The following is a 43,248-nucleotide window of genomic DNA, read 5'->3' as shown; positions in this document are numbered from 1 at the left end:
TTTTCAGCAAGCTGCTAGCAGGCTGCTTAAAAAAGTCCGCTTTGCGGCTTTTCCAGCGCTGCTAGCTTTTTTTCCGAGAGGTGCTACGCGCCCCTCTCCGGCACAAGAAGCGCGGTTCTTGAGCCTCCTCTCCCGTCGCGGCGGCTGCCCCGCCGCCGGGCCCTCTCGGGCCCGGACGCAGGTTGCCGATGAGTTCTTCAGCAACCTGCTAGGCTCGTCCTCCGGAGCCGCGCCATGAAACCCCACCGCAAGCAGAGAATCGGCGTCTACCTGTTGCCGAGTGCCCTCACCATCGGCAATATGCTGCTGGGCTTCTACGCCATCATCAGCGGCCTGCGAGGTGCCTTCGGCGACGATCCCGGGGAGTTTCAGAAGGCCGCCCTACTGCTCTTCGCGGCCGGCATCGTCGATACCCTCGACGGCCGCATCGCCCGCCTCACCGGCACTGACAGCGAGTTCGGCAAGGAGTACGACTCCCTCGCCGACCTGCTCACCTTCGGTGTTGCACCGGCGCTGCTGGTCTACCTCTGGGGCCTCGCGGACCTCGGACGCATCGGCTGGCTGGTGCCCCTCTTCTTCGTGGTCTGCACCGCCACTCGCCTGGCACGTTTCAACGTCCAGACCAAGAGTCTCGACAGCCGCTACTTCGTCGGCCTGCCGGCCCCCGCCGCCGCCGGCACCGTGTGCTCGATTCTGTTCCTCGCCCCGGACTCCGAGTGGCGCCAGATCTTGGTGCCGATCTTCACCGTCACCCTGGTGGTGGTGGCCAGCTTGATGGTCTCGACCTTCCGCTACCCGAGCTTCAAGCAGGTCGAGCTGCGGCGCCGGCGAAGCTACCGCACGATCCTGCCGATCGCCGCCGTCATCCTGGTCGCCGCGGTTCGCCCCTCGGCCTTCTTCCTCGCCGCCGCCATTTCCTATACCCTCTCCGGGCCCATCACCTCCCTGCGGGGCCGCCTCAATGCGCGCCGCCCCGAACACCAGCAAACGGAAGACACACCGGAGAGCACCCCATGAGCTCCGTGGCTCTCATCGATCCCATGACTCTGCTCGGCGAAGAGCTGCGCGAACGCCTCGAGCAGCGCCCCGATCTCGCCCTCGATCTTCGCCTGCTGAGCGCCGACGAGGATCAGGTCGGCGCCCTCACCACCGTCGGCGGCGCCGCGGCGATGGTCGGCAAGGCGGAAGGGGACGACCTCGCCAACCTCGATCTCGCCATCTTTTGCGGTTCCGACCTTCGCTTGCTGGCGGACCTACCACCGGCGGCCACCGCCATCGTGGCCTCGCCGGGCACGCCCGTGGACGAGGCCATCCCGGTGATCGCCGGGGTCAACGAGAGCCGCGCCGAGCGCGGTCGGCGACTGCTCAGCCCGCATCCCAGCGCGGTGCTCCTCGGCCACCTGCTCGGGCCGCTGGCGAGCTTCGCACCGCAGAGCATCGTCGCCACCCTGATCGAGCCGGCGTCGATCTACGGCAAACAGGGCCTCGACGATCTCTTCGACCAGGCCCGGGCCCTGGTCGCCCTCACCCAGGTGCCGACGACGGAGACCTTCGAACGCCAACTGGCCTTCAATCTCTACCCCGCGACCTCCCCCGGCGAGGGCATTGCCGACGAGCTGCGCGCCGCCCTCTCCCGAGACGACCTGGCGCTCCGCCTGCAGCGCCTCCAGGCTCCGGTTTTCCACGGTATCTCGGTGCACTTGACGGTTGAGCTCGACGGCCCCTGGTCGCTACAGGAGGTGAGCGAAGCCCTCGCCGCCCACCCATGGAACGAGCTCGCCGAGGACGGCGATCGGATTGGCCCGATCGACGCCGCCAATCACGAGTCGGTGCTGATCGGGGGCCTCGCGCAGAGCGGTGAACGGCACTTCGGCCTGTGGGCGGTGATGGACAACCTGACCCGCGGAGGAGCGCTCAACATGCTCCGGATTCTCGACCTGCTGAGTGGAGGGACTGCCTCATGATGACCGCCTTCGTGCTGCTCAACGTCGAACGCGACAAGGTCAACGACGTCGCCAATCGACTCGCCGATCTCGAGGGCGTCGGCGAGGTGCACTCGGTCGCCGGGCGCTGGGACCTGATCGCCATTCTGCGGGTGCCCGACAACACCCGTCTGGCGGAGCTGGTGACCTCGAAGATCCGCTCCCTCGAGGGCATCACCCACTCCGAAACCCTGACCGGCTTCAAGGTCATCTCGCGCCACGACCTCGAGCGCCTGTTCTCCCTCGCTCCGGAGGCTTCGGAGAGCGAAGCCAAGCCCTGCTAGCACGGCCGTTCCAGGCCAGCAAGACGGAGCTACTGGGTCGTGGCCAGAACGCGGCGCTTCAGAGCGGCGTTGGTGGCGTCATAGGCGGGCTCGATCCAGCTCGAGTTCCAGAACCACAGGCCGATTCCGCGATCGACTTCGTGCTGAGTGACCCTGGTGCCAGCGGCCGTTGGCTCGAGTACCCAGCGGTGATCGAAGGACAGGACCCCTGGGATTCCTCCAACCTGCCTTAGCACTCGAGGAGGATCGAGGGTGGTGACCTTGGCGGTCATCTCGAGGAGCTTTCCATCCGGGTCTCGGACGAAATTCTGCAGCTTGGCACCCTCCGCGTACTCGCCTTCGACTTTGACGAAGGTCGGATTCCACTCGGGATAAGCCGCCGTTTCCATCAAGACATCCCACACCGCCTGTGGTGGCGCCGCGATCATCACCTCGACGTGGAACGTCTTGCGCGTCAAGAGAGCCCCGAGGACCAGCACCAAGCAGGTTGCCAGCAGCACGAGCCAGAGAAAAGACCAAGCCATACGCATTCTCACAGGTGGCGGTCGAACCAACCGGTGATGAGCTCGGGATGGGTGCCGAGGTAGTCATAGGAAGCGAACCGACTGTCCTCGATGTCGAGCATCTCGAGATGCTTGTCGACGGTCAGCCGGTCGAAATAGCCACGGACCATCTCCAAGCGAGTCCAAGGGTCGTTCTGGTTTTGCACCACCAAGGTAGGGACGGTGATCTTGCCGACATCGTCGAGGAAGTTCGGCTCCGCCAGATCGAATCCAAGGCGCTCGCGGGTCACCTTCGCCCCCGCCCGGCGCAGAAATCCGGGGAGGCCAAGGGCCTCGACGAAGCAACTGTAGAGAAGCGGCTGCACCGCGATCATGGCTTTGACCCCGGTGCGCTTTGCCAAGCCGTCTTCGAGACCGTAGCCGTAGGTCGTCGCGCCCGAACCCATACAGATCGACAACAAACCGATGCTGGCGCTCGCGAGCTCGGGGTGTCCCGCGATGAAGTCGACCGCGGCGATCACGTCCTTGGCTTCTTCAGGCCCCCAACTGACCCAAGGAATCGGCCCGAGATCGCTCTCGCCGTGTCCGCGAAAGTCATACATCAAGACCGAGTAACCACGCTCCGCGAGATGCCTGGCCTGGCGAAGGAACTGAATCTGCGCCTTCCAGGGTTTGACCGGACCTTTTCCCTCAGGGCTCCAGCCGCCGCGATTGCACTGCACTCCGAAGTGGCTCTCGATGACCACTTTGTCGGTGCCCCCTTTGATCAACCAGCCACGGAGGATGACTCCGTCCCGCGCCTCGAACTCCACCTCCTCGTAGTCGAGCCCGTGACGGCCCGGATCATCGAACAGGGGCGATTGATAGGGCTTCACCATCATGTTGGACACGAACTTGCCGAACATCTCTAACGTCCTTTCGTCGAGGCCTTCTGGTCCCGCGAGGCTAGCCGCCGCCGGGTTGGCCCGATCATCCAGCCGGCATCCTGTAGTTCCGATGCCAGCGTGACCGGACGAGTCCATAGTGCCAAGACTTAGCGCAGGGGTCATTAGCAGAAGCCGCCAAGTGATTGACACCAAGCGCCAAAAGCGGCCAACTTGGATTCGAGAGTGGCGCGATCTGGCAAGGGATGCAGGGCTTCCCGCCCGTAGGATGAGACAAGACGAATCGGAACCCGAGGAGTGAAGAGATGAGCGACAGGAAAGAGGTTGTTCTCGATCGAGGATGGGGAATCGTCTTGCGGGATCTGAAGATCCAGGCCGACAATGTGCTGCGACGGGCAAACCTCGCTCGAGATCTCTTGGCACGACCTCAAGCACGCCTGACCGTCGAGGAGTACTTCCGATTCTGGAAGGCCCTCGAAGCCGAGGCGGACGAGCCCACCCTGCCGATTCGGCTCGGGATTGCGAGTACCCCGGAGACCTTTCACCCCGCCATCTTCGCGGCCCTCTGTAGCCCTGATCTGAGAACAGCCGTGAAGCGGATCGCCGAGTATAAGCGGCTCATCGCGCCGGTCCGCCTGATCGTTGAAGACGATTCAAGGGGGCTCTCGGTCAGCAAGCGATGGGATGCTCCGGTCGGTGCTGTGCCACCAGCACTCGGTGCCACGGAGCTGGTCTTTCTGACCCAAATCGCTCGCATCGGCACTCGCGAGCGGATTCGGCCGCTGAGAGTCGAAGGCCCTCATCCCATGACGCCGAGAGAGGACTTCGAGGATTTCTTCGGAGTCACACCGTTGAGCTCTGAAAGACTCGCCGTGACCTTTCGGCCCACCGACGCCAGCCGCCCATTCCTGACCGCCAGCGAAACCGTCTGGCAAGCCTTCGAGCCCGAGCTCCGGCGTGGTCTCGACGAGCACGAAGCGTCGGCTTCGATCGCGGAGCGGATTCGGTCGGTTCTTCTCGAGAGCCTGCCGAGCGGGGACTCGTCGATCGAGATCACGAGCCGCCGGCTCGGCCTGAGTGCCCGCACCGTCCAGCGTCGTCTGAATCAAAGCGGCACCAGCTACAAGCAACTGGTGAAGGACACCAGGAAGCAGCTCGCCCACCATTATCTCGCCAACAGCGACCTGTCCTATGCCGAGATCGGATTCTTGCTCGGCTACGCCGAACCGAGCTCTTTCTTCCGGGCCTTTCGGTCCTGGACCGGCGAAACCCCAGACCGAGTTCGTCACTCGCCTCGGGGGAGCTAGCTTGCCGGCCCGAGGAACGGGCCTGCCAGACTCGAACCAAAGCTTTGGCCCGAGCCGCGCCGCGGCCCGTGGCTCAGGACCTTACAGCGGGCAATCCGAGCAGGTCCTTGGCGCCCGCGAAGTCCTAGTCCTCACCATCCTCGTCGTCGTGCACCGCCGGCCGACGCGACAGGTAGTCTTCGACGTGCAGCAGGCCCTGCGGACCCGCCCGGCGCACCACCTGCAATAGCTCGCCGACGGTGGTGACCTCTTCGAGCTGCTCGTTGACGAACCAGTCCAAGAAGCGCATCGCGATGTAGTTTTTGTCGTCCTGGGCGATCTCGACCAGGCCATAGATCTGACGCGTCACCTCTTCCTCCCAGGCCAGGCTCTTCTCGACCGCCGCCTCGGCGCTGTCGAACTGGCTGCTGACGGCCGGGACCTCGGGGATCTCGACCTGCCCACCGACGTCATTGATGAAACGTACGATCTTCATCGCGTGGTCGCGCTCTTCCTCCGACTGGCGGTAGAAAAACGTGGCCAGCTCCGGCAGGGCCTCGGAGTCGAAATAGGAAGCGATGCAGACGTACTGCATGGACGCTCCCATCTCGTGTCCGACCTGCTGGTTGAGGGCAGAGATCAACTGGTGACTGGCAAGCATAGGAACTCCTTCGAAAGTCAGTAGCTCGAACGGATCCAGCGAGAACTGCAATTCACTCCGGCGGGAAGTCCTGACAGCAGGTTGCTGTTCTATACTGCGGATCCGTCGCGGCGCCCGACCACTGCCCCGCCGACACCATCCGCCGGGCAACCCCTCCGGCCCTGAAATTCTAGTCAAGGGAGCGCAAAATCGCCATGTCGAAGAGCGACCGCGAGCACTATCAAGTGATCATCATCGGATCCGGGCCGGCCGGCTTCACCGCCGCCCTCTATGCCGCCCGGGCCAATCTCACCCCCCTCATTCTGGAGGGCAATCAACCCGGTGGCCAGCTCACCATCACCACCGACGTCGAGAACTATCCCGGTTTTCCGGAGGGCATCCTCGGCCCCGAGCTGATGGAGCGCATGCGCGAGCAGGTGAAGCGCTTCGGAACCCAGGTCAAGTTCGAGGCGGCGACCGCTGTCGACCTCAGCCAGCGCCCTTTCCGCGTCACCACCGACGACGGCGCCGAGTACACCGCCGGCTCGCTGATCATCGCCACCGGTGCCACCGCCAAGCTCCTCGGCCTGCCGGCCGAAGAGCACCTGATGGGCTATGGGGTCTCAGCCTGTGCCACCTGCGACGGCTTTTTCTTCAAGGACAAGGAGATCGTGATCGTCGGCGGCGGCGACAGCGCGATGGAGGAAGCCACCTTCCTCACCAAGTACGCCACCAAGGTCACCGTCATCCATCGCCGTGGCGAGCTGCGCGCTTCTAAGATCATGCAGGACCGGGCGCTGGCCAACGACAAGATCGAGTTCCTCTGGCATCACGAAGTGACCGATGTTCTCGGCAGCCGCGAAGACGGCGTCCATGCGGTGCGAGTGCGCGACACGCGCAACGGCGAAGAGCGCGACTTCCCCACCCAGGGCCTGTTCCTGGCCATCGGCCACAAGCCCAACACGGAGCTGTTCGAGAACACCCTCGAGCGCGACGACGTCGGCTACCTCAAGGTCGACGAGCCCTCGACCCGCACCAACGTCGAAGGGGTCTTCGCCTGCGGCGACGCCATGGATCCGATCTACCGCCAGGCGGTCACCGCCGCCGGCAGCGGTTGCCGCGCCGCCATCGACGCCGAACGCTGGCTCGAGGCCCAGGACTGATGACCGCCAAGACCCTCGGTGAGCTGCGCGCAACGGGCTACCAACCCCGCACCGTGAAAGCCGAGATGCGGGCCAACCTGCGCCGCAAGCTGGCCGCCGGCGAAACCCTCTTCCCGGGCATCCTGGGCTACGAGCGCACCGTCATTCCGGGGATCGTCAACGCCTTGCTGGCGGGCCACGATTTCATCCTTCTCGGACTCCGCGGCCAAGCCAAGACCAAAATCTTGCGCGCCCTGCCCAGCCTCCTCGACGACGCCGTGCCGGTGATCGCCGGCAGCGAGCTGCAGGAGGATCCGCTGGCGCCGATCTCGACCTGGGGCCACCGCCTGATCGCCGAGCACGGTGACGAGACGCCCATCGAGTGGCTCGAGCGCTCGGCGCGCTACAACGAAAAGCTGGCGACGCCGGACGTCTCCATCGCCGATCTGCTGGGCGACATCGACCCGATCAAGGCGGCGACCCGCAAGCTCACCTTCGCCGATCCGGAGGTCATTCACTTCGGCATCGTGCCGCGCACCAACCGCGGCATCTTCGCGATCAACGAGCTGCCCGACCTCGCCCCCCGCATTCAGGTCGGCCTGTTCAACATCCTCGAGGAGCGTGACCTCCAAATCCGCGGCTTTCCGGTGCGCATTCCCCTCGACCTCCTGATGGTGTTCTCGGCCAATCCCGAGGACTACACCAACCGCGGCAGCATCATCACGCCGCTCAAGGATCGCATCGCCTCGCAGATCTTGACCCACTACCCGCCAGATGTCGCTACCGCCATGGAGATCACCGCCGGCCAGGCGTGGACGGAACGCGAACGCCAGGACGGCGTCGTGATTCCGGACCTCTGCCGCCGCCTGGTCGAGGAGATCGCCGTCGCCGCCCGCGAGAGCGAGCTCATCGACCAGGCCTCGGGGGTCAGCGCGCGGGTTTCGATCTCGGCTCTCGAGCTGCTCGCTTCCAACCTCGAGCGCCGTGCCCTGGTCACCGGCGACCGCCCCACCCTGCCGCGGGTTTGCGACCTCCACATGCTCCTGCCGGCGATCACCGGCAAGGTCGAGATGGTCTACGAAGGCGAGCAGCAGGGCGCCGAGGTGGTGGTTCGAAAGCTCATCGGCCAGGCGGTCAAGACGGTCTTCCATGAGAGCTTTCCGGAGGTCGGTAAGGAGCTTGGTAGCGGCGGCGAGGACGACGATGGCCCTTATGCCGAGATCGTCTCCTGGTTCGCCGACGGCAACCAGATCGAGCTCTCCGACGAGGCGCCCTTCGCCGACTACGAAGCCGAGCTGGCGCGAGTGCCCGGGCTGGCCGCCCTCATCGCCGCCCAGGAGACTCGCGAAGAGCGCGCCTTCGCCGCCGAGATGGTGCTCGAAGGGCTGCACCAACACCTCAAGCTGGCGCGGGAAGACCTCGACAGCCGGGTGAGCTACAAGGAGATGGTCAAGTTCCAGCTCCTCAAGCCGCGCCGTGGCCGTGGCCGTGATCGCGGCGAGGTCAACTGACGGCGGCGACGCGCCGCCACCACCTCGGGACCGGCCCGACCGAGCCCGCGACAAGAACTGGAGGTAGGGAGATGCGACATCGCTATCGGCACCTCGATCCCGAGCTCCTGCGGGCTCTCCTCGAGGGTCTCGACCTCCTGCAGTTCTTCAATCAGCTCGTCCTCGCCGCCGGCGGCGACGTCGAGGAGGCGATGGACTGGATGCGCCAGCTCCAGGAGCAGGGCTACCTCGACGAGAATGTCGATCTCGAGGCTTTCTTCGACAGCCTCGAGAACCGCGAGATGATCGGCCGCGACGGCGAGGGCCGCATGCATTTGACGGCCGGCGGCGAGCGCCGCATCCGCCAGAGTGCCTTCGAGGAGATCTTCGCCGGCCTCGACCGCTCCGGCCCCGGCTACCACGCGGTGCGCTCCCCCGGCGAAGGCGTCGAGCGGCTGCCGGAAAGCCGCCGCTTCCGCTTCGGCGACGCCCTCCACCACCTCGATGGGCCACGCTCGCTGCAGAATGCCCTGCGCCGTACCGGCGGCGACCTGCACCTCGCCGAGGACGACCTCGAGGTCTTCGAGACCGAGCACCTGACCTCCTGCGCCACCATCGTCGCCATCGACATCAGCCACTCGATGATCCTCTACGGCGAGGACCGCATCACGCCGGCCAAGAAGGTCGCCCTCGCCCTCACCGAGCTGATCACCACCAAGTACCCGAAGGATCACCTCGGCGTCATCCTCTTCGGCGACCGCGCCGAGCCGGTGGAGCTCGGCGACCTGCCCTACATCGAAGCCGGGCCCTACCACACCAACACCCGCGAAGCCTTGCAGCTCGCCCGCGGCTTGCTGGCCCGCAAGAAGCAGCCCAACAAGCAGATCTTCCTGATCACCGACGGCAAACCTTCGGCGATCACCGAGGGCGGCCAGATCTTCAAAAACCCCTTCGGCCTCGACATGCGGATCGTCAACGCCACCCTCGAAGAAGCCGACCAGTGCCGCCGCCAGAAGGTCGTCATCACCACCTTCATGCTGGCCACCGACCCCATGCTGACGGAGTTCGTCGAGAAGCTCACCCAGATCAACCGCGGCCGGGCCTACTTCTCCTCGCCCTACGACCTCGGCGAGTTCATCATGGCGGATTACATCCGCAACCGCCGCCGACGACTGCGATAGCGCCCTATTTCAGGGGGACAAAGGCCCCCCTGAGAAGTTGACATCGTCCCTTGCCCGTGCTCGCATACTCGCGAAGATGATGGCAACGCTCCGCATCGGTCACGGTGCGCAAGCCGTCGAGGCCGCCTTGCTCGCCGCCCTCGACGCCCACGGTGAGGAAGCGCGGCGCGAGCCGACGCTGCTGGCGCGACCGGTTCGGGTGATCGTTCCGTCGCGCTCGCTGCGCCTGCACCTCTCCGCCCAGGTGGTCGCGGCGCCTCGCCGCCCGGCCCTCGGACTGCGAGTTCAGACCCTCTTCGCCACCGCCCTCGAGGTGCTCGAGCGCAGCGGCGACGAGGTTCCCCGGGGCGCCCTCCTCTTCGACCTTCTCACCCGCCGATTGGCGCGCGAGGAACCGCTCCTGGCACAGGTCCTCGACGACCTCGTGGACGGCTATCGCGGCGTCGCCGCCACCGTTCGCGATCTCCTCGACGCCGGCTTCGAGGCGGTTCACGGCGGTGCCGCCGAAGAGGCCCTCGGCAGTGCCGCGACGACGCGCCTCGGCATCGACCGCGGCCGAGCCCTGATTCGCATCGCCGGACACCTGCTGCAGGGCGCGGAAGCCCTCGGCCTCGGCCGCTCCGGACACCTGCTGGCTCGCGCCACGGAGCGTCTCGCCGCCGCACCCGAGCTGCTGCCGAGCCGCGCCGTCCACGTCCACGGCTTCGCCGATGCCACCGGCCGAGCGACGGACTTCCTCGAAGTCCTCCTGCGCCAGCCCCGCGCGTCCCTCTGGCTCGACCTGCCACCGGATCCGGCCACCCTCGAAGAGCCTGAGCCGAACCTCGAAGAGGCCTTCCCGAGTCGCCTGAGGGAGCGCCTGGGAAACGCCCCGGAGTCCAGCGAAGGAACCGCCGATCGTCCCCATCTGGAGCTCTTCGACGCCACCGCCCTGGACGCCGAGGTACGCGAGCTGGTGCGACGCATTCGCGACCTCCTCGCCGCCGGCGAATGCCCTGAAGGCATCGCGATCGTGGTCCGCAACGGCGACCTCTACCGCTTGCCCCTGCGCCGTCACCTGCGCGCCCTCGCGGTGCCCTTCTCGGGGCTCGATCTACCCGGCTCACTGACCCCCGACGGCCGCCGCCAGCGCGCCCTCGTCGACCTCCTGCGGCGCGGCACCGACCTGCCCGCCGATCGCTGGCTCGACGCCACCCTCGAGCTCGGCGATCGTCCCCTCAAGGCGCAGCGACGCATGGACCTGCGGCTGGCCTTCTTCGCCCTCGGCGCCGGCCGCCTGCGCGATATCGCCGAGCTCGAGATCGATCGCTACCTGCATGAAGATGCTTACGGCCTGCCCCTGCGTCAGGGCCTGCGACCGGGCGCGAGCCTCGAAGCCAAGGACGACGGCGAGGCACCGGACGGCACCGTCGGACCCTCACGGGCGGTGCGCCGGTGGGTTTCCGGCTTCCACCTGCGGGCCGCCATCGCCGCCGCCCGGGACCTCGGCGATCGCCTCGCCGAGTGGCCCGCCCGAGCACCCGCCGGGCGCCATCTGGGACGGCTCCAGAAAGTGCTCCGCGAGTCCCTCGGGTGGCGTCGCGACGCCACCTTGGAGCATCTCTGGTCGGAAGTACCGAACGAGCTGGTGCTGACCTTCGACGAGTTTCGAGCCCTCCTCGCGCCGCTCTACGAAGGCGGCGGCTACTCCGCCTTGGGCGGCAGCGGCGGCGGCGTCCAGGTGCTCACCGTCACCGAGGCCCGCGGTCGCACCTTCGAGCACCTTTTCGTGGCCGGCCTCAACCGTGGCGTTTTTCCGCGCACGGTGCGCGAAGACCCTCTGCTTCCGGACGACCTGCGCACCACCCTGCAAGGGGTCTTGCCGGACATTCCACTCAAGGGGCGAGGCTTCGAAGAGGAGCGCTACCTGTTCGCCCAGCTCCTTTCGGCGAGCCCGCGGGTCACCCTCTCCTGGACCGCCACCGGTGCCGACGATCGCGCCCTGGCACGGTCGCCGCTGGTCGAGCGCCTGCTGGCTCGCTGGGGCTCGACGGCGCCCCGAGTAGCGCGCGCCGACGGCCTCTTCACCATGCCCGGGTTCGCCGCCCGCGAGCCGACCCTGCGACCGGCCCGGGAGCACACCATCCTCGCCGCCCTGCATGGCAGCCGGGAGAGCTTCCGGCGGCTGCTGCCGGTGACCATGGCCGAAAGCCGCCAGGGGTGGAGCGCCCATCTCGCGGAGCCCAGCACCGACGCCTGGGCAGCGGCCCGTTTCGCCATCCTGCAAGAGCTCGACCCGGACCGCCGCAGCGCTACCGGCCGCAGCGTGCGGTCGAGCCTCGGTCCCTACTTCGGGTTCATCGGCCGTCGCCGGCCGGGAGGCGGCGACGATCCCCGCCGCGAGGTCTTGCCGGTGACCACCCTCGAAGGTATTGCGTCGTGCCCTTGGCAGGTTTTCCTCGAGCGCCTGCTGCGGGTCGAGCCGACGCCGGATCCGATCCAGTCGCTGCCCGATATCGATCCCCTGATCCTCGGCAACGTGGTGCATCGCGTCCTCGAGGCGATCGTCCAGCGGGCCGCCCCTCGGTTGCCCGCGAGCCTCGCCACCAGCCGCCCGGAGGATGCCTTTCTGGTCCCCTGGCCGGACGACGGCACGGTCAGCGAGATCCTGGCCGAGGAAAGTGAGCGGCTGGTCGAGGAGGATGGCGTCGCCCTGCGCGGCATGGCCCGCGCCCTCGCCGCCCGCGCCCGGCCGTTGCTCGACGAGGTCGCGGCCAGCGAGTGGGCGGAGCCGGTTCTCACCCTCGGGCCGGAGATCGCCGGCGAGATCCGCCTCCCGGACGACTCCGGCGGTGAGCGCACGGTGCGCTTCAAGGCCGATCGCCTCGACCCCGGCGACGGCGGCCGCTGGCGCCTGACCGACTACAAGACCGGTCGCCCGATCTCCGAAGCCAAGCAGGACAAGACCCGGCGGCGCCACTTTCTCGATCAGATCAGCGCCGGGCGGCGCCTGCAGGGCGTCGCCTACGCGCTCGCCGGCGGCGCCGGTCGTTACTTCTTTCTGCGCCCCGGGGTGGTCGCCCGGGAGTTCCTGGTCGCCGCCGGTGACGAGGCGATGGAAGAGGCCTTCGGCCACGCCGTGCGAACCGCCCTCGCCGCCTGGGATGCGGGCAGCTTCTTTCCGCGGGTGGTCGACCCGGAAGGCCGCAAGGAGCCCATCCTCTGCTCTTTCTGCTCCGTCGCCGAAGCCTGTCTGCGCGGCGATTCCGGCGCCCGCATGCGACTCCACGAGTGGGCCGAGGGGGAGCGCCGCGATCTGCGCCCCGCGGAGCGGGCGTTGGTCGACCTGTGGGACCTCGCCGAGCCGGCGCGACGGCGGGTGGAGGGAGGATGAGCCGCGAGCGACGCCAGGCCGACGCCGACGCCCGCCGCACCGCCCAGCGGGAGTTCGTCCAGCCGCTGGTGCTGGAGGCCGGCGCCGGAACCGGCAAGACCACCACCTTGGTGGCGCGCATTCTCTCCTGGTGTCTCGGCCCCGGCTGGGAGCGCAGCGCCGCGAGCCAGCCCGATGAGGGACCCGAGCGCTGCGCCCGCCGAGTGTTGAGCCGGATCGTGGCCATCACCTTCACCGAGGCCGCCGCCGCCGAGATGGCGACGCGAGTGAGTCGCCACCTCGCCGACCTCGCCAGCGGTCACCCGCCCCCATCCTGGCTGTGGGCCGAGCCCCTGCCCGAGGCGGTGACGCTGCGCGCCCGCGCCGGTCACCTCCTCGCCGCCCTCGATCACCTGGTCGTACAGACCTTCCACGCCTTCTGCCGCGGCCTGCTCGCCGATCATCCGCTGGAAGCCGGCATCCACCCGGAGCTGACCGTCGATGCCGACGGCGCGGTGCTCGACGAGGTGGTGCGGGAGACCCTCGAAGCGGCCCTGCCGACGGCCTACGGCGAGCCCGGCATCGACGCTTACCTCGAGCTCGCCAGCCAGGGATACGGTCCCTCCCGTCTGCTCGAGGCCGTCCTCCAGCTCGCCACCGAGGGATGCCCGGCGGCGGCCTTCGACGACGACCCCCTCGGTCCGACCGCCGTCTCGGCCTTCCTCGAGCGCCTGCTGGCGGCGGTGCGGCAGCAGCTCGCCGCGATGGGCGAGGCCTTCGACCGAGTGGCCGCGGGTCGAATCAAAAACGCCCTCGCGTTGCGCACCGGTTTGCAGGCGGTGGCCGAGCAGCTCGCCGCCACCATGGCCTCGCCGGAGATCGTCGGCAGCGCCTTCGAGGTGGTGGTCCAGTACCTCCACCAGGAGCTCCCGGAGCGGCTCGTCAACCACCTGAAGAAGTGGAGCAAGGGTCGCTTCTCGAGCTCCGAAGAGCAGATCTTCGAGGACCGTGAAGACGCCGTCCGCGACAGCTCGACCCGCCTCTACGGCATGCTCTCGCACCTCGGCAAGGTCGATCCCCGGCTGCTGCGCACCGCCCGAGAGGCCATCGCACCACTCCTCGCCAAGGTCGAGGCCGAGCTGCAGCGGCGCGGCGTGCTCACCTTCCAGGACCTGCTGGTCACCGCGGGTCGCTTGCTGCGCGAGCGCCCCGGGGTTTGCACCCGGCGCCGCCGGGCGATCGACCAGCTACTGGTCGACGAGTTCCAGGACACCGACCCCTGGCAGTGCGAGATCGTCCGACTGCTGGCCCTCACCGGCCCCGAGGAGGAACGCCCGGGCCTCTTCCTGGTGGGCGATCCGAAGCAGTCCATCTATGGCTGGCGCAGCGCCGACCTGGCGGCCTATGACGAGTTCGTCGAGCAGGTCGTAGCGGCCGGCGGAGAGCGCCGCAGCCTGGTCGAGAACTTCCGCTCGGTGCCCGCGATCCTCGACGAGGTGACGCGGGTGATCGCTCCTGTGATGCTGCCGGCGCGCGGCCTGCAGCCGCCCTACGAAGAGCTCCTCCCGTGCTCCGATCGGGCCGCCGCCGCGGCCTTCGAGGCCGGCGACCGGCGCGCCATCGAGTACTGGGTGAGCTGGGCCCCGGAGAGCGACGGCGGCCAACGCCCGAGCACCCTGCAGGCCGCCCAGCTCGAAGCCGAAGCGATGGCCCGCGACATCCTGCTCCTGCACGAGCGGGAAGCGGTGCCGTGGAGCGCCATCGGCATTCTTCTGCGCAGCACCGGAGACCTCGACCTCTACCTCGAAGCCTTGCGCCGATTGCGGGTGCCTTTCGCCGTCGGCCGCGACAAACAGTACTATCGCCGGCGCGAGATCATCGAGGCGGCCGCGCTGGTGCGCACCATCCTCGATCCAGGAGACCATCTCGCCCTCTTGACGGTGCTGCGGTCGGCCTTCGTCGGCGCTCCCGATGCGGCCTTGGTGCCCCTCTGGCGGCGCGAATTTCCGCGCTTGATGACCGAGCTCACGGGCCACCGGCCGGAACCCCTCGAGGCCCTCGGCCAGGCCGTCTCGGGCGCCGTCGCGGCGCTGCCCGGGGATGTCCCGGGCCTCGACCGCATCGCCGGCTGGGAAGCTTCCCTGCTGGCCTTCGTCGAGCACGTCGCGGTGGCTCGCGAAGCCTTCGAGGCGATGCCGGCGGACCTCTTCGTCGAAACCCTGCAGCGTCTCTTCCTGGTCGAGGTCAGCGAGTCGGCGCGCTACCTAGGCCCCTACCGCTTGGCCAATCTCGAGCGCTTCTTCCAAAGCCTCCTCGACACCCTCGAAGCCGGCGGCGGCAACGCCACGGCCTTGCTCCGTATGCTGCGCACCAGCATCGCCGAAGCGATCGAGGCGGAAGAAGCCCGCCCCGAAGACGGTCAGGAAGACGCGGTTCAGGTGATGACCATTCACACCGCCAAAGGCCTCGACTTCGAGCACGTCTATGTCGCCCAGCTCCACAAGCGCTCGGGCGGCGACTTTGGTCCGACCAGCGAGTCGGAACGCCTCGCCGAGGGCTGGGAGTACCGCCTGCTGGGAGCCCCCAGTCTGGGATGGGACCGGGTCGTCGAGCGCCGCGAAGCGGTCGAGGCGGCGGAGCGGGTTCGCACCCTCTACGTCGCCATGACGCGCGCCAAGGACCGCCTCGTGCTGGCCGGAGCCTGGCCCGAGAGCCCGCGGCCGCAGGCGGTAGAGCGCGCCAACAGTCACCTCGATCTGCTCGCCTGGCGCTCCGGCGGGCCGCCACCCCTCGACTCCCTGTGGCCGACCGGCGAGGCCGCTCCGGACGCCGACGGTGTTCTCTGGCGCGCCCCCGCTTTGGCGACCGTTGAGGAGGCCTCCGAGGCCACCTGGATCGGCGCCCCGGGAGAGGGTGACGAGCCCACCGTGCCGGGCCCCCAGGCGGTGCGAGCGCTCGCCGAGGAGCTGCGGCGGCGCAGCCGACAAGCGACCGAACGCATGGCGCGACCGCTCTCTCTGGCGGTCTCCGAAGAGTCCCACGAAGAGCTGCGCGAACAGCTCGTCGCGCAGCGCCTCGAAAGCACCACCGGCGAACCCTCGACGGGTGCCGGGATGGCCTTCGGCGACGCCATCCATCGAGCCCTCGAAGAGCTCGACCCGAAAGCGCCCCGGGGGCCCGAGGTCGATCGCCTCCTGGCGGCGATTCCGGAGCTCGGCGAGGCCGGTCGCAAGCTGCTGAACCGGTTCCTCGACGGCCCTCTCGGCGAGCGGTTTCGGGACCTCGCACCGCACGTTCTGGCGCGCGAGCTGCCGCTCCTGTTGCCGCCGTCGGGCGAAGCTCTGGCCTTTCGCGCCGGCGCCCTCGACCTCCTCTATCGGGATCCCGAATCAGGCCAACTGGTGGTGGTCGACTTCAAAACCGACGAGCTGGCCACCAAGGCCGACCTGCCGGCCCGTGCCGAGGCCTACGGCCACCAGGTGGAGCTCTATCGCCGGGCGGTTCGCGAGGCCCTCGACGAAAGCTCCGAGCCACGGGTCGAGCTGTGGTTTCTGAGCCACGATCACATCGTCGAGCCCGGCGCCTCGCAACCCATGCCACCGCCGGAGGGCCGTGGGCCGCAACAGCAATCGCTGTTCCCCGAGCTCGACGACTGATCGCCAACCGACCGTAACGCCAGGTCTTTACCTCGGTGCGACTGGCTCTTCGAGGTGCTGCGTCAGGAACACACCGAGCGCGCCGTAGACTTCTTGCGACTCGGGTGAGTGAAGTTCCACCATGAAGTCAAGGTGCGACATTCCCTCGTAGACGTTCAAGTCGGCTATGACGCCAGCAGCGCGTAGCTTGCGGTGCACGCGTGCCGTATGGCTTAGAAAAAGATCTCGGGTCCCGGTGACGAGATAGGTCGGCGGGAACCCCTCGAATTCGCCGTAGACGGGCGAGATCAGCGGAGTTCTCAGGTCACGGCCGCCAGCATAGAGCTTCGCTGCTTCTGCCAAGATTCCGTCGTAGGTCACGAGCATTCGATCGATGCCCTCGTTGATGAATTGACTGTCGCCTGTTTTGGTGAGGTCGGCCCAAGGTGATCCGGCCCAGAGCGCGCCCGGCAAATCTAGGCCGAGATCTTGGAGCTCTTGGGTAACCGCCAGAACCAGCCCACCGCCGGCCGACGAACCGCCGAGTGCTAACGAAGAAGCCTTCCGATCCTTGAGGAGAGATCGCCAGACGGCAATGACGTCGTCGAGGGCTGCCGGAAATGGATGAGCCGGCGGCATTCGATAGTCGATCGACAAGACCGGCATCTTCGAGTAACGCGCGATCATGATGGCTTCGCTCGCCCCGGCAACACCGCTGCCGAATACATAGGCGCCGCCATGGAGATGCACGAAGAGGCGATTCTTGTTCGCCGGATCGACCGTGGGCGGCGTTACCGTTCGAACGGTAACACCAGCGATTTCATCCTCTGAGATCGTGGTCGACCAGGCTTTGGCGAAGGCTCGAGTCCTGTCGCCACTGCTGTCGCTGGCTTGGTCGAGCAGCCTAGCCCAATCCTCAGCTGTGGCCGGAGCGTCTCGGACGTGCCCAGCAACGTCTGGCGGCGGGACTCGCATGAGCGACCCTCTCAGGGCGTCGCTCGCGCCGGCTGGAACCGGCAAGGCCCGAGGACCGATGGTCCACGGCATGGGCGCAGCGGTCGCCTGGGGCACAGCTTCCTGGGCTCGAATCGCTCCGGTTGCCGAGAGGAGCGAGCAAGCGAGGACCAGAACGACTGATTTCGTCATGACTATCTCCCGGATTGTCCTGTCAAGGATGAGCCGCCCAGCAGATTCAAGTGGCATATCGGTGTGCGCCCATCGAACCTAGAAAGCGAGCTTCTCGACAAGGTGAGGGCTCGAGGAGGCGCTTTCGGGAGGAGGCGAGCTCGCTCGTGGCCAGAAGGTTGGCGAATGGGGGCAGATCCACGGCAGCCAAGTCTCTAGTCGCGTCGTACGACCGTATAGAGGGCAGGATCCGGCACCACACCCTCAACCGTTGGTAGTCCAGCCTCCTGCCGCATCTTTTTTGTGGCCGCTGTGTAGGCCTCGGCGTTTTCCCACTTCGCGACGTTGATGAGGCGATACCTCGCGTCCGCAACCAGCGACTGATGAAGCGCTGTCGACACGTAGCCCGGCTGCGTCTGCAGATAATCCCGAGCCTGCTCCCACATCGCGATCGCCTCCTCGAGCTTGCCAGCAGGCACCTCGAACGGGTTGATCAAGATGACCACGGTCTCTTCCTGCCCCTCTCCGAGGCTCGCGCCTGCGCCGAGGAGCACCCCGGCAACTACAATCAGAACCATCACCTTCGTCAATCTCATCTCCTAGTCCTCAAAGTTTTGTTCCACCCCGACGTGTAGCCGGTGAAGGTCCGACCGCACCCCGCCCTCCGGCAGTCGTGTCATCGCGGCTCCAGTACTCGCCATGCCGATCAGGCAAAGCGCACTAACTCAGTGCAGCGCCTGTGTCATCCGGCCGTAAGTTGCCGCTTGCGTGGTTGCCATCAGGTTCCACTCCCGGTTATTCGAGGCGCTCGCAGAGCGTCACCATGACGCGCCTCGCGCTCTCGAGGTCTCGTGGGTTGATGCCCTCGGCGAGCTCGTTCGACCAACGAACCTGCTCTTCCATGATTTCGCCGTAGACCTTCCTGCCGCGCTGCGTGAGCCTGACCAGGCGAGCCCGCTGGTGATCGGGATTGTCGCTGAGAGCGAGGAGTCCCTGATCCACCAGAGAGTTGACGATTCGTTGCACCGCTTGGCGGGTGAGGCCCATGTTCCGTGCGATCTGCGCAACATGCAGCGAGCGGTCCGCTCTGGCGATCGCACCGAGTACTTTCCAGCGGGCGCTAGAGAGCCCCCAGGGTTTGGTCAGCTCGTCACCCGCCGAGGCGAGCAATCCATTGAATTCGAACGCCTGCAGAATGAGCAGAGTGACAGCTTCTCCGCTCGCGCTTCGATCTCGGCAGGTCATAGTGTAATCATGTTGTCATATTGACATCATATTGTCAATCTGAGCGACTATCTTGTCAGTGACCAATTTCGCAGCCGTAGGATCCCGAAGTCCGAACCGCTGCACACCCCTGGCAGATGAGCTCGGCCTCCATGCCTCATCGAATTTGCTATTTGATATAAATTACTAGTCAATAAAGCGAATTCACCGGCCGCCGATTCGGCCCCAGGAAGGCCGCGGCGGCCTCGGAGAAGTGGGCGTGCCGGAGGCTGCGCCCTTCTCCTCTCCTTCCACAGGTCTCATCCTTCCTAGGAGCCTGCCATGAGAAGAGCACTGTCCCTGTCGATTCTCCTCCCGCTGACCCTGGTTCTGCCGACCGCCGCCACCGGCCCGGTCAACAGCTTCGACGTCGCCTGGATGCTGTCCGAGGATCCGGGCATCGGCTTCGAGGGCTCGCCGACCTACTGCGATCTCGACGGCGACGGGCAAGACGAAGCGGTGATCGCCGTCGGCTCCGGCGCCGCGCCCTTCCCCCTCGACCCCGCCTACATCGAAGTCGTGGACCCGCGCTCCGGCAACCGTCTGTGGCGCGCAGCCCAAGGCAACTCGGGCTTCGCCGCCCCCCTCTGCCGAGACGTCGATCACGACGGCATCCTGGACGTCTTGACCGCCGGTCGCTTCGGCGACATCCGGGCCCTTTCGGGAGTCGACGGCACTGTCCTGTGGTCTTTCAATGACCTCAACCCGGGCATCATCGACGACGATGCCAACACCTACAGCCCGGTGTCCGCACCGCAGCGGCCCGAGGTGGTATTCGTGACCACCGGCGGCGGCGTCGATCAGGGTCAGAACCCACGCAATCCCGGAGCCTTGCTCGCCCTCGACCTGGACGGCCGCCTGCTGGCGCGCTGGGACGAGCCCAACCAGGCCGAGATCTACACCTCTCCCGCCCTGTTGGCCTTCGGCCGTCGCCACCGCAATATCCTGCTGGTTCTCGGCTCCGGTGGCGAAACCCTGCCGGGCAGCCTCCACTTCCTGGTCTACAACACCGTCTTCAAGCGCTTCATCCCCTACGCCCGAGTCCCCTCGTCATGCGACACCGGAGGCTTCGTCGCGAGTCCCGTCCTGGGCGACATCACCGGCGACCGCTTTGGTATTCCGGAGGTCGTCGCGGCCGAGTTCTGCGGCTCCGTCGCCGCCTACGACCTCCTCGGCAGGGAGCTCTGGCGCCGGGCGACGACCTGGCCCTATGTCATTGCCAACCCGCTCCTCAGCGACCTCGATGCGGACGGCACCTTCGACGTCGCGGTCTGCAGCATCGCCGTCAACCCCAGCCTGCCGGACACCTTCGGTGAGCTCGATGGCCGCCTCGAGACCTATGCGGGAGCGAGCGGTGCCGATCTCTGGTCGACTCCGTTGAAGCTGCCGGCTTTCTCGACGCCGGCCGCCGCCGATGTCGATGGCGACGGTATCGAAGACCTCTGGGTCCCCACCCAGCACTTCTTCCTGCCCAGCGAATTGACCGTCTACTCCGGCGCCACTGGCAGCGAGCTGGTCGCCTATGGCAGCGTCAGCTGGGCCGGCTCGCCGGTTCTCGGCGATGCCGACGGCGATGGTGCCATCGATATCCTGGTGATGGATGCTCCGCCAGTCTTCGCACCGCCTTTCCCGCCGGTCAACAGCATCCTGCTCAACCTTCCGGGCGTGGCCTATGACCCGACGGCTTCCTGGAGCGGCTTCCGGGGCCCCGACCACGACGGCTTTCGCCGCTAGCAGGCTGCTGAAAAACTCATCGGCAACCTGCTTCCGGGCCCGAAAGGGCCCGGCGGTGGCGTAGCCGCCGCGCCCCTCTCGGAAAAAACAGCTAGCAGCGTTGGAAAAGTCGCGAAGCGGACTTTTCCAGCAGTCTGCTAGCAACCTGCTAGAAGTCGAAGAGGGCGTCGAAGGCGGAGCGAGCGTCATCCGGCTTGCGCTCGGGCTCGCGCGCGAACTCGACCACCAGCTTGGGACGGAAGTGCTCGCAATCGTTGGCGGCGCGCTTGCGACGCACCGGCTCGCCGATCTCGGCGCGGCACTCGAAGCGCGCCGCGGTGTCGAAGTGGGAGCAGTTGACACAGGCGTGGAGGGCAGCACCGCAGGCGCACTCGAGACCGATCACGATGTCCCCCTGATCGGCGCCCTCCTGACCGCAGTCAGCGCACCGAAAGACCGACTTCTGCGGCTTTCCCAAGCCGCGACCGCGCGGACCTTCCGGCCGGGACGGCCGCGGCCCGGATCGCGACCGTGGCGGCCGCTCACCATCGTCCTGATAACCCCTCTGTCGGTACTTGCGGTCGGACATCTGCAGCTCCTCTCCTAACGGATCGCGGCGGGCCCCAACGCGGGTCCGCCCTCCGATTATCCCCTCACTCCCCTGTGACGACCTCGAAATCGGCGATCACCGGCAGGTGATCACTCGCCACTTTCGAAACCTGCAGCCGGCAACGGCGCGCCTGCACCAGCTCGAGGCGGCCGCGATAGTAGATCCGATCCAGGCCCCCGGATGGGGAAAAGGACGGATAGGTCCTGATCGGCCCACGCAAGCTGCGGCGCTCCGTGGCACTGACGAAGCTGAGACGCTCTTCGAGAACCGGCCCCTGACGGGATCGCCAGTCGTTGAAGTCTCCTGCCACCACGCAGGGCGCACCGTCGCGCAGGCGAGCCAGCTCCCGGCTTCGCATCAAGATCTCGAGCTGCCGCCGGCGCTCGCTCGCGGACAGGCCGAGATGGAGGTTGAAGACCGCGATCTCACCCCGGCCCTGCCCCAACTCCAGGCGGGTGTACTGACATCCGCGGCGTTTGCGGCGCCCGATGGTCAAGTCGATATTGCGGTCACCCGCGATCGGCAAGCGACTGAGAGTGGCGTTGCCGTAACGACCCTGCCGCAGGCTGACGTTGTGGCCGATGGCGACAGACTCGTATCCCAGGCCGTCGGCCAGCTCACGCCCGAGATCGAGACGTCGCGAGCGCGGCGCGTCATCGTCGACCTCCTGGAGCAAGGCGACATCCGGATCGTGATGGCGCAGGATGCGCTGAATCCGATCGAGTCGGAACCTGCGGTCGACCCCGATCGCGCGATGGATGTTGTAGGTCAGGATGCGCAGTCGCAACGGCGCCTACCGGACAGCTCGCAGCTCACGGCCAAAGGGCAGCAGGGACAACGGAATCAGCTTGATGTGCTGGATCGAGAACGGAATTCCCACCACCGTGATCGCCAACACCACCGCCGACACCAGGTGGGCGAGAGCGATTTCCCAGCCGAACAGCAGGATCCAGAGGACGTTGAAGACCACCCGACCCACACTATTGGCGCCCTCTCTCTCCAAAACCACTTTGCCGAACGGCCAGAGGGTCGCGAAGCCCAGCTTCACGGCCTGGATTCCAAACGGGATTCCGATCAAGGTGAGGCAGAGGACCAAACCACCGAAGACGTAGCCCAGCCCGGCGATCAGGCCACCGAAGATCAACCACAGGACGTTGCCGAGGAATTGCAGAATTCTCATCGCCGGAATTCTAGCCCGACCGAGCACCGCAGACGGGCGAATGTCACACACTCCTGGCCCCAGAAAGGCGAAAGCCACCTCGGTGAGGTGGCTCTCTAGGCTGAACTGGAGACCCGCGGTCTAAAGCGGCTTCCCGGTGACTCGGTGGATCACCGGAGGTGAGCTTTCCTACAGGGATGGGGAAAAACAGCAGGATTGTCTGAGGATTGGGGGTGACGGTGGTCTCCCAAAGCCAACCCTCGCCGATCAGGAGCGAGGATGCGTTCGGCAGAAAAAGCTGTCGGCGGCGTTGGCTTCGAAACAGTCATAACGTTCAACTCGTTCACGAGGATATTCGCGGAAAAACCGTTTGTCAAGCACCCAATGCCATAAAACCTTGTTTCTTTGCCCTGCTTCTGACAAGATCTTGAACGATGAGGCAGCCAGAAACATCCAAAACATCCATTCTGAAAGCCAGAAAATCGGTCAAATCGTCCACTCTGCCGGTCAAGCCATCGTGAAGACGAGCCTCTCCCCGCGCGATCTGGCGCACGCTATTGGGGTCAGCGAATCGTCGATCAAGCGCTGGACCGACGACGGCCTCATCGAAGCTACCCGCACCGCTGGCGGCCATCGCCGAATCCCGATTCCAGAGGCGATCCGGTTCATCCGCCAGACCGGCACCGAAGTCGCACGCCCCCAGCTCCTCGGCCTCGAGGAGCTGCCCACGGCCTCGGCGGCGAACGGCGACGAGCCGGTCGACGACCAGCTTTTTCACTACCTCTACTCAGGCCAGGCGAATCAGGCCAAGGGCCAGCTGGTCTCCCTCTACCTCGAGGGCCAGTCCATCGCTCAGATCATCGACGGCCCCGTCAAGCGCGCCATGGATCGGATCGGCGAGCTCTGGCAGCACGCCGAAACCGGCGTCTACGTCGAGCATCGGGCGACCGAAATCATCACCCAGGGCATTCACCTGCTGCGATCCCTGCTCCCGGAGCCCTCCTCCGACGCCATGGCCGCCATCGGTGGAACCCCCTCCGGCGATCCCTACATGATCCCTTCCCTGGCGGTGGCGACGCTCCTCAAGGCGGCCGGTTTTCAAGCCATCAACCTGGGCCCCGACACGCCCGCTTCGGCTCTGATCGAAGCGGTCAAGGACGTCGATCCCAAGCTGGTCTGGATCAGCATCAGCTTCTTCGAAGAGGATCAACACGTCACGAGGGAGCTCGCCATCCTCAACCAGGAGCTGGCGGCGCGCGGCACCCTGCTGTTGATCGGCGGAGCGAAGAGCGACCGCATCACGTTGCCGACGGCCCCCAACGTTTTCCATGGCCAGTCGATGGGCGAGCTCGCCGCTTTCGCGCGCGGAGTCGCTCTGCCGTGAGCCCCTTGGGCAGCGCTGCCCTGGTCTTGGTGGTTTCGCTGGTCGCCCTCTGGCTCCTCAGCCTGCGGCTGCGCAACGTCGCCATTATCGATCTCTTCTGGGGCTTCGGCTTTGTCCTCTGCGCCTGGGTTTACCACTCCCACCACCCGGTTCTCGACCTGCGTCAGGGATGCCAGCTGGCGCTGGTCACGCTCTGGGGCCTCCGCCTCAGCCTCTATTTGACCTGGAGAAACCACGGCAAGGGAGAGGATCGCCGCTATGCGGCGATGCGCCAGGCCGTCGGACCGAGCTTCCAGTACCGCAGTCTGATCACCGTCTTCGGATTGCAAGGCGGACTGATCCTGCTGATCTCGGCGCCCCTTCTGCTGGTGCAGACGGCCAATCCTTCCGCCTGGGCCTGGAGCGACACCTTGGCCATCGTCGCCTGGCTCATCGGCTTCTTCTTCGAGGCCGTCGGCGATTGGCAGCTGGCTCGCTTCAAGGCCGATCCGGCCAACCGTGGACGGGTCCTCGACCGCGGCGTCTGGGCCCTCACCCGCCACCCCAACTATTTCGGCGATGCCATGATCTGGTGCGGTCTCTTCCTCTTCGCCATCGCGTTGCCCGGCGGCTGGCGGACGGTGTTCGCGCCCGTCGTCATGACCTTCTTCCTGTTACGCGTCTCGGGCGTCGCTTTGCTCGAGAAGGACATCGCCGAACGCCGCCCCGAGTACCGCGCCTACATCGAGTCCACCAGCGCTTTCATTCCCTGGTTCCCGCGCCGCCGAGATTCCCGCCAGACGTGAGAGTCGCCATCGTCGGTGGCGGCATCTCGGGACTGATGGCCGCTCACCTGCTCACCCGGCGTTGCGACGTGCGGGTCTACGAGGCGGCCGCGCCGGGCGGCCACAGCGAGACCGTCGACGTCGAGGAGGGCGATCGGCGTATCCCGGTGGATCTCGGCTTCATCGTCTACAACGAACAGAACTACCCGCTCTTCACCCGCCTGCTGCGCGAGCTGGACGTCGCCACCGAAGGCAGCGAGATGAGCCTCAGCGTGCAGTCACCGCACCTCGATCTGGAATGGAACGGATCGACCGTCCGCCAGGCCTTCGGCCAGCTTCGCAACCTCTGGCGCCCGTCCCACTACGGCATGCTCCTCGACATCCTGCGCTTTCACCGCCGAGCCCCGCGGTTGCTCGCCGAAAGTGGCGGCGAGAGCCTTGGCGAGACGATGGCCCGAGAGGGCTTCGCGGCTCCCTTCCTGGAGCGCTACCTCTATCCCATGACCGCCGCCGTCTGGTCAACGCCACCGGGCGAGATGGCCTCCTTCCCCACCGGCACCTTGCTGCGCTTCCTCGACAACCACGGCATGCTGCAGGTCGAAGGCCGACCGCCCTGGCGCACCATCACGGGCGGCTCCCGCCAGTATGTCGCCGCCCTCCTCGCCGGTCTCGAAGGCCGAGTGCTGCGCGACACGCCGGTCGAGTCCGTACGGCGCTTCGCCGATCGCGTCGAGGTGCGCGCCGCCGGCCGTGAAACGGAAGCCTTCGACCAGGTGGTGCTGGCCCTGCACAGCGACCAAGCCCTCATCCTTTTGGCCGATCCCAGCGAACAGGAAAGAGAGATCCTGAAAGCGCTGCGCTATCGTTCCAACGACGTCGTCTTTCACACCGACCGAAATCTCCTACCGCAGCGCAGGCGGCTCTGGGCGAGCTGGAACGTGCGGGTGCCCGAGGATCTCTCGAGCGGTGTGCGGGTGACCTACTGGATGAATCGACTACAGAACATCGTCAGCCCGAAGGACTACTGCGTCACCCTCAACCAACGGGACGCCATCGACCCGAGCACGATCCTCGAGCAGCGCGATTATTCCCACCCGCAATTCGATCGCGCCGCCCTGGCGGCCCAGCGACGATGGGACGAGATCAGCGGTCACCATCGAACTCATTACTGCGGCGCCTACTGGGGCTACGGCTTTCACGAGGACGGCGTGCGCAGTGCCGTACGCGTCGCTCGCCGGCTGGGAGTCGAGTGGTGACGGCTTCCCCGGCGCCTGCCAGTGCCATCTACGAGGGCCGACTGGCACATCACCGGTTCCTTCCCGTCGAGCATCGTTTCGACTACCCCCTCTACCTCCTCTACCTCGATCTCGATGAGCTCCCGGAGCTCTTCGCCGATTCCTGGCTGTGGTCCGCTCGGCGGCCGGCCCTCGGATGGTTTCGCCGCGCCGACTATCTCGGGCCGACGACGTTGGATCTGGCCACGGCAGTACGCCAGTTGGTCGACTCGCGCCGCTCTTCGGCATCCGGGCCGGTGCGCATCCTCACCCATGCTCGCACCTGGGGGCACTGCTTCAATCCGGTGTCCTTCTACTATTGCTTCGACGACGCCGCCGCGCCAACGCCCCACCACATCGTCGCCGAAGTCAACAACACGCCGTGGAATCAGCGCCACGCCTACGTGCTGACCGCTGCCGAGGGGAATGGTCCGGCGCCCCCCACCGGCGAGGTCACCTTCGAGCTCGCCAAAGAGTTCCACGTTTCGCCCTTCATGCCGATGGACCACACCTATCGCTGGCGCTTCGCATCGCCGGGCCAGCACCTGGCGGTCACGATGGAGAACTTCGACCCGCGGGGCGACAGGATCTTCGCCGCCCGCCTCCGCCTCGAGCGTCGCGAGCTCACTCCGGCGACCCTCCGTCGAGTGCTCTGGCGCTATCCCGCGATGACCCTGCGGATCGCTTTCTGGATCTATTGGCAGGCACTGCGACTGAAGCGCAAGCGTGTTCCCTTCCACCCCCATCCGGAAACTGCCGAAGGAGAGCCATGAGCCTGTCCGATCATCCCAGCCGCCCCCTGCGGTCGCGGCTGGCGAGCCGTGCGAGCGCCCTACGGCGGCCCGTGCTGCGCAAGCTCGAAACCCTGCGCGGCGGCCTCCTCGAGCTGCGCGACGCCTTTGGTCAGCACTCCTTCGGCGAATCCTGCCCGAGCCGCGCCGAGATCCCCCAGGCGCGCCTCGAAGTGCACCACCAGAGCTTCTACTCGAAGGTCGCCTTCGGAGGCACCATCGGCGCCGCCGAGGCCTACATGGACGGCCTGTGGACGGTCGACGACCTCACCGCCCTGGTTCGCCTGCTGGTGCGCAATCGTGACGCCATGGAGCGCCTCGAAGGCGGCTGGGGCCGGCTGATGGCTCCGCTGCACCGCGCCTACCATGCCTGGCGCAGCAACACCCGCCGTGGTAGCTCGAAGAACATCCGGGAGCACTACGACCTCGGCAACGAGTTCTTCGCCCTGTTCCTCGACGACACCATGACCTACTCCTGTGCCCTCTTCGAACCGCCGGAGATCTCCCTCGCCGACGCCTCGCGCGCCAAGATCGACCGCCTGTGCCGCAAGCTCGACCTCGGTCCCGACGATCACCTGCTCGAGATCGGCACCGGTTGGGGAGCCCTCGCCGTTCACGCCGCCGCAACCTACGGCTGCCGGGTCACCACCACCACCCTGTCGCCAGCCCAAGCGACCAAGGCGCGGCAGCGCATCGCCGCCGCCGGCCTGGCGGACCGCATCACCGTCCTCGAGACCGACTATCGCGACCTCGAGGGCCGTTACGACAAGCTGGTGTCGGTCGAGATGATCGAAGCCGTCGGCCACGAGTTCTTCGACACCTTCTTCGCCAAGTGCTCCGCCTTGCTGGCTCCCGATGGTTTGATGGCGCTGCAGGCGATCACCATCGCCGACCGCTTCTACGAGCAGGCGAAGCGCTCCGTGGACTTCATTCAGCGCTATATCTTCCCCGGCGGAGCGATCCCGTCGGTCACCGCCATGACCCGCTCCGTCGCCGCCGTGACGGACCTCACGCCGGTGCACCTCGAAGACATCTCTCCGCACTACGCCCGTACCTTGCAGAGCTGGCGGGAGCGCTTCTTCGGTCGCCTCGAAGAGGTGCGTGCGCTAGGGTTTTCGGAGCGCTTCATCCGCATGTGGGAGTTCTACTTCTGCTACTGCGAGGGCGGCTACCGGGAACGCTCCATCGGCAATGTCCAGTGGATCCTCGCCAAGCCCGACAACCGCCGTCCACCGATCCTCGGGAGCCTTTCCGGATGACCCCACGCAACGCCCTCCTCGCCCTCTTCGCCACCTTCTTCGTGGCCATGCTGGCGGTGACCGTCCACGCCAGTCTGGACCGCAGTGTGCTCCTCGCCGCCGGCGAGATCTGGGCCGATCCCTGGGGCAAGGCGACCCTCTTCGACACCTACTTCGCCTTTCTCACCTGCTACCTCTGGATGGCCTATCGCGAGCCCGGTTGGGGGCGCCGCGTGCTCTGGCTGCTGCTGGTGCTGACCCTCGGGACCTTCGCCATCTCGGCCTACACCATTCGCGCCTTGCTCCAGCTACCGCCGGATGCTTCCCTCGGACAGCTCCTCGAGCGCCCGGCGCGGAGCCGTTGACCATGGCCAGCCTGCTCGCTCCCGTGCTCGGCCTGCTCGAGGCCGACCGCCTGCCGGACTCGGCGATTCGGTTCGGCATTCGACGACTGCTGGCGGCGCGCCTGCGGCGCGAGCATCGCCGCGCCGGGTCGGCCGCCGCCGAGGCCTTCGCCGCCGAGCTCGAGTCGGGTCCCATCGCCCTCGAAACGCAAGACGCCAACCGTCAGCACTACGAAGTTCCAACGGAGTTCTTCCGCGCCGTTCTCGGCCCCCACCTCAAGTACAGCTCGGCGCTCTGGCCCGACGGTGTCGCCGACCTGGGAGGCGCCGAGCAGGCCATGCTCGAGGAAACCTTCGAGCGCGCCGACCTGCGCGATGGTCAGCGCATCCTGGAGCTCGGCTGCGGCTGGGGCTCCCTGACCCTCTACATGGCCCAACGCCTGCCCGGCGCCCGTATCCTGGCGATCTCGAACTCCGCCAGCCAGCAGGACTACATCCGCCAGCGGGCCGAGGAGCTCGGACTCCGCAACCTCGAGCTGCGGCGAGCCGACATGAACCACTTCGACCCCGGCGCCGACGGCCCGCCCTTCGACCGCGTGGTCTCGGTCGAGATGTTCGAGCACATGCGGAACTATCGCGAGCTGTTTCGGCGCATCTCGAGCTGGGTGACGCCGAGCGGCAGGCTCTTCGTCCACGTCTTCTGCCACCGCGAGCTGGCCTATCCCTTCGAGGACCATGACGACAGCGACTGGATGGCTCGCCACTTCTTCTCCGGCGGGCTGATGCCGTCCGCCGACCTGCTCATGCGTTTCGACGACCGCTGGAGCCTGGACGAGCGCTGGTTGATCAACGGCCGCCACTACCAGAAGACCTCGGAGGCCTGGCTCGCCAATCTCGATGGTCAGCGGGATCGCGTGCGCCCAATCCTCGAGCAGGTCTATGGCCGCGATCAAGCGCTTCGCTGGTGGGTCCGCTGGCGGGTCTTCTTCCTCGCCTGCGCCGAGCTCTTCGGCTACCGCCAGGGTCGCGAGTGGATGGTGGCCCATTACCGCTTCGCGCCTCGCGCGGCCTAGCTCGCCAGCCCTCACGGCCGCGGCGGCGCCAACCACCCTCGATCCGCGATGAGCAACCTGGTCAACGGCCTCTCGGTCCAGCTTGGCTGGTGGGTCAGCATTCTGGCCGCCGTCGCCGGACATCCCGAGATCGGACCCCCGGTGGTCCTGATCCTGATCGCCCTCCACCTGGTGAAGACTGGAGACAAACGTCGCGAGCTGGCCACCGTCGCAGTCCTCGGGTTGGTCGGAACGGCCGCCGACACGCTGCAGATGAAGCTCGGTTTGTTGACCTTCGTCACGCCGACGGAAGTCCTCTGCCCGCTCTGGATCACGGCCCTTTGGCTACACTTTGCGATCACCCCCCGGGCCAGCCTCGCCTTCCTGCGCCGGCGCCCCCTCCTCGCCGCCGGCCTCGGATCCCTCGCCGGACCCGCCGCCTACTTCGCCGGCTCCCGTCTCGGCGCCGTCAGCTTCGCTCCGCAGGCCGCCTGGAGCCTGCTCTCGCTGGCCCTGGTCTGGGCCCTGGTACTACCAGCGATGATGTGGTTTTCCTGGCGTGGCTCGGCCGACGCCGCCGAGTAGCGCGGCGCCCCTCTACCTCTCCGAGCCGGGAGGGCGATCGCCGAGGAGCGAGCTGAGACCGCCCTTCACCAGACCCGAGGCGGTGTCGACCACGGTCTTCTGGGCGCCGCGGATGAGGTCCGTCGGAGGAATCTCCCGCACCGCATCGAGAACCCCTTCCCGCACCCGCTCGCGAATCTTGTCGCCGAGCTCGTCGCCGGCGACGGTGAGCCGCTCGGCGAGCCGCTTCTCGAGCTCCGGGAGCATCTTGTTGCGCAAGAAGGCGCGCAGCAAGAGCAGAGTCAGAAGGCTCGACAGCACGGCCGTCGCCAGAATCGTGATCGCCAGCGGAAGCAGCTCCATGGAGCAAGCCTATCAGGCACCGGACCGCTGTTCGGACGGCCCCGGGCGGCCTCAGGCGGCGCCGAAGACGAAGAATAGCTGTCCCAGGCCGGCGAGCAGGCCGAGGGCGGCGCCGAGCAGGATGAGCTTGAGCTCGTCCTCCTGAAAGCAGGGCCTGAGAAGGTCTTGGAATTCGTCCGGTGGCAGCGACTCCATGCGCTCCCGCAGCAGATCCTCCACCACCTTGGCGCGCTCCTCGTTGAATCCGACATCGGCGAAGGGCGCTTCCGAGACCTCGACCGCCAGCTCACCGACGGCCTGGCGCAGGCGGGCATAGCCCTCGGTGCCGACGGCGAGCTGGGCCAGCGGCCCAACGGAGCTCTCCACCAGCGGCTTGAGATGACGCCGGACCATCTCGCGCGCCCGTTCCGAGCGCGGGCCGGTCATCAGACTGTGAACCAGATGCTGGACGGTGAGGATCTCGCGCGTCACCAGCCGGCACCAGACCGCCGCCACCTCCTGCTGCCGGCGCAGGAACAGCCCCTGCAGAGTCCACGGACCAAGGGCGACCGGATGGAGCGGACGAAAGATCAGGTTGAGGGCGATCCAGTTGGTTGCCCAGCCCACCAGGAGGCCGAACACCGGCAGAGTCCAGCCGCGACCGTAGGCCCACCAGACGGCCAGCTGTACCAACCCGAAGAGAAAACCGAAGTACAGACCCGAGCGCACGATGAAGCGAAACTCCCGGGCTCCGCTCTCCAGGAACAGCCGGTTGAGAAGGGCCTTGTCTTCGACCAGGCGACTGACGATCATGTGCTTGAAGTCGAGCAGGTCTTCGATCTGCTCGCCGATCTCCTCCACCAGGGGACCGACTTGGCGCCGCAGGCTCTGGCGAGAGCGCTCGTAGACGCCCTCCTTGACCAGGCCGGGCAGGTTCTCCCACAGCACGGCGTTGCGCTCCAGCATCACCGCGTCGGTGTACTCGTCCATCCGCGGTTCGGCATAGCGCAGGATCTGCTGCGCCAGCGCTTCCGGCTCCATCTGCTCGAACAGCTCCGGCAGCGACCCGAGACGGGACATGGTGGAGTCGACGAAGGTCGACGCCATCTTGCGGGCCTTCGACGGAATGATCCCCTGCCACCCGAAAATCGGTCGCAGCCCGATGAACTCGAGCGGCTGAAAGGTCAGCTTGACCGCCAGCCAGTTGGTCCACCAGCCGACCAAGCCGGCCACGACCGGGATGCTGACCAGGCGCCAGAAGTCGGGATTCTTGAAGACGGTCTCGAGCATGACGGTGAAGCGGGCGGCGCTATCCTACTGCGAATCAACTTGTTGCAGTTGTCTATTGGTCTTCCTTATTTTTATGCATTAACGTAATGACGCAATGAAGAGACCCCCTGCCACCTTTGCCGACTCGTCCCACCACGCTCGCCCGACCGCCCTCACCGAGGAGCCAACCCCGGGCCTGATGATTCCTCGAACCGGTGATGCCGTGGTCACCGTCGCCGCCGCGACCGGTCGCATAGTGTCCGCCAGCGAAGGTCTCCATGCACTGCTCGGGTATCGGCCCGCGGACGTCCGGGGCCGCAGCTTCTCGCGGCTCTTTCCTCGCCTGCCGGGCCCTTTCGACGACAGCGTCACCACGGCCTTCCGCTCCACCCTGACCCAGGCCTTCCGACACCGGGACGGCGGGGTGGTCGCCTGCGACCTCTCCGTTTCGGCCGCCGACGAGGCCGACGACCGCCAGCTCCTGATCGTCCTTCGACCGGCCGACCACGATGCCACCGAGACTGCCGCCGCGGCACCGTCGGCGCCCGCCATTCGCGACGCCCTCACCGGCCTGGTGTCGCAACAGCCCTTCCACAACCGCCTCGCCGAGTTGGTGCGCTGTGGCTGGAAATTCGTCGTCGCGCTGGCCGATGTCGACGGCCTGCGCAGGATCAACCGCAGCCACGGCCAGATCGGCGGCGACCTCGTCCTGGGAGCCTTCGGGCACCTCGTGGCCCGCCACCTCGGCCCGCGCGACATCGCCGGCCGCATCGGCGACGATGAGATCGCCATCCTCTACCCCCGCCTTCCCCTCGATGCTGCCGCCCGGCGCGCCGAGGGGCTGCGGCAGCGCCTCGCGGAGACTCCCCTCGAAGGTCCCGACGGTAGCTGCCTGAGGGTGACCGCGAGTTTCGGCCTGGCCTGCTTCCGCAACGGTCAGGAGGGCTCGCAGGTCCTCAGCGAAGCCGGCGAAGCGCTCGAGGCCGCCAAGCATCAGGGCGGCAACCTGGTGGGCCTGCTCGCCAACCTGGCACCGGCCCCGATGGCGCCGGATCTGCAGCCGCCGGACGCGCCCTCCGAGCACCCGACCTGAAACACCGTCGACCGTCACCGCGAGCTGTGGTAGACAGGTCTCGTGCAGGCCTCCCCTTCCGCCTCGCCCCCGCCAGCGATCGATCGCCGGCGTTTCGGCCAGTTGCGCCGATTCCTCATTCGCACCTTCGCCCAGGCCCTGTGGCACGACCTGCTGCTCAACCGGCCGCTGCTGCGCCGCCTGCGCAGCGCGCCCATGCCGCGCTGGATCGAGGTCACCCGTCGGTATCGCCGGCTGGCGATCGAGATGGGTGGCGTGCTGATCAAGATCGGCCAATTCCTGAGCACCCGGGTCGACCTGCTGCCGCCGGAGATCACCCACGAGCTCGCCGGCCTCCAGGACGAGGTTCCGCCCGAGGACCTGGCAGACATCGAGGCCACCATCGCCGCCGAGTTCGACCGTCCTCGCGAGGCGGTCTTTCCCGAGTTCGCCGAAGCCCCCCTCGGCGCCGCCTCCCTCGCCCAAGTGCACGCGGCGCGTCTCGCCGACGGCCAGTCGGTGGTGGTCAAAGTCCTACGACCGCGAATCGAGACCCTGGTCGAGACCGACCTCGCGGCCCTCGCCCTCGCCACCCGCTGGCTCAAGGTCTCCCGGCGGGTACGGCGGCGCGTCGACCTCGACCGGCTGTGCGACGAGATCGCCCGCACCACCCGCGCCGAGCTCGACTTGCTCGCCGAAGGCCGCAGCACCGAGCGCTTCGGGGAGGCCTTCGCCGACGACTCCTCGATCGCGGTTCCCGCCATTCACTGGCCGGCCTCGACGCGCCGCGTGCTGGTTCTCGAGCGCATCGATGGCCTGAAGATCGACGATCGGCAGGGCCTGCTGGACGCCGGCATCGATCCGGCGGCGGTCGCCCGGCGTCTCTATCGCTGCTACATGGAGCAGATCTTCGATCATCACTTCGTGCACGCCGATCCCCATCCCGGGAACCTCTTCGTGCGCCCCCGAGGCGAGGGCGAATTCGAGATCGTCTTTCTCGACTTCGGGATGACCTCCACCGTCCCGGAGCGCCTGCGACAGGCCTTGCGGGAGTACATCATCGCGCTGGCCACCCAGGATGCCCGCCGCATGGTGCAGTCGTACCGACAGGTGGGTGTGCTGCTGCCGGGAGCCGACCTCGAACGCCTCGAGCGCCTCCACGAGGAGCTCTTCGAGCGCCTGTGGGGAATCAAGGCCGGCAGCCTCCGCGACACCGCCTTCGAAGAGGCCGGCTACTTCTTCGAGCACTACCGCGACCTGCTGTTCGAGATGCCCTTCCAGATCCAGGTCGATCTGATCTTCGTGTCGCGCGGGGTCAGTTTGCTCGCCGGCGTGGTCACCGGCCTCGATCCGGACATCGATCCCTGGGCCGAGACCATCCCCTTCGCCGAGCGCCTCGCCACCCGCGAGCTGCTCCACGGCCTGCGCGGCCTGGTGACCTCCCTGCCGCGCCAGCTGCGGCGGGTGGCCGAAGTCCCGCCCCGCCTCGATCGCTTGCTGAGGAAGATCGAGAGTGCCAGCGACAGGACGCCTCCCAAGGGCCTCTCCCCGGCCACCGTTTCCTGGTCCCTGGTGGCCGCCGCGCTGATCATCTCGGCGCAGATCGCCCGCGTCCACCAGGACGGCAGCTGGCCCTGGCTGCTGGCGGCCGCGGTGATCGCCTTCCTCGCCGCGCGCCGCGGCCGCTGAGCCCTCGCCGCGCACCGGCGCCGCGGACAGGTTGAATTTCTCTGCGGTTGTGAAACCCTTGGCGCCAAGCCTCAGTGCCCGACCGGCCTGCCACGGGCCGCCTTCAAAAGGACGTTCCCATGACCATCTCCCGAGAACAGATCGCATCCACAATCCAGTCCTACTACCAGGCCTGGGGCACCGGCGACCCGCAGCAGGTGGCGGCCTTCTTCACCGCCGACTGCGTCTTCGAGGACCTCGCCTTCGCCGCCCGCTTCGAAGGCCACGCAGGAGTGCGCCAGTTCGTCGAGATCACCTTCGCCGGCGTGCCGGACTTCAGTATTACCCCCACCGCCGTAGTGGTCGACGAGGGACAAGCGGCGGCGGCCTGGACGATGACCGGCACCCACGCCGGGGATCTGCCGGGCCTGCCCGCCACCAGCAAGCCCTTCACGGTCCGGGCCAGCTCGATCATCGAGCTCCAGGACGACCGCATCCGAAGGATCGTCGACTACTGGAGCCCGCTCGACTTCATGCGCCAGGTCGGACTGGCGAAATAGCTCCCGGCGAGCCCGCGATCATGCCGCGGGCTCGCTAGCAGGCTGCTGAAAAAGTCCGCTTCGCGACTTTTCCAACGCTGCTAGCTGTTTGTTTCAGGGGGCTGAGCGCCCCCTCGCCCGAGAAAATGCGATTTTTCGGGCTCACCCCGTCTCACGGCTTCGCCGCCGGGCCCTCTCGGGCCCGGAAGCAGGCTGCCGATGAGTTTTTCAGCAACCTGCTAGCGGGTTCATCCGCTTCAGGGCGTGATCACCAGGCCCCGGGCCTGCTTCTGCAGCAGCCCCATCCGTCCCTGATCGAGGAGCTGGAGGTGACGCAACTCGTAGGGCGGACGCAATCCGCTTCCCGCCATCAGAGCAGCGTCGAAGCGCAGCTCGACGGAGCCAACCCCCGGCTCCAGCCAAGCCGCGCCGTGGCCCGCCGCGAAGGGCATCAGCTCGCCTCCGGCGCCGCTGCCATAGAGCACCCCGCGCAGCTCATAGCGTCCCGGTGCCGCGGTTTCGACACCCACGGCCAGGGTGAGAGCGCCGCTCTTGGCGAGCTCGCCGCCAGCGCTGCCGGAGAGCCGAGCCGTCGCCCCCGAAACTCCGAAGGCCGTGCGCACGGAGCGCACCACCTTCGTCCCGTCGAGCTCACCGGCGGCATTGAGGTGCAGCTCCCAGAGACCGGCCTCGGCGTCACCGTCGAGATCGGCGCCAACCCGCCAGATGCCGCGACCGGCCATCACGACCTCGACGCCACGGGTTCTACCGCTGGGAGCGACCAGCCAACCCTCGGCGGAGAGAGCCTCGATGCCGGCCCGCGAGAAGCTCAGCTCGGCGGCCAGAGGGTCGCCCGCCAAGTAGGCACTGCGCGTCGCCTGGAGGTCGAGGGCGAGGTCACTGCCGGCATCGAGAACGTGCAGCAGATAGCGGCCGGCATCAGGATCTCGGACGGAGAGCTGGAGGGCTCCGGCTCCGACCTCGGGCCGCAAGCGGAAGGCGATGGTGCCGGCGGCAAAGGGGATCCCCGCCGCGCGTAGCTGGCGATCCGAAACCAAGCCTTCGATGGCGGCCGCGCCATCGAGGGCCGGACGGCCCACCGGTCGTACGCCGATCTGCTCCGTCATCAGCGAGCCCCCGCCTTCCGAGCCGATCGGATTGAGGCGCACCACGGCTCCCGGAGCCAGGGTATAGATGGTCACGCCGCGGGCCAGCTCGTCGGCCGCGACCTGCACCCGGTACTCGCGACTGGACGCGCGATGGGGAACCTCCGCCGTCAGCGCGTGGCGCGGCGAAAGCGGCCAGCTGAAGGTCACCGCGTTCCGACTGGTGGCGCCGCCGGGAACCGGAGCCCGCGCCGCCAGCGTCGCGGGCACCAGATCTCCCGCTTGCGGGCCGAGGAGGGCGACGTCGACGCCCTCGGCGAAGGCGCCGGCGGACAGCATCGAGAAGAGACTGAACAGGAGAAGAAACCGCCAGATCTTGGTTTTCATGAGCGCCATCTCCTAGAGGTCGTTGCGCAAAATGACGTCGAGGCCGAAGCAGCGCCGACGGCTCTGATTGTGGCTCAGCGGTTCGCGGCCATTGGTGCGACTGGTGTCGTAGAACCACAGCGAACCGGCTCCGGCCTGGCTGGTGCACTCGAGGAAGCCGTCGGAGCAACCGTCGAGCCAGGCCTGAGTGATCTCGAGACCGAGGTTGAGGCTGTAGCCGCCGCAGTAGCTGTCCGGATCCCAGATGGCCGTTTCGACATCGCTGCCGACGACGTTGTAGAAACCCTTCGGCAAGCCCGGCCGGCCGGCCGTGCCGTAGAGCCAGTTGGCGTTGTAGTAGGCCATCCAGCCTTCCTGCTGCATACGCACCGCGTCGCTGCCGTAACCCAACAGCCAGCCGAGAGATTGCTCGAAGACGTTGCCGCTGATCACCGCGTCGGCCAACGGCGTCCCCAGACTCGACGGCGCCAGCGCGTTGACCCACCGAACCGCCGAGATGATGGTCGGGTAACGACTGTCCCAGGTCGGGTTGGAGAGGATCCAACGCATCACGTTGCCGCCGTTCGAGTGGGTGATGACCACCAGGTCGTCGATTCCCCGCGCGGTGATGAAGCCATGGAGCTGGTCCGCCAGGCAGCCGGCCGCCCGGGAATCCCACATGTACTGCTCGAAGTCACAGTTGATGACCACGAAGTCGGCACTGTCCGGCAACCCCTGCCGAACCGAATCGACGAACGAGCGGGTCCAGTAATCGTTCAGTGCATCGGTCTGTTTGCCGGTGCCGTGAACGAAGGCGACTCCGGTGTCGGCGGCCGCGGCACCCGCCGCCAGCCAGAGTGTGAGCACGATCAAACCTCTCCAGCGCATTCGAGTTCCTCCTCGAAACCGTTGATTCGTCGGGAGATGGAGAGATCGAGCGCGCGCAACACGAGCTGCTTCGCGGCAGCGACTCGCCGCCCCCTTGGCGACATGCATGAATACCTACATTTCAGTCCTTCTAACTAATTATAACTGCAACAATCATCAAAACATGGATCGCGAGCGATTCTTCGATCGAATCGGCGTCCTCCCAGTCGAAGCCCCTACCAATCGAACTCGACATCGGAGATGCCATGCTCGACTCACCCCGCCGCGATGCCCTCACCCTCGACCTCATCGATCGCCTGGATCGCATCCTCCATCGTCATGTCGAGCCCTGGCCGGACGAGCTTCAGCGGCTCTACGGACGCCCTCTGCGCCACGGCGTGGCGGGCGTCGGCGTGCTCGCCGTCGGGCACTTCCGCACTCCCTGCGACGAGCGCCGGCGACGCTTCGCGGAGCGCGCCCGCGCCATCCTTCGGCGGATGGCGCGGCTCCTCGAAGGCGCCTGCGAGCGGGGTCTCTTCGAGGGCCCCGAGATGCGCCACCTCTCGGGCCTGCAGAGCGCCCTCCATGCCGCCTTCGGAGGCACCGCGGAGGATCGCTCCGGAAGCGTTTCCACGGTGCCAACGGCGGTATAGACTGCTCCCCAGCCAGGAGCCTCCTTGCCTCACCCCGACTCCCCCAACGCCCTCGTCGCCTGCCGCAACCTGAGCAAGGTCTTCCGTGAGGGCGACAACCAGCGCGAGGTCTTGGCGGGCATCGATCTCGAGGTCGAAGCGGGCGAGATGGTCGCGATCCTGGGGCGTAGCGGCTGCGGCAAATCGACTTTGCTCAACCTGATCGGTGGTCTCGACCAGCCCTCCGCCGGCGAGGTCTGGGTGGCGGGTCAGTCGATCGGAGCCCTCGACGAGGCCCGACGCACCCTCTACCGGCGCCACCAGGTCGGCTTCGTCTTCCAGTTCTTCAACCTGATCCCCACCCTCACCGCCGAGGAGAACCTTTGGCTGCCCCTCGAGCTCCGCGGCACGGCCCGTTCCGAGCAGCGCCACCGAGCCGCTGGCCTGCTCGAGCGGGTCGGCCTCGGCGACCGCGCCGGGACCTTCCCGGACCGCCTCTCCGGTGGCGAGCGGCAACGCCTGGCGGTGGCCCGGGGCTTGATTCACGATCCGATTCTGGTGCTCGCCGATGAGCCCACCGGCAACCTCGATCCGGAGACCGGGACCCACATTCTGGACCTGATGGTGGAGCTGACGCGCCAGCGCGGCAAGACCTTGCTGGTCGCCACCCACAGTGACGCGGTGGCTCAGCGGAGCGACCGCATCCTGCAGTTCCGCGATGGCGAGTTGCTCGCCCGCGGGGCGCCTTGAGCTGGTCCACGCGCGTCGCCCTGCGCGGCGTTCGGCGTCATCCCGTCCTCGCCGCCCTGGCGGTGGTTGGCGTCGCCCTCGGGGTCGCGGTGACGGTTGCCATCGACCTCGCCAACGACACCGCCCTGCGCGCCTTCGAGCGCGCCACCGACGCGGTGATGGGACGTGCCACCCATCGCATCGTCGGAGGACCCTCGGGCCTGCCGGACGCCCTCTTCACCGAGCTGATCGCCGCCGGCTACGGCGGACGAGCAGCCCCGATCGTCGAAGCCACCGTCGAGCTCGCGAGTCCGGCCCGCGGGACCTGGAGGCTGCTTGGCGTCGATGCCTTCTCGGAGGGCCCGTTCCGCCCCTACCTCGCCGTTGGCGGCAGCTCCCGGGTCGATCTGGCGGCGCTCCTCGGTCGGCCGGCAACGGCGGTGATGGCACAGGGCCCGGCGGCCAATCACGGCCTCGAGATCGGCTCGCGGTTGTCGCTCCAGCGGGGCGACGACCAGATCGAGATCGAGATCATCGGCCTGATCGAGCCGCGGGACGAGGTCCAAAAGCAAGGCCTGGCGGACCTCTTGCTCGCCGATATCGCGACCGCTCAGGAAGTCCTCGGCCGCCAAGGCCGCCTGTCCCGCATCGATCTCAACCTCGAGGAGGCGGAAGTGGAGGCGCTGCGCAGCTCCCTGGACCCCGCCTATCAGCTCGTCAGTGCCTCCGCCGGCCGCAACAGCGCCCGCGCCATGACCCGTGGATTTCGCATCAACCTGCGCGCTTTGAGCCTCCTCGCCCTGCTCTGCGGCATCTTCCTGATCTACAGCACGATCTCGTTTTCAGTGGTCCGGCGGCGCCCCCAGATCGGCACCCTGCGCGCCCTCGGAGTGGATCGCCGCCAAGTCCTCGGCCTGGTGCTCGGGGAGGCCCTGGTGATCGCTCTCCTCGGCACCGTCCTCGGCCTGTGCCTAGCTCTGCTTCTGAGCAACGGCCTCCTCGCCCTGATCACCCGCACCCTCAACGATCTCTACCTGCGGGTCACGCCGACGGTCGATGACTGGCGGGCCTGGCCGCTGGCACGGGGCGCCCTCCTGGGAATCGTCGCCACCCTGGTCGCCGCCGGCGCCCCGGCCCTCGAGGCGACTCGGGTCCCGCCGCGGGCGGCGCGCCAGCGATCGCTGATCGAGAGTCGCTATCGCGAAGCCTCCGGCCGGAGAATCCTCGCCGCGCTGGCGGCGGCCGCCCTCGGCGCCTGGCTGCTCGGCCGCAGCGGGGACCTCGAATGGGCCTTCGCCGGCTTCTTCGCTGTCGTCGTCGCTGCCGCCCTGCTCACCCCTTCCGCGACGCTCTTGCTGATGGCGTCGCTCCGGCCCCTCGTCGGTCGGGCCTTCGGGGGCCTCGGACGGATGGCCGTCGGCGGAGTCGTCAACTCCCTCAGCCGTACCGCCGTCGCCATCGCCGCCCTGGTCATCGCCGTCGCCATGACCGTTGGCGTGGCCACCATGATCAACAGCTTTCGCACCACCCTGATCGACTGGCTCAACGTCACCCTGCAGTCCGACTTCTACCTTGCGCCACCGGGGCGATCATCGGTCGGTTTCGACGCCTCGTGGATCGACGAGGCTGCAGCCTTGCCGGAGGTCGCCGACGTGGCCGGCATCCGGCAGGTGGAGCTGCCTCGGGCCGAGGGTGTCGACCGCCTGCTAGTGACCGATCCGGGAGAACGGGGGTTCGAGCTCCTGCCAGAGTTTCCCGACACCGCCTGGGACGAGCTCGCCGCCGGTTCGGTGCTGGTGACCGAGCCCTTCTACCGCCATCGCAGGATCGGCCGCGGCGCGACCGTGACGCTGGCCACCGACCGCGGTCCCGAGGCCTTCACCATCGCCGGCGTCGTCTACAGCTACGCCTCCGATCAGGGCGAGGTGATCATGGCCCGACCGATCTTCGAGCGCTTCTTCGACGACCGCCGACGCAACGGTCTCGCGGTCCGGGCGCGGCGCGGCGCCGACCTCGCGGCCCTCGAAGAGCGCCTCACCACCGCCTTCGCCGATCGTCTCGACGTGCAGTCGCAACATTCCCTGCGCAGCGCCTCGCTGGTGATCTTCGATCGCACCTTCCGAATCACCGGGGTGCTGCGCTGGCTGACCGGCATCGTGGCCTTCCTGGGTGTTTTGAGTGCTCTGATGGCGCTGCAGCTCGAGCGCCAGCGGGAGATCGCGATCCTCCGCGCCACCGGCCTAACCCCCGGCCAGGTCTGGCGCCTGATCGCCGGCGAAACAGCCCTCACCGGCTTCGCCGCAGGTCTCCTCTCGCTGCCCCTTGGCGCCCTCCTCGCCACCTTGATGGTGTCGGTCATCAACCTGCGCTCCTTCGGCTGGAGCCTGCGCCTCGACTTCTCGCCGCAGGTTTTCGCCGAGGGCCTCCTCCTCGCCCTCGTCGCCGCCGTGCTGGCCGGCATCTATCCGGCCCTTCGCATGTCGCGCACCCCTCCGGTCGTCGGATTGCGAGAAGAATGAAACGCCACGTCGCCCTCGCCCTGGCACTCGCCGTCGCCACCATGGCAGCCGGCTGCCGGAAACCGGCCGACTCCTCCGACGAGTCCTCGGTGACGGCGATTCTCGGCGGCACCGCCGCCGAGGGTTTCGCCCGCGCCGTCGAGCCCCGAAGCTTCCGTTTCCCCGCCGACCATGGACCCCATCCCGACTTTCGCAACGAGTGGTGGTACTTCACCGGCCACCTGAAAGACTCGTCGGCGAATCACTACGGCTATCAGTTGACCTTCTTCCGCAATCGCCTGCTGGCGCCTGGCGAGGCTCCGGCGCGCAGCTCCCCTTGGGCCACGGAGCAAGCCTTCCTGGCCCATTTCGCCGTCTCCGACGCCACCGGCCGAAACTTTCGCTCCTTCGAGCGCTGGAATCGCGGCGCCTTGGGTCTCGCCGGCGCCCGCAGCGAGCCGAGCTTGCGGGTTTGGCTCGCCGATTGGGAGCTTCGCGACGACGGCGCCGGAGGCTTCGAGATCACGGCACGCGCTGGCGACCGGGCACTGCAGCTTCAGCTCACCCCGCGCCGCTCCCCGATTCTGCAAGGCGACGGCGGCCTGAGCCGCAAGGGGCGAGAGCCGGGCAACGCCTCCTACTACTACTCGATGCCGCGGCTGGCAAGCCGCGGCAGTCTCGAGATCGGCGGCCGCGAGCTCACCGTCGAGGGCCAGAGCTGGCTCGACCGTGAGTGGAGCACGAGTGTCCTCGAGACCGGTCAGGTCGGCTGGGACTGGTTCTCGATCAGCCTGTCGAACGGCACCGACCTGATGTTCTTCCGCCTGCGCCGGAACGATGGCCGCATCGACACCAACAGCTCCGGCAGCCTGGCTCCGGCCGACGGCCCGGTGCGTCCGTTGAAAGTGGATGACGTGACCCTGCGCGAGCGCCGCTACTGGACCAGCGACAGGACCGGCGCGCGATACCCGGTGGCCTGGACCCTCGAGCTTCCCGATCTGGCCCTGTGGCTCGAGGTCGAGCCCCTCCTCGATGGTCAGGAGCTCGCCCACTCGTTTCGCTACTGGGAGGGCGCCGTGCGCGTTACCGGTGAGCAGGCCGGCGAGCCCGTCTCCGGCGAGGGCTATGTCGAGCTCACCGGCTACGATCGCTAGCGGGTTCCAAGAGGCCGCGGAGCGCCCCAATCACTGGCTGCGGGCAGCCAGAGCCGATCTCAATTCCCGGGTCAGGCGTTCGCGATCGAGCAGTTCTTCCAGGGTGGCGCGCCCGAGGAGGCGCCAAGCGGTGAGTGAGTCGCCCGTGGCACCCTGCTCAAGCAGCTCCCGATAGGTCGTCATCGCCACCCTGCGAGCCTCGCCCAAACGACGACGCGCCGCCAAGGCAATGGTCAGATCGAGCCCGACGAGGGCTGCATCGAGGGCGAAGCCCTGGCCCTCGAAGAGCTGCCGAGCTCCCTCCAAGGGCGCGACGGGATCGTCCGCGACCAATCCCTCCAGCCAGAGGCGGCGCCCGCGCAGCGCCGGCCGAGAGCCGGCCTCACCGAGCAAAGCCATCACCTGGCGGGCCTCCCGGCGTCGGTCGAGGCGAGCCAGAGCGAAGGACAGATTGTGAGCGATCCAGTCCTGGCTGGCGCCATCGTCGAGCTCGGCCGCCCGGCGCAGGACCGGCACCGCCGCAGCGGGCCGGCCAAGGGCCTCGAAAATCGTCGAACGGGTCAACAATGCCTCGACCAGGGCTGGCCGGTTCCGCCGTCGCTGATGAACCGCGATCACCGCCCGAGAGAGCTCTAGGGCGGCCTCGAATTGCCGCAGATCGCGCTGCAGAGAAACCTCCAGAGCGGCAACCTTGGTCTCTTCCGGAGAACCCGGCGTTCCGAGGGACAGAAACAGGTGAGCCCGGAAGAAACACTCCTCCGATGCCGCCAGCCGACCGCCGACCCGACGAGCATTGCCAAGCATCGCCTCGGCCCAGCCCTGCAGGTCGCGGATCGTCGGTCCACCGAGGCGACGGGGGTCGAGGACCGAGCTCACCAACCGTCCGATCTCGGCGAGCTCGACGGCCCGTGCAGGATCTTCGAAGACCAGCGCCCGGGATTGCGCCAGGGCCAATCTGACCAGCCCGACGCTGCCCCAGGCAGGCTCGCTTTCGAGCAGCCGCGGGCGCTCCCGGGGCGGCAGCTCCACGAGCCGCCTCAGCCGCTCTGCGAGGCTATTGGCGGTGGGCTCGTCGGGCTCGGCCGCAAGCTGTCTCGACCCGTGGCCGAGCCAGGCCACGAAGCCTTCGAGATCCCTTCGCGAGACGATGAGCTCGGTTCCGTCCCGGCGCCGGATCCGAACCCTGTCCTCCCCTTCGAGGTGAAAGCCAATCCCCTCGCCTCCCCGCCAATGCTCTGCCGGCCGTCGCGTGCTCAACTCACCTCCTCGATCGTCGCGCCTCCGGATCATAGACTCATCGTCAGCCACCTCCGTTGGGATCGATCATTCCTCCCCCACTGTCCTCC

40 protein-coding genes (1 of these 40 cut by a window edge) are annotated in these 43,248 nt (G+C 67.3%); 25 read left to right on the top strand and 15 right to left on the bottom strand.

The window, feature by feature from the left end; genetic code table 11:
• Positions 1-234 precede the first annotated feature (234 nt).
• Genes pssA through AAF604_09225 form a run of 3 tightly spaced genes read left to right on the top strand, consistent with a single transcriptional unit; the run spans position 235 to position 2,266 of the window.
• Entirely contained in the window at positions 235-1,017 is a 783-nt protein-coding gene (pssA, locus tag AAF604_09235) for a CDP-diacylglycerol--serine O-phosphatidyltransferase (GenBank protein MEM7049832.1), read from the top strand.
• Positions 1,014-1,964 (top strand): Asd/ArgC dimerization domain-containing protein, encoded by a 951-nt coding sequence (locus AAF604_09230; protein ID MEM7049831.1) that lies wholly within the window; start codon positions 1,014-1,016, stop codon positions 1,962-1,964. The genes pssA and AAF604_09230 overlap by 4 nt, the downstream gene beginning before the upstream one ends.
• Positions 1,961-2,266, top strand: coding sequence for an Lrp/AsnC ligand binding domain-containing protein (locus AAF604_09225; GenBank protein ID MEM7049830.1), 306 nt, complete (start codon positions 1,961-1,963; stop codon positions 2,264-2,266). The genes AAF604_09230 and AAF604_09225 overlap by 4 nt, the downstream gene beginning before the upstream one ends.
• A 29-nt stretch (positions 2,267-2,295) precedes the next feature.
• Here the strand turns inward: AAF604_09225 and AAF604_09220 are convergent, their stop codons facing one another.
• Entirely contained in the window at positions 2,296-2,790 is a 495-nt protein-coding gene (locus AAF604_09220; protein MEM7049829.1) for an SRPBCC domain-containing protein, read from the bottom strand.
• Positions 2,791-2,798: 8 nt separating this feature from the next.
• The gene (locus AAF604_09215) at positions 2,799-3,674 is read right to left on the bottom strand and encodes an alpha/beta fold hydrolase (GenBank protein ID MEM7049828.1); all 876 of its coding nucleotides are present in this window, start codon (positions 3,672-3,674) and stop codon (positions 2,799-2,801) included.
• Positions 3,675-3,958: 284 nt separating this feature from the next.
• On the opposite strand from AAF604_09215, the gene AAF604_09210 reads away from it, so the two are divergent.
• The gene (locus AAF604_09210) at positions 3,959-4,960 is read left to right on the top strand and encodes an AraC family transcriptional regulator ligand-binding domain-containing protein (protein MEM7049827.1); all 1,002 of its coding nucleotides are present in this window, start codon (positions 3,959-3,961) and stop codon (positions 4,958-4,960) included.
• 124 nt (positions 4,961-5,084) lie between these two features.
• On the opposite strand, the gene AAF604_09205 is transcribed toward AAF604_09210, so the two are convergent.
• Positions 5,085-5,600, bottom strand: a complete 516-nt coding sequence (locus AAF604_09205) for a ferritin (protein MEM7049826.1) — start codon at positions 5,598-5,600, stop codon at positions 5,085-5,087.
• A 194-nt stretch (positions 5,601-5,794) separates the two neighbouring features.
• On the opposite strand from AAF604_09205, the gene trxB reads away from it, so the two are divergent.
• From trxB to AAF604_09180, 5 genes are all read left to right on the top strand, one after another.
• Positions 5,795-6,742, top strand: a complete 948-nt coding sequence (gene trxB / locus AAF604_09200; GenBank protein ID MEM7049825.1) for a thioredoxin-disulfide reductase — start codon at positions 5,795-5,797, stop codon at positions 6,740-6,742.
• Complete coding sequence (locus AAF604_09195; protein ID MEM7049824.1) at positions 6,742-8,232, top strand: magnesium chelatase; 1,491 nt, start codon at positions 6,742-6,744, stop codon at positions 8,230-8,232. The genes trxB and AAF604_09195 overlap by 1 nt, the downstream gene beginning before the upstream one ends.
• A 71-nt stretch (positions 8,233-8,303) precedes the next feature.
• On the top strand, positions 8,304-9,392 hold the full coding sequence (locus tag AAF604_09190; GenBank protein ID MEM7049823.1) for a VWA domain-containing protein: 1,089 nt from the start codon (positions 8,304-8,306) through the stop codon (positions 9,390-9,392).
• Positions 9,393-9,468: 76 nt separating this feature from the next.
• Complete coding sequence (locus tag AAF604_09185; GenBank protein MEM7049822.1) at positions 9,469-12,765, top strand: PD-(D/E)XK nuclease family protein; 3,297 nt, start codon at positions 9,469-9,471, stop codon at positions 12,763-12,765.
• On the top strand, positions 12,762-16,400 hold the full coding sequence (locus tag AAF604_09180; GenBank protein MEM7049821.1) for a UvrD-helicase domain-containing protein: 3,639 nt from the start codon (positions 12,762-12,764) through the stop codon (positions 16,398-16,400). The genes AAF604_09185 and AAF604_09180 overlap by 4 nt, the downstream gene beginning before the upstream one ends.
• Before the next feature lie 27 nt (positions 16,401-16,427).
• On the opposite strand, the gene AAF604_09175 is transcribed toward AAF604_09180, so the two are convergent.
• The 3 genes from AAF604_09175 to AAF604_09165 form a co-directional block, all read right to left on the bottom strand.
• Complete coding sequence (locus AAF604_09175) at positions 16,428-17,525, bottom strand: alpha/beta hydrolase fold domain-containing protein (protein ID MEM7049820.1); 1,098 nt, start codon at positions 17,523-17,525, stop codon at positions 16,428-16,430.
• Positions 17,526-17,719: 194 nt separating this feature from the next.
• Complete coding sequence (locus AAF604_09170; protein ID MEM7049819.1) at positions 17,720-18,085, bottom strand: antibiotic biosynthesis monooxygenase family protein; 366 nt, start codon at positions 18,083-18,085, stop codon at positions 17,720-17,722.
• 214 nt (positions 18,086-18,299) lie between these two features.
• Complete coding sequence (locus AAF604_09165; GenBank protein ID MEM7049818.1) at positions 18,300-18,749, bottom strand: MarR family transcriptional regulator; 450 nt, start codon at positions 18,747-18,749, stop codon at positions 18,300-18,302.
• 300 nt (positions 18,750-19,049) lie between these two features.
• Here AAF604_09165 and AAF604_09160 point away from each other — a divergent pair, with 300 nt between their 5' ends.
• A complete protein-coding gene (locus tag AAF604_09160) occupies positions 19,050-20,501 on the top strand; it encodes a VCBS repeat-containing protein (protein ID MEM7049817.1) in 1,452 nt (483 codons plus the stop codon).
• A gap of 148 nt (positions 20,502-20,649) precedes the next feature.
• Here AAF604_09160 and AAF604_09155 read toward each other — a convergent pair whose 3' ends face one another.
• From AAF604_09155 to AAF604_09145, 3 genes are all read right to left on the bottom strand, one after another.
• Positions 20,650-21,069, bottom strand: a complete 420-nt coding sequence (locus AAF604_09155; protein ID MEM7049816.1) for a hypothetical protein — start codon at positions 21,067-21,069, stop codon at positions 20,650-20,652.
• Between the two features lie 64 nt (positions 21,070-21,133).
• Positions 21,134-21,877 (bottom strand): endonuclease/exonuclease/phosphatase family protein, encoded by a 744-nt coding sequence (locus AAF604_09150; protein MEM7049815.1) that lies wholly within the window; start codon positions 21,875-21,877, stop codon positions 21,134-21,136.
• Between the two features lie 6 nt (positions 21,878-21,883).
• A complete protein-coding gene (locus AAF604_09145; GenBank protein ID MEM7049814.1) occupies positions 21,884-22,261 on the bottom strand; it encodes a YccF domain-containing protein in 378 nt (125 codons plus the stop codon).
• A gap of 505 nt (positions 22,262-22,766) precedes the next feature.
• Here AAF604_09145 and AAF604_09140 point away from each other — a divergent pair.
• The 8 genes from AAF604_09140 to AAF604_09105 are packed head-to-tail and all read left to right on the top strand — an operon-like array spanning position 22,767 to position 29,681.
• On the top strand, positions 22,767-23,633 hold the full coding sequence (locus AAF604_09140) for a B12-binding domain-containing protein (protein ID MEM7049813.1): 867 nt from the start codon (positions 22,767-22,769) through the stop codon (positions 23,631-23,633).
• On the top strand, positions 23,630-24,418 hold the full coding sequence (locus AAF604_09135; protein ID MEM7049812.1) for a DUF1295 domain-containing protein: 789 nt from the start codon (positions 23,630-23,632) through the stop codon (positions 24,416-24,418). Before AAF604_09140 ends, AAF604_09135 begins: the two co-directional genes overlap by 4 nt.
• Positions 24,415-25,653, top strand: coding sequence for an FAD-dependent oxidoreductase (locus AAF604_09130; GenBank protein ID MEM7049811.1), 1,239 nt, complete (start codon positions 24,415-24,417; stop codon positions 25,651-25,653). Before AAF604_09135 ends, AAF604_09130 begins: the two co-directional genes overlap by 4 nt.
• Positions 25,650-26,444 carry a DUF1365 domain-containing protein gene (locus tag AAF604_09125; protein ID MEM7049810.1) on the top strand — a complete coding sequence of 265 codons (795 nt, stop codon included), beginning with the start codon at positions 25,650-25,652 and terminating at the stop codon, positions 26,442-26,444. The genes AAF604_09130 and AAF604_09125 overlap by 4 nt, the downstream gene beginning before the upstream one ends.
• A complete protein-coding gene (locus tag AAF604_09120; protein ID MEM7049809.1) occupies positions 26,441-27,721 on the top strand; it encodes a cyclopropane-fatty-acyl-phospholipid synthase family protein in 1,281 nt (426 codons plus the stop codon). Before AAF604_09125 ends, AAF604_09120 begins: the two co-directional genes overlap by 4 nt.
• Positions 27,718-28,065: a DUF1475 family protein gene (locus AAF604_09115; protein MEM7049808.1), complete on the top strand. Its 348-nt coding sequence runs from the start codon at positions 27,718-27,720 to the stop codon at positions 28,063-28,065. The genes AAF604_09120 and AAF604_09115 overlap by 4 nt, the downstream gene beginning before the upstream one ends.
• Positions 28,066-28,067: 2 nt before the next feature.
• Entirely contained in the window at positions 28,068-29,117 is a 1,050-nt protein-coding gene (locus tag AAF604_09110; protein ID MEM7049807.1) for a cyclopropane-fatty-acyl-phospholipid synthase family protein, read from the top strand.
• Positions 29,118-29,165: 48 nt separating this feature from the next.
• The gene (locus tag AAF604_09105; GenBank protein MEM7049806.1) at positions 29,166-29,681 is read left to right on the top strand and encodes a DUF2878 domain-containing protein; all 516 of its coding nucleotides are present in this window, start codon (positions 29,166-29,168) and stop codon (positions 29,679-29,681) included.
• A 12-nt stretch (positions 29,682-29,693) separates the two neighbouring features.
• Here AAF604_09105 and AAF604_09100 read toward each other — a convergent pair whose 3' ends face one another.
• Positions 29,694-30,023, bottom strand: coding sequence for a hypothetical protein (locus tag AAF604_09100; protein ID MEM7049805.1), 330 nt, complete (start codon positions 30,021-30,023; stop codon positions 29,694-29,696).
• 51 nt (positions 30,024-30,074) lie between these two features.
• Positions 30,075-31,292, bottom strand: coding sequence for a hypothetical protein (locus AAF604_09095; protein MEM7049804.1), 1,218 nt, complete (start codon positions 31,290-31,292; stop codon positions 30,075-30,077).
• Positions 31,293-31,386: 94 nt separating this feature from the next.
• Here AAF604_09095 and AAF604_09090 point away from each other — a divergent pair, with 94 nt between their 5' ends.
• From AAF604_09090 to AAF604_09080, 3 genes are all read left to right on the top strand, one after another.
• A complete protein-coding gene (locus AAF604_09090; protein ID MEM7049803.1) occupies positions 31,387-32,364 on the top strand; it encodes a GGDEF domain-containing protein in 978 nt (325 codons plus the stop codon).
• A 102-nt stretch (positions 32,365-32,466) separates the two neighbouring features.
• Entirely contained in the window at positions 32,467-34,032 is a 1,566-nt protein-coding gene (locus AAF604_09085; GenBank protein MEM7049802.1) for an AarF/UbiB family protein, read from the top strand.
• A 119-nt stretch (positions 34,033-34,151) separates the two neighbouring features.
• Positions 34,152-34,571, top strand: coding sequence for an ester cyclase (locus AAF604_09080; protein ID MEM7049801.1), 420 nt, complete (start codon positions 34,152-34,154; stop codon positions 34,569-34,571).
• Between the two features lie 236 nt (positions 34,572-34,807).
• On the opposite strand, the gene AAF604_09075 is transcribed toward AAF604_09080, so the two are convergent.
• Positions 34,808-36,043 carry a DUF4785 domain-containing protein gene (locus AAF604_09075; protein ID MEM7049800.1) on the bottom strand — a complete coding sequence of 412 codons (1,236 nt, stop codon included), beginning with the start codon at positions 36,041-36,043 and terminating at the stop codon, positions 34,808-34,810.
• A 12-nt stretch (positions 36,044-36,055) separates the two neighbouring features.
• A complete protein-coding gene (locus AAF604_09070; protein MEM7049799.1) occupies positions 36,056-36,910 on the bottom strand; it encodes a hypothetical protein in 855 nt (284 codons plus the stop codon).
• Between the two features lie 245 nt (positions 36,911-37,155).
• Here AAF604_09070 and AAF604_09065 point away from each other — a divergent pair, with 245 nt between their 5' ends.
• The 4 genes from AAF604_09065 to AAF604_09050 are packed head-to-tail and all read left to right on the top strand — an operon-like array spanning position 37,156 to position 41,902.
• Positions 37,156-37,542, top strand: coding sequence for a hypothetical protein (locus tag AAF604_09065; GenBank protein ID MEM7049798.1), 387 nt, complete (start codon positions 37,156-37,158; stop codon positions 37,540-37,542).
• A gap of 24 nt (positions 37,543-37,566) precedes the next feature.
• On the top strand, positions 37,567-38,271 hold the full coding sequence (locus tag AAF604_09060; protein ID MEM7049797.1) for an ABC transporter ATP-binding protein: 705 nt from the start codon (positions 37,567-37,569) through the stop codon (positions 38,269-38,271).
• Complete coding sequence (locus tag AAF604_09055; GenBank protein MEM7049796.1) at positions 38,268-40,769, top strand: FtsX-like permease family protein; 2,502 nt, start codon at positions 38,268-38,270, stop codon at positions 40,767-40,769. Before AAF604_09060 ends, AAF604_09055 begins: the two co-directional genes overlap by 4 nt.
• On the top strand, positions 40,766-41,902 hold the full coding sequence (locus AAF604_09050; GenBank protein ID MEM7049795.1) for a lipocalin-like domain-containing protein: 1,137 nt from the start codon (positions 40,766-40,768) through the stop codon (positions 41,900-41,902). The genes AAF604_09055 and AAF604_09050 overlap by 4 nt, the downstream gene beginning before the upstream one ends.
• Positions 41,903-41,932: 30 nt before the next feature.
• Here AAF604_09050 and AAF604_09045 read toward each other — a convergent pair whose 3' ends face one another.
• Positions 41,933-43,159, bottom strand: coding sequence for a hypothetical protein (locus tag AAF604_09045; GenBank protein MEM7049794.1), 1,227 nt, complete (start codon positions 43,157-43,159; stop codon positions 41,933-41,935).
• Positions 43,160-43,202: 43 nt separating this feature from the next.
• Positions 43,203-43,248, bottom strand: partial view of a hypothetical protein gene (locus AAF604_09040; GenBank protein MEM7049793.1) — the end only. It continues 155 nt past the right edge of the window; 46 of the gene's 201 nt are visible here — the last part of the coding sequence; its start codon lies off the right edge, out of view; its stop codon occupies positions 43,203-43,205.

It is taken from the genome of Acidobacteriota bacterium (assembly GCA_039028635.1).
Classification (GTDB): Bacteria; Acidobacteriota; Thermoanaerobaculia; order Multivoradales; family JBCCEF01; genus JBCCEF01.
This window is presented reverse-complemented; position numbering and strand designations above follow the sequence as displayed.

What these genes read in the sequence shown, in the direction of transcription:
- AAF604_09175 (MEM7049820.1), bottom strand. Translation starts at nt 17,525, where the DNA reads ATGACGAAATCAGTCGTTCTGGTCCTCGCTTGCTCGCTCCTCTCGGCA.
- AAF604_09215 (MEM7049828.1), bottom strand. Translation starts at nt 3,674, where the DNA reads ATGTTCGGCAAGTTCGTGTCCAACATGATGGTGAAGCCCTATCAATCG.
- AAF604_09180 (MEM7049821.1), top strand. Translation starts at nt 12,762, where the DNA reads ATGAGCCGCGAGCGACGCCAGGCCGACGCCGACGCCCGCCGCACCGCC.
- AAF604_09090 (MEM7049803.1), top strand. Translation starts at nt 31,387, where the DNA reads ATGAAGAGACCCCCTGCCACCTTTGCCGACTCGTCCCACCACGCTCGC.
- AAF604_09110 (MEM7049807.1), top strand. Translation starts at nt 28,068, where the DNA reads ATGGCCAGCCTGCTCGCTCCCGTGCTCGGCCTGCTCGAGGCCGACCGC.
- AAF604_09210 (MEM7049827.1), top strand. Translation starts at nt 3,959, where the DNA reads ATGAGCGACAGGAAAGAGGTTGTTCTCGATCGAGGATGGGGAATCGTC.
- AAF604_09185 (MEM7049822.1), top strand. Translation starts at nt 9,469, where the DNA reads ATGATGGCAACGCTCCGCATCGGTCACGGTGCGCAAGCCGTCGAGGCC.
- AAF604_09230 (MEM7049831.1), top strand. Translation starts at nt 1,014, where the DNA reads ATGAGCTCCGTGGCTCTCATCGATCCCATGACTCTGCTCGGCGAAGAG.
- AAF604_09075 (MEM7049800.1), bottom strand. Translation starts at nt 36,043, where the DNA reads ATGAAAACCAAGATCTGGCGGTTTCTTCTCCTGTTCAGTCTCTTCTCG.
- AAF604_09155 (MEM7049816.1), bottom strand. Translation starts at nt 21,069, where the DNA reads ATGTCCGACCGCAAGTACCGACAGAGGGGTTATCAGGACGATGGTGAG.
- AAF604_09115 (MEM7049808.1), top strand. Translation starts at nt 27,718, where the DNA reads ATGACCCCACGCAACGCCCTCCTCGCCCTCTTCGCCACCTTCTTCGTG.
- AAF604_09205 (MEM7049826.1), bottom strand. Translation starts at nt 5,600, where the DNA reads ATGCTTGCCAGTCACCAGTTGATCTCTGCCCTCAACCAGCAGGTCGGA.
- AAF604_09095 (MEM7049804.1), bottom strand. Translation starts at nt 31,292, where the DNA reads ATGCTCGAGACCGTCTTCAAGAATCCCGACTTCTGGCGCCTGGTCAGC.
- AAF604_09070 (MEM7049799.1), bottom strand. Translation starts at nt 36,910, where the DNA reads ATGCGCTGGAGAGGTTTGATCGTGCTCACACTCTGGCTGGCGGCGGGT.
- AAF604_09065 (MEM7049798.1), top strand. Translation starts at nt 37,156, where the DNA reads ATGCTCGACTCACCCCGCCGCGATGCCCTCACCCTCGACCTCATCGAT.
- AAF604_09220 (MEM7049829.1), bottom strand. Translation starts at nt 2,790, where the DNA reads ATGGCTTGGTCTTTTCTCTGGCTCGTGCTGCTGGCAACCTGCTTGGTG.
- AAF604_09195 (MEM7049824.1), top strand. Translation starts at nt 6,742, where the DNA reads ATGACCGCCAAGACCCTCGGTGAGCTGCGCGCAACGGGCTACCAACCC.
- AAF604_09050 (MEM7049795.1), top strand. Translation starts at nt 40,766, where the DNA reads ATGAAACGCCACGTCGCCCTCGCCCTGGCACTCGCCGTCGCCACCATG.
- AAF604_09225 (MEM7049830.1), top strand. Translation starts at nt 1,961, where the DNA reads ATGATGACCGCCTTCGTGCTGCTCAACGTCGAACGCGACAAGGTCAAC.
- AAF604_09165 (MEM7049818.1), bottom strand. Translation starts at nt 18,749, where the DNA reads ATGACCTGCCGAGATCGAAGCGCGAGCGGAGAAGCTGTCACTCTGCTC.
- AAF604_09160 (MEM7049817.1), top strand. Translation starts at nt 19,050, where the DNA reads ATGAGAAGAGCACTGTCCCTGTCGATTCTCCTCCCGCTGACCCTGGTT.
- AAF604_09080 (MEM7049801.1), top strand. Translation starts at nt 34,152, where the DNA reads ATGACCATCTCCCGAGAACAGATCGCATCCACAATCCAGTCCTACTAC.
- AAF604_09105 (MEM7049806.1), top strand. Translation starts at nt 29,166, where the DNA reads ATGAGCAACCTGGTCAACGGCCTCTCGGTCCAGCTTGGCTGGTGGGTC.
- trxB (MEM7049825.1), top strand. Translation starts at nt 5,795, where the DNA reads ATGTCGAAGAGCGACCGCGAGCACTATCAAGTGATCATCATCGGATCC.
- AAF604_09120 (MEM7049809.1), top strand. Translation starts at nt 26,441, where the DNA reads ATGAGCCTGTCCGATCATCCCAGCCGCCCCCTGCGGTCGCGGCTGGCG.
- pssA (MEM7049832.1), top strand. Translation starts at nt 235, where the DNA reads ATGAAACCCCACCGCAAGCAGAGAATCGGCGTCTACCTGTTGCCGAGT.
- AAF604_09100 (MEM7049805.1), bottom strand. Translation starts at nt 30,023, where the DNA reads ATGGAGCTGCTTCCGCTGGCGATCACGATTCTGGCGACGGCCGTGCTG.
- AAF604_09190 (MEM7049823.1), top strand. Translation starts at nt 8,304, where the DNA reads ATGCGACATCGCTATCGGCACCTCGATCCCGAGCTCCTGCGGGCTCTC.